Here is a 56,947-nt window from a genome sequence, read left to right on the forward strand (position 1 = left end):
GATGGTAGTGTGGGGTTTCCCCATGTGAGAGTAGGTCATCGTCAAGATTAAATTCCGAAACCCCAATTGCGAAAGCAGTTGGGGTTTTGTTTTGCCCGCAGGAAAGTGCTTGGCTCGCCAAGATCAGACGATGCGAGTGTTCCAACCGTCGCCAGGACTGCCATTGGAGAAAATCCTTCTGAAGTGACCGCTCGGTTTTTGGTATGGTGCAGCTCGTTTTTTAACGGATTGATGTCATGCCCACGGATCGGCGCTCAAATTATGTCAAAGAGTTGCTGTAGAAATGCCTGAACCCATCCCGATCAAAGATCATGAAAAAGAGAAGCGCTTGGTCAACAAACGGTTGATCGCCTGCGCTCTGTTTGTCTTTGCTATCAGCTGCGCGCTGGTGGTGCGCTTGTACATCCTGCAAGTGGTTGAATATGACTACCACTCGACCATCTCTGAAAACAACCGCGTGCACGTATTGCCGATTCCGCCGACGAGAGGCCTGATCTACGATCGCAATGGTGTGCTGCTCGCTGATAACCGTCCCAGTTACAACCTGATCATCACCCGCGAACGCGCCACTGATGTAAATCAGGAGCTGGACGAGGTGATCAATCTGCTGCATTTGCCCGCTGAAGATCGTACGGTTTTCGATAAGGCCATGAAGCAGTCCCGTCACCCATTCACCCCGGTGACGCTGTTCTACGAACTGACGGAAGAGCAAATCGCCGTGTTGGCGGTTAACGAGTTCCGTTTGCCGGGCCTCGATGTCGAGCCGCAGTTTGTTCGGCATTACCCGTTGGGTCCGCACTTTGCGCATTCAATCGGTTACGTTGGCCGGATTAACGAAAAAGAATCCAAAACCCTCGACTCGGTGGAATACCGCGGCACGCAATCCATCGGTAAAACAGGCATTGAACGCTTCTACGAAGCGCAGCTGCACGGTCACGTTGGCTACGAAGAAGTTGAGACCAACGCCCAAGGCCGAGTGTTGCGAGTGCTCAAACACACCGATCCGGTCCCTGGCAAAAACATCGTTCTAAGTCTCGACGTCAAACTGCAGGAAGCTGCTGAAGCCGCACTGGGCGACCGCCGTGGTTCGGTGGTGGCTCTCGATCCATCCACTGGTGAAGTGCTGGCCATGGTCAGCAATCCGAGCTTCGACCCGAACCTGTTCGTCACCGGTATCAGCTCCAAGGAATACTCGGCGCTACGCGATTCCATCGATCGGCCGCTGTTCAACCGTGTGCTACGCGGCCTGTATGCACCGGGTTCGACCATCAAACCCGAAGTGGCGATTGCCGGCCTTGATGCCGGTGTTGTGACCCCGCAGACACGAGTCTTCGACCCGGGCTATTACCAACTCCCGGATTTCGATCACAAGTACCGCAACTGGAACCACAGTGGCGATGGCTGGGTGGACATGGACGCGGCGATCATGCGTTCCAATGACACCTACTTCTACGATCTGGCGCACAAGCTCGGCATCGATCGCCTGCACGACTACATGGCGATGTTCGGCCTCGGCGAAAAAGTCTCGCTGGACATGTTCGAAGAGTCGCCCGGTTTGATGCCATCGCAGGCCTGGAAACGTGCCACGCGTCGTCAAGCCTGGTTCCCGGGGGAAACAGTAATTCTGGGCATCGGCCAGGGCTACATGCAGGTCACGCCACTACAACTGGCTCAGGCCACCGCACTGATTGCCAACAAGGGCATATGGAATCGACCGCACTTGGCGAAGACCGTCGATGGCGTAGCGCCGGTCGATGAACATCCGATGCCGAATATCCTGCTGAAGAACCCGCGTGACTGGGATCAGGTCAACCACGGCATGCAGATGGTGATGCACGATGCCCGGGGAATCGCGCGCGCCGCAGCGGCCGGTGCGCAGTACCGCATCGCCGGCAAGAGTGGTACGGCGCAGGTGGTGGCGATCAAGCAGGGTGAGCGTTACAACCGTGAGAAAACCCTAGAACGGCATCGCGACAACGCCTTGTTTGTCGGCTTCGCTCCGGCAGAGCATCCGAAGATCGCCATCTCGGTGATGATCGAAAACGGTGAGGCCGGTGGTCGGGTTGCCGGTCCCGTGGTGCGGCAGATCATGGACGCCTGGCTACTGGATCAGGATGGCCACCTCAAGCCGCAATACGCGGCGCCGGCCAAGCCGCCGGGTGACCCGCACGTGTAGCCGGGATGCGCTTCACTACACCGGCTCACGTTGGCTGCGCCGTGAAGCTGTCGAGGCAGGGGTTTGGGTAACTGACTATTTGCAGCTGTAACCCTCGGGCATCGTGACGCTGTAGTTGCGTTGCACGCGATCCTGGAAGTTCAGGTTCTGCAGGCCCTGCTCGACCAGAAACGCTTCGACCTTGGCGGCCTGACAGTCCTCGTTATAAGACGACGCCCGCAGCAGATACACCGTGCGTTTACTCGCCTCATCCCGGGCGGTGGCAATAAAGGTACTTAGGGTGGTATAGCCGATTCGCTCCGAAGTACCCACCGGGCCATAGGTCGTATTGGGCTTACTGGTGCAGGTCAGTCGGTCATCTTTCTTCTTGGTGTTCTTGCAAACGGTGGTAGTGCTGGTTGGCACTTGCCCATAATCGGTAGCGGTATAACGGTAAGACACTTGCCGGCTGCCGATATCTAGGCTGATAGTCATTTTGATCGGTGCGTGATTTCTGGGCAGGCTGGCGTCGGTATAAACCTCTTGGAAACCCCTGTCTTTCAATGCGTTGACCATGTCGCGAAGATAATAGCGGGCATTCAGTGCGTTCTCATCGGCGCCTTTCGTCGAGGTCACCAATACGGTTGCCTTTTGGTCGAACTGATAGTCCGGATCAGGGATTGCATTGAGTGCTACGTCAAATTGTGTGGCGCAGCCGCTGAGTGACGCTGTCAGCAATAACAGCGCGCATAACAAATAACGGGACATGACAAAGCCGCCTTGAAACTAAGGATTGAATAAAAGTTAAACGATCGGGACCTGCGATAAACAACTCGCCTTCCGGGGAAAGTCTCAGTCTTTCTGGTATTCCAGCAGATCGCCCGGCTGGCAATCGAGCGCAGCGCAGAGCTTGTCCAGAGTTGCCATCTTCACGCCTTTGACTTTGCCGTTTTTAAGCAATGACAGATTGGCCTCGGTTATTCCGAGCAGGGCGGCTAACTCTTTCGAGCGAATTTTTTGCGTGGCCATGACGACGTCAAGGCGGACGATAATGGTCATTATATTGTTCTATATGTATTGGCTTTGCTCATCGCTGAGTACTTTTGCGTCACGCATGATAATTGAAAAAATACAGAGTAATACGCCTTTGATTATCTCGTAGGCAGAAGCGGAAGACAGGCCGATTGAGAACTGGAAAATCCGATCTCCCGGCGGCAGATCTATCGACAACGCCAGACCTTGCAAGGTCTCTATTAACGGGTAGGTTGCCGGAGAAACGATGCAGAGCACGCCCACTCGCCAGAGGACTCTGATGTTGCGGTCGGTCCAGGTTTCGCCGCGCGACAAGCGCAGAAAAAACAACCCGGTCAGCCATAACGCGTAAGCCGACAGGACAACGGGCAGGAAATCCAGAAAGACGATCAGCGCAGTGACCGTTGATGACAGCCAGGTGTCAGGATCAAGCAATGCACCTTCGACAAACGGGTCAAGCAATTGCGGCGAGCCTTCTGCAAAGGCATAAAGCAGGCTTGCCAGCATTTCATCCTTCTTGAAGAACCAGATCGTCACGTTGCCACCGACCTCCGTCACCCCCAGAACCCAGACAAGAATCGCAGCCAGCAGACCGATCCAATGCATGCGCTGCGGCGCCAATCCGTTGATGTGAGTACTCATGAAAATTCCTGGTTGTTACAATTTGGTAGCGAATTCTCGATGATAAATTATCTGATTACAATAATTAGTTTTGTTTTTGTTGCTGCGCCACTTTCTTCTGTTCCGGCTCCGCGCAATCGCTGGTAATGGTGCGGAAATCGATTCGCTGGCCAGCGCGCCTAAGGTGCGCCAAGTGTGGAATCAACAAACCTGGCGGCAAGACCGAAGCCACTACAAAATCAGGCCCCGGGCACTGGGCAACTCATGTCACCTTCCTGACACGTCAAATACTGCTTCAGCGCCTCAATCCGCGCCTTGGTCACAGTTGTCAGGCAATTGCTGTAGATCAGCGGATAAACACTCCCGCCCTCGACCCCGGATGCCGAAAATTTGCACTCAGCATCGCGAAACCCGATCCACGCCCGCTGCGCCCCCACCAGCAGCTTCTTGCGGTCAGGGTTGTCCTTCAAGCGGCCGGTGATCTGCTGATACACCGCGTTCAACTCCTTGTCAGTCGACTTGAATTCCTGCCCGGCACACTGGTTCATGGTGGCCTGATCGCTGGCATTGGCGCAGTCGACGGCAGCGTGGGCGAGGGGGCTGAACAGAAAGGGTGTCAGGGCCAGAAGCAGGCGTGGGGACATTGGGTAATCTCACTGAGTCGGATGAAAGTGCAGTGCAGTTTAGCGGCTGTGGAGCTTCTAATCAGGGACGCGTAGCCGGGAGGCTTCGAGCAGGCGATCTGCGGTGGCTGCAATCTCCTCGCCGTCATGGAGCATTTCCAGCCAGTGGGCAGGAATCGCCCGAACGCCATAGTAGGCCCCGGCCAATTGGCCGACGATCGCGGCAGTAGTGTCGGCATCATCGCCCAGGTTGGCGGCTTGCAGAATCGCCGCGGCGAAACCGTCAGTGTGATGAAAACACCACAGCGCCGCTTCCAGCGACTCGACGCTGTAGCCGCTGCCACGGATTTCGCTCGCCGACTTTGCGAGGTAATCACCTCGGGCGATGGCTGCGACTTTAGGTTGAACGAAGGTTGTGTCTGGCAATTTGCGCAATTCTGACTTGGAGGCGCCTAGCAGTGCTTTGCTGAGCACTTCGGCAAATAACTGACAGCATTCGATGGCTTCAGGTGCAGCATGGGTGGTTCGCGAACTGTCACTGGCGAACTGGCGAATCTGCCGGGCATCAGGGAAATAAAACAGCACCACCGGCACCAGGCGCATCAGCGACCCGTTGCCGGCGGTAAACGGGTCGGTAGATCCCGCGAACGGCTGACCGGTTTGCTGATACCGCGACAGCGCCTGGCTGACCGTCATGCCGATATCGAAACAATCACCGGTGGAACTGAGATACCCCCATTGCCACCAATTCAGATAGCGTCCCATCTGGTCCGCCGCATCGAATGTGTTTTTCCTCAGCAGGCTCTCCGCCAGGCACAGCGCCATCGAGGTGTCATCCGTCCATTGCCCGGGTTTCAAGTGAAAGGGGCCGCCACCGACCATGTCCCTCAGCGGCTGGAATGAGCCTCTTGGCTTGAACTCCAACGTGGTGCCGACGGCGTCGCCGCAAGCGAGGCCGAGCAGGGCGCCGCGATAACGTTCGGAGAGAGATGGCTGCATGCTTCATCCTTGTCTGTGTCCATTTCGCAGGAAACGGTAACAGGTTCATCGGAGGGGGGCGCTCGTTTCAATGAACGGAAATGCCGCCGAATGTTTCCTCTGGATTGGACAGGTGCAGCCCTTTGATACAACTTCAGGTTGGACATGTGGTCATACAAGCCTACTGTTCAAAACAGGAGGTGACTTATGAAACCGGTACCCAATAGTTTCGAACGCAAAATCGCGCTCAAGGCGCCACGTTCATATGTCTGGCGTGCATTGGTCGATGCCGAGGCGTTTGGTCAGTGGTTTGGTGTGGCACTGGAGGGCAGGCGGTTCATTGCCGGGGAATGGACGCAAGGGCAGGTCACGTATCCCGGTTATGAACACGTGCTGTGGAACGTGCTGGTGGAGCGGGTGGAGCCGCAGCAGCTGTTTTCGTTTCGCTGGCACCCGTACGCGGTCAATCCGAACATCGACTATTCCCAGGAGCCGACTACGCTGGTCAAGTTCGAGCTGCAGGATTACGAGAGCGGCACATTGCTCAAGGTGTCCGAGTCCGGCTTTGCGCATATCCCCGATGTGCGGCAGAAGGAGGCGTACTACATGGATAGCCGCGGCTGGGAGGAGCAATTAAGTCGACTTGAACAGTTTCTCGCCGAAAGTGCGAAGACGCGCGAGCGTGATGGTGACTGACATGGTGGCTTGCAGGCTGAGTGCCTGACTGACGTAGGGGTTTTCGGAAGGGCTTGTATAGCGAATGTCTTACACGCGGTGGTAGCTTTTGCGACTATTGCCGATTGGATCCACGGCGTAATCTACACCCATCAACTGAGACACAGGGAGTGTTTCAGGATCACGGATGATCGACCATTAGCAAGGATCGCTGCCGACAGGGAGTCGATAATGGTCTTGGGAAAAACCCGCTTCGGCGGGTTTTTTTTCGCCTGCAGAAAAGTATTTGTGTCGAGCACCGGTAGCGAGGGGATTTATCCCCGATGGGTTGCGAAGCGACCCCAAAAAAGGGCCTGCTGCGCAGTCCATCGTAGATGAATCCCCTCACCACGGGAATCAAGCAATCACGAGGCGATCAGTTGCCGCAACACGTAGTGCAGAATCCCGCCCGACTTGAAGTACTCCACCTCATTCAACGTATCGATGCGGCACAGCACGTCGAGTTTCTCCTGGCGGCCGTCCTCACGAGTGATGACCAGGGTCAGGTTCATGCGCGGCGTCAGCTCGACACCAGTCAGACCCTGGATATCAAGGGTTTCCTTGCCAGTGAGGTTCAGGCTCTTGCGGTTCTGATCGAGCTTGAACTGCAACGGCAACACGCCCATGCCCACCAGGTTGGAACGGTGGATGCGCTCGAAGCTTTCAGCGATCACCGCTTTGACACCCAACAGGTTGGTGCCCTTGGCCGCCCAATCGCGGCTGGAGCCGGTACCGTATTCCTGACCGGCGATTACCACCAGCGGCGTGCCCGAGGCCTGATAACGCATGGCGGCATCATAAATCGGCATTTTCTCGCCGCTCGGGATGTAGATCGTGTTGCCACCTTCTTCGCCGCCGAGCATCTCGTTACGAATGCGGATGTTGGCGAACGTGCCGCGCATCATCACCTCATGGTTGCCACGTCGTGAGCCGTAGGAGTTGAAGTCTCGCGGTTCCACGCCTTTTTCGCGCAGATAGCGCCCGGCCGGGCTGTCAGTCTTGATGTTGCCGGCCGGGGAGATGTGGTCGGTGGTCACCGAATCACCGAGCAACGCCAAAACCCGCGCACCCTTGACGTCAGTGATCACCGGCAATGGGCCGGAAATGTCGTCGAAGAACGGCGGATGCTGGATGTAGGTCGAATCGTCCTGCCACACATAGGTGGCGGCTTGCGGCACCTGGATCGCTTGCCACTGTTCATCGCCGGCAAACACCTCGGCGTATTCCTTGTGGAACATCGCGGTGTTGACCTGATTCACCGCATCGGCGATTTCCTGACTGCTCGGCCAGATATCGCGCAGGTACACCGGATTGCCTTGCTGGTCGTTACCCAGAGGCTCGCTGCTGATGTCAATGCGCACACTGCCAGCCAGAGCATAAGCGACCACCAGCGGTGGCGAGGCCAGCCAGTTGGTCTTGACCAGCGGATGCACCCGGCCTTCGAAGTTACGGTTGCCGGACAGCACCGACGCCACGGTGAGGTCAGCTTTCTGAATGGCCTTCTCGATTGGCTCCGGCAATGGCCCGGAGTTGCCGATGCAAGTGGTGCAGCCATAACCGACCAGCGAAAAACCGAGCTGATCCAGGTATTGCGTCAGCCCGGCCGCCTTGTAGTAGTCGGTGACCACTTTCGAGCCGGGGGCCAGCGAACTCTTGACCCACGGCTTGCGCGTCAGGCCTTTCTGCACGGCTTTTTTCGCCAGCAGACCGGCCGCCATCATCACGCTCGGGTTGGAGGTGTTGGTGCAGGAGGTGATCGCGGCGATTACCACCGCGCCGTTTTTCAGGCGATAGGTGTGGCCTTCATACTCGTATTCGGTTTCGCCGACCAGATCGGCGTTGCCCACGGCCACCCCACCGCCGCCCTCGCTTTCCAGGCGGCCTTCTTCCTTGCTGGTGGGCTTGAATTGCAAATCCATGAAATCACTGAAGGCCTGCGCCACGTTTGGCAGCGAGACCCGGTCCTGCGGGCGCTTTGGCCCGGCAAGGCTGGCTTCGACGCTGCCCATGTCCAGCGCCAGGCTGTCGGTGAACACCGGTTCCTGACCGGGCAGGCGCCATAGGCCTTGGGCCTTGGTGTAGGCCTCGACCAGTTTCACCACTTCAGCCGGGCGGCCGGACAGGCGCAGGTATTCGAGGGTTACGTCATCGACCGGGAAGAAGCCACAGGTCGCGCCATATTCCGGGGCCATGTTGGCGATGGTCGCGCGGTCGGCCAGTGGCAGGTCGGCGAGGCCGTCACCGTAGAATTCGACGAATTTGCCGACCACACCTTTCTTGCGCAGCATCTGCGTGACGGTCAGCACCAGGTCGGTGGCGGTGATGCCTTCCTTGAGTTTGCCAGTGAGTTTGAAGCCGATCACTTCCGGAATCAGCATCGACACTGGTTGGCCGAGCATTGCCGCTTCCGCCTCGATCCCGCCGACACCCCAGCCGAGCACGCCGAGGCCGTTGATCATGGTGGTGTGGGAGTCGGTGCCGACCAGGGTGTCGGGGAACGCGTAGGTGCGGCCTTCCTCATCCTTGGTCCATACCGTGCGCCCGAGGTATTCGAGGTTGACCTGGTGGCAGATCCCGGTGCCCGGTGGCACCACGCTGAAGTTGTCGAAGGCGCTCTGACCCCAGCGCAGGAACGCGTAGCGCTCGCCGTTGCGCTGCATCTCGATGTCGACGTTCTGTTCGAAGGCGCTCGGAGTGGCGAATTTGTCGACCATCACCGAGTGGTCGATCACCAGATCCACCGGCGACAGCGGGTTGATTCGTTGCGGATCACCACCGGCCTTGGCCATCGCGGCGCGCATCGCAGCGAGGTCGACCACGGCGGGCACTCCGGTAAAATCTTGCATCAATACGCGGGCAGGGCGGTACTGGATTTCCCGGTCGGAGCGGCGCTCCTTGAGCCAGGCGGCGATGGCTTTGAGGTCGGCGCCGGTGACAGTTTTTTCATCTTCCCAGCGCAGCAGGTTTTCCAGCAGGACTTTCAGCGACATTGGCAACTGGTCGATATTGCCCAGGCTTTTTGCGGCATCCGGCAGGCTGAAATAGTGGTAGGTTTGTTGGTCGATCTGCAGTGTTTTAAGGGTCTTCAGACTATCGAGGGACGGCATTACGATCACTCCTTTGAGTCCGCACGGCTACGGACTGAGGGGACGGGCAGAGCTATCAACGTAGCCCTGTTTTCAGTAGCTGGCTAATAACTGGACTCTATCGATAAGTCCAAGGTTCCGACATCGGCTATCATGCGCCGGTTTTCGTGACAGGCTTTGCTTCACCGCAAGGCTTGAGCAGCGTGCAGGGGCCGAATGTCCGCCCTCTGCCCAGGAGTAAGAATGAACACCCTATTCATGCATTGCCGGCCAGGCTTCGAAGGCGAAGTCTGTTCGGAGATTTCCGACCTCGCCGCCCAGTTGAATGTGGCCGGTTACGCCAAGGCCAAACCGGCCACCGCGTACGCGGAGTTTGTCTGCAGCGAAGCAGACGGCGCCGAACGCCTGATGCGCGGCCAGCGTTTCGCCGAGCTGATTTTTCCGCGCCAGTGGGCGCGCGGTGTCTTCATCGATTTGCCGGAAACCGACCGCATCAGCGTGATCCTCGAGCAGATGGCGGACTTTCCGGTCTGCGGCAGCCTGTGGCTGGAAGTGGTCGATACCAACGACGGCAAAGAGCTGTCGAACTTCTGCAAGAAATTCGAAGGCCCGCTGCGCAAGGCGCTGACCGGTGCCGGCAAACTGGTGGACGACGCCAGCAAACCGCGCCTGCTGCTGACCTTCAAAAGTGGTCGCGAAGTGTTTCTCGGCATGGCCGACGCCGGCAACTCGGCGATGTGGCCGATGGGCATTCCGCGCCTGAAGTTTCCGCGCGAGGCGCCCAGTCGTTCGACCTTGAAACTGGAAGAGGCCTGGCACCATTTCATCCCGCGTGATCAGTGGGACGAGCGCCTGCACAGCGACATGACCGGCGTCGACCTCGGCGCGGCACCCGGCGGCTGGACCTGGCAACTGGTCAACCGTGGCATGCTGGTGACCGCCATCGACAACGGCCCGATGGCTGAAAGCCTGATGGACACCGGTCTGGTGCAACACTTGATGGCCGACGGTTTCACCTTCAAGCCCAGGCAACCGGTGGACTGGATGGTCTGCGACATCGTCGAGAAGCCGGCGCGTAACGCGGCGATGCTTGAAGAATGGATCGGCGACGGTCATTGCCGCGAAGCGGTGGTCAACCTCAAGCTGCCGATGAAACAGCGCTATGCCGAAGTGAAGCGCTTGCTCGAGCGCATCGCCGATGGCTTCAAGGCGCGCGGGATCAAGGTCGACATTGGTTGCAAGCAGCTGTATCACGACCGCGAGGAAGTGACCTGTCATTTGCGTCGGCATGACATCAAGAAAGCCAAATCCCGCTGAGTCACCACTAAACCCTGTGGGAATGATCTCTTTGGTGAGGGGATTTATCCCCGATGGGATGCAGCGCATCCCCAGTCTCTGGGGCCGCTTCGCGACCCATCGGGGATAAATCCCCTCGCTACAGATGACTGAGCACCCGGCAATGCGCGACAATGCCGGCCAGTTTCAGGAGTGAATCATGAGTGAAATGATCGATACCCCGGTCGACGGCACCCTCGACGCCACCGGTCTCAATTGCCCGGAGCCGGTAATGATGCTGCACCAGCACATACGTGACCTGGTGCCGGGCGGCCTGCTCAAGGTGATCGCCACCGATCCCTCGACCCGTCGCGACATTCCCAAGTTCTGTGTGTTTCTCGACCACGAACTGGTGGGGCAGCACGAAGAGGCCGGTACTTATCTGTACTGGATCCGCAAGAAGTCCAATTGAATTCGGGCATAAAAAAAGACCTGCATGTGCAGGTCTTTTTTTATGGCTGATCAGCCCACCGAACGACTGATCCGAATACGCTTGCGTGCACTGCGCGTCAGTCGAAACGACAACATCAGCGCCGCGCAGCTCAGGCCGACAATCAGCCCTTGCCACAGACCGCTTGGACCACGCGGTTCGCCGAGCCAGTCGGTCAGACCTAGGGCGTAACCCACTGGCAGGCCGATGCCCCAGTAGGCGAACAGGGTCAGAATCATCGTTACCCGGGTGTCCTGATAACCGCGCAGAGCGCCTGCAGCCGTCACCTGGATCGCGTCGGAGAACTGGAACAGCGCCGAGTACACAATCAGCATCGCCGCGATGTGAATCACCGTCGGATCCGCTGTGTAGATCGACGCAATCGGCTCGCGCAGCAACAGCATCATGCTCGCCGACAGGCAGGCATACGCCAGTGCGGTGCCCATGCCGACGCCGGCGGCAAAGCGTGCTTCCCGTGGCTCTTCACGGCCCAGCGCCTGGCCGACACGCACCGTAACGGCCATGCCCAGCGAATACGGAATCATGAACACCAGCGAGCTGACGTTCAGCGCGATCTGATGCCCGGCCACCACGGTGGCGCCAAGGCTGCCGATCAGCAGGGCGATCACGGCGAAGATACTCGACTCGGCAAACACGGCGATGCCAATCGGCAAGCCGATCGCCAGCAGACGTTTGATCACCGCCCATTGTGGCCAGTCGAAGCGGCTGAAGATCTCACTCGAACGATACGCCGGCGCCCAGCGCTCCCATCCGGCCAGACCCAGCGCCATGACCCACATCACGATGGCCGTGGCCCAGCCACAACCCACGCCACCCATGGCCGGTACGCCGAAGTGGCCATAAATGAAGATGTAGTTCAGCGGAATGTTCAGCGCCAGACCGCACAGGCCCAGCACCATCGCCGGGCGGGTACGGCCGATGCCGTCACTGGTGCAACGCAGCACGTGATAGAACGCCACCGCCGGCAGGCCGCTGGCAATGCCGTGCAGGTATTGCATGCACGGGCCGATCAGCTCGGGATCGACTTTCATCAGGTGCAGCACCGGTTCGGCGGCGACCAGCATGCACGTGGCGATCAGGCCGACCACCAGTGCCAGCCACAGCGCTTGACGGACAATCGGGCCGATTTCGCTGTGGGTGCCGGCGCCGAAACGCTGGGCGACTTTCGGCGTGGTGGCCAGCAGGGTGCCAGTCATCAGCAGAAACACCGGGACCCAGATTGAGTTGCCCAGTGCTACCGCTGCCAGGTCACGCGGCCCGACACGGCCGGCCATCACCGCATCGACGAAGCCCATGGCGGTGGTCGCCAGTTGCGCGATGATGATCGGCAGCGCGAGGGCGAGCAGATTCCTGAATTCCAGGCGAATTCGCGCGGGGCGGGTGAGTGAGGCAGCGAGCGGTTTTTCAGTAACAGAATTCACAGGCGAAGCGTCCACAGGGATTGATGCGCAGGGCGCCGCATTCTACGCCGCTGACGCTTTGGTCAGGAAAAATCCTCTGTTGCGGATTTGTAATCTGTAGGAGCTGCCGCAGGCTGCGATCTTTTGATCTCGATCTCGATCTTGAAAAACAAAATCAANAGCCTGCGGCAGCTCCTACAGTTAAACTGCCGATCCGCCCAAGGAGCCCGCCATGCTGATTGTTGCCGACGAAAATATCCCCCTGCTCGATGCCTTTTTTGCCGGTTTCGGCGAGATCCGCCGGGTGCCGGGCCGTGCCATCGACCGTGCGACGGTCGAGCAGGCCGATGTGTTGCTGGTGCGTTCGGTGACTAACGTCAATCGTGCTTTGCTCGAAGGCAGCAAAGTGCGTTTCGTCGGCACGTGCACCATCGGTACCGATCACCTCGATCTCGATTATTTCACCGAGGCCGGCATCACCTGGTCCAGCGCGCCCGGTTGCAACGCGCGGGGCGTGGTCGATTATGTGCTCGGCAGTCTGATGACCCTGGCGGAAATCGAAGGCGTTGAATTGCCGCAACGTACTTATGGGGTAATCGGTGCCGGTGAAGTCGGCGGTCGGCTGATCAAGGTGCTCAAGGGCCTGGGCTGGAATGTCAAAGTCTGCGACCCGCCGCGTCAGGCCGTCGAGGGGGGCGATTACGTGAGCCTTGAGCAGATCATCGAGCAGTGTGACGTGATCAGCCTGCACACGCCGTTGACCCGTACCGGCGCAGGCGCGACCTGGCATCTGTTCGATGAGCCGCGTCTGCAACAACTCAAACCGGGTACCTGGCTGATCAACGCCGCTCGTGGCCCCGTGGTGGATAACGCTGCGTTGCGCACCGCGCTGCTGGCGCGTGAAGACCTGCAAGCGGTGCTCGACGTGTGGGAAGCCGAGCCTGAAGTCGATGTCGACCTCGCCGAACTCTGCGTGCTGGCCACGCCGCACATTGCCGGTTACAGCCTCGATGGTAAACAGCGCGGCACGGCGCAGATTTATCAGGCTTATTGCGAATTTATCGGTCAGACGCCGAGCATCCAGCTCAGTGACTTGCTACCGGCGCCGTGGCTGTCAGAAGTGACCCTGCACGCCGACAGCGATCCGGCCTGGGCACTGGCGATGTTGTGCCGTGGCGTATACGACCCGCGCCGCGATGATGCGGATTTTCGTCGCAGTCTTGTCGGCAATGTCGCTGAACAGCGTGCGGCCTTCGATGTGTTGCGCAAGCAGTATCCGGTGCGGCGCGAGATCGAGGGGCTGAAGGTGCGGATCGACGGTGATTCGCCGCAGTTGCAACAGATTGTGGCGGCGCTGGGGGCGGTTGCGGTTCAATAACAGGTCGGCCCTTTCGCGAGCAGGCTCGCTCCCACAGTGTTTGCCCTGACCCTGTAGGAGAGCAGAACGGCAGGCAGAAAAAACCCGGCCAAACAGGGGCCGGGTCAGGAAGACGGTGGCTATATCACTTTTGTTCGGCAGGCTTGACCAATCGCTTCTCCAGCTCGCGGCACGCGTTCTGGATCATGTCTTCAGTGATCGGTACTTCACGCCCATCCTTGTCGATAATCGAGCAACCCAGAGGTTGGCCGGGCTTGGTGCGGATCACTTGAATCTTGTCATCGCTGCTGTGTTGCAAGGACATGGCCTGTCTCCTCATCAGGTTGTGCACGTAGATTAAAACCGCCACGTGACCAGGCTGTGACAACACCCTTGGGTCTGTCAAAAGCGGCATCTCCACTCCAACAGAAATGACCGCTCGTCTCAACCGGGACATTAGACCAATAGCAACTATGGCCTAGTCTTTGGGGGCATATTTAACCTGACTCATTGTGATTTACAGAGTTCCGCCCCATAGAAGGTTTAGGCTAGCCCTTTCATCAACACGGATGTGTACCTGAATGATCTCGAAGCTTTCTTCCCGGCACCGTCGAGCGCTGAGTCTGACCAGCCGGTTTCTGGCGCCTTATCGTTGGCAAGTCTGCGCTGCGCTGTTGGCGTTGATCGTCACGGCGGCCGTTACTTTGTCGATGGGGCAGGGGATCAAATTGCTGGTCGATCGGGGCTTCATGACGCAGTCGCCGCATCAACTGAACCAGAGCATCGGTATCTTCATGCTGATGGTGTTGGGCCTGGCGATTGGCACCTTCGCGCGGTTTTACTGGGTATCGTGGATCGGCGAGCGAGTTGTAGCGGATATCCGGCGCGAGGTGTTCAACCATCTGGTCTATCTGCATCCCGGCTTTTACGAGAATAACCGCAGTTCAGAGATTCAATCACGGCTGACTGCCGACACGACGTTGCTGCAATCGGTGATCGGCTCGTCGCTCTCCATGTTTCTGCGCAACCTGTTGATGGTGATCGGCGGAGTAGTGCTGCTGTTCGTGACCAATCCGAAACTCACCAGCATCGTGGTGATCGCCTTGCCCTTCGTGGTCGCGCCGATTCTGATTTTCGGTCGGCGCGTGCGCAATCTGTCGCGGTTGAGTCAGGATCGGGTCGCCGACATCGGCAGCTACGTTTCCGAGACGCTCGGGCAGATCAAAACCGTTCAGGCCTATAACCATCAGGTGCAGGATGAACGCCGTTTCGCCACGACGGTCGAGGACGCGTTTGATACTGCGCGCAAACGGATCTTTCAGCGCTCCTGGATGATTACCGTGGTGATCGTGCTGGTGCTCGGCGCGGTGGCGGTGATGTTGTGGGTCGGTGGCATGGACGTGATAGCCGGGCGCATTACCGGGGGCGAACTGGCGGCGTTCGTTTTCTACAGTCTGATCGTCGGCAGTGCCATTGGTACGTTGAGCGAGGTCATCGGCGAGTTGCAGCGTGCGGCGGGTGCCGCCGAGCGCATCGCGGAACTGCTCAATTCGCAGAACATCATCCAGCCACCGACCCTCGGGCTGGTGACGTTGCCAGAACGGATCAAGGGCGAGCTGCAATTGCAGAATGTGCACTTTTCCTACCCGTCGCGTCCGGACAGCTATGCCATCAGCGGCTTGAGCCTGACCATCAGGGCTGGTGAAACCCTGGCCCTTGTCGGGCCTTCCGGCGCCGGTAAATCCACGGTGTATGACTTGTTGTTGCGCTTCTACGACCCACTTGAAGGCCGGATCCTGATTGACGGGGTGCCGCTGACCAGCCTCGATCCGCTGGATCTGCGGCGCAATTTCGCCCTGGTCTCGCAATCGCCAGCGCTGTTTTTCGGCAGCGTCGAAGAGAATATTCGTTACGGCAATGCCGACGCGACACTGGAGCAGGTCAAGGAAGCGGCAAGAATTGCTCACGCCCATGACTTCATCGAGAAGATGCCCAACGGTTATCAGACTCATCTGGGGGACGCTGGCCTCGGCCTTTCCGGCGGCCAGCGTCAACGCCTGGCGATCGCCCGCGCGTTGCTGGTGGATGCGCCGATTCTGCTGCTGGACGAAGCCACCAGCGCTCTCGATGCCCAGAGCGAACATCTGATTCAGGAAGCGTTGCCAAGTCTGATGCACAACCGCACCACGCTGGTGATTGCGCATCGCCTGGCCACGGTGAAGAACGCCGACCGGATCGCCGTGATGGATCAGGGCCGATTGGTCGCAATCGGTACGCATCAGGAGCTGATCGTGAGCAATCCACTGTATGCGCGGCTGGCGGCGTTGCAGTTCAACGACGGGCATGCGATGGCGGTGTAGAACCGCCGAAGGCTTTTCTGGCAGCAAAAAAATGCCCGCATCGATGGATGCGGGCATTTTTCATTTCAGGTATTCAGCACCTGTCACTGATCGTCGAAATACCGCTCATGCCAATCCACCAGCGGCTGCGGCGAATTGAGTTTCTGCCCGTAGATCACCGAGTACGACAGCACGTTCTGCACGTACTGGCGGGTTTCGTCGAACGGGATGCTTTCCACCCACACATCGAAGCTCAGGTGATCGGCGCCGCGCAGCCACTGGCGCACGCGGCCAGGGCCGGCGTTGTAGGCGGCGGAGGCCAGGACGCGGTTGCCGTTGAACTGGCTGTGCACCTGGCTCAGGTAAGCGGCGCCGAGCTGGATGTTCTTGTCCGGATCGAGCACTTGCTGCGGCGAGGCCAGCGGAATGCTGAACTTGCGCGCGGTTTCCTTGGCGGTGCCGGGCATCAACTGCATCAGGCCGCTGGCGCCGACGCCGGAGCGGGCGTCATCCATGAACGCGCTTTCCTGGCGGGTGATGGCGAACACCCAGCTCGAATGCAGGCCGCGCGTCTTGGCTTCACGCACCAAGGTGTCGCGGTGGGCCATCGGGAAGCGGATATCCAGGTCGTCCCAGTATTGCGCCTGACTGATGGTGCGAATGGCGGGGAAGTACCATTTCAGGTCGTAAGCCAGCCTGGCCTGGGCGACCATTTCGTCACGATTGAAATGGCGGCTGACGTGATACCACTCGCGGCGCCCGTCGACGATCTGCCCGCGCGCATGGAATTCCAGAGCGCGACGCACACCGGGGGTATTACGCACTTTGTTGATGGTGGCCTGGCTGAGTACCAGCGGCTTGTTCATCAGCGAGTAAGGCAGTTGCGAACGGTCGGCGGCGAGGAAGCCGTAGAAGTCGCGTTCTTTCGCCAGATTCTTGTACAGGGTTTGCGCTTGCGGGTTCTGCGGTTGTGCCAGTTCCAGGCTGCGGGCCTGCCAGTAACGCCAGCGGTTGGTGGTCGCCAGATCCTGCGGCAGCCGACGGGTCAACTGATACGCATCGTCCCAGCGTGCCAGACGCAACAGCAGGCGCAGGCGCCATTCGGACACAGTGTTGTCACGCAGCTCCGGATCGTATTTGGTCATCACGTCCAGCGCGCGGCTGTCGAAACGCCGGGCCAGGGTCAGGCCGATTTCCCGGGCAATCGCGACTTTTTCGTCACGGGAGAAATGCATGCTGCTGGCGTATCCGTCGAGCAGGGCCATGGCCTTGTCCGGGTCCTGACGGGCGAGGCGGCGCAGGCCGAGGCTGACCACGTCGGACATCGGCTCGTCAGCGGGAGTGAAGCGCGACGGCTGATTGAGCAGTTCGGGTTTCTGCGCCACATCCACCAGCAGCCGACCGCGCGGGGCGAGGGTGGTCAGGCCGTTGACCAGGCTGTTGGCCAGTGGATAGTTGCGCGCCTGGGCGGCAAGTTTGGTGCGCTCCCAGCGTTTCTGCTCGGTCAACTGGCCGTCGGCGGCCCAGATCCCGAACAGCCCGTCACAGGCGGCCGGTTGCGATTTGCCGGTCAGCCACAGTTTGTCGGCGTTGGCATAGCCCTCGGCCTTGTGGCCGCTGCTGATCTGGTACTGCGCATTGAGGCAGTCCAGTTCGGTGAAGTTGAGTTTCGGGTCGTAATACTTGACGAAAGTTGCCCAGTCGCCACGGTCGGCGAGCCAGCGCAACCAGCGCAGTTTCATCCAGTTGGCCTGTGGCAGGTCGCCGTGCTCGGCGAGGAATTTCTCGATTTCCTCATTACTGGCGGTTTTCAGACGCGCGGTCAGTTCGTCGTAAGCCAGGTACGGTTCCAGCGGGTAATCGGCCAAGGCCTGGCTGTAACGAAAGTACGGGCCGGTATCGCCCTTGGCCAGTGCGCGCTTGGCTTCATCGTAATACTGGCGTTGGGTCGACAGGTCCACCGCCTGGGCGGATTGAGCGGCAGCGGCGGTAAGTAGCAAACAGGACAAGACACTGAAAAGGCGACTGCGCATGAGACATCCGGGCAGAGAAATCATGACAAGCACCGGCCGCGGCCAGCACTGAATTGTCTGTAGCTTAGCCTTTTGCCAGCAACGGGCGAAAGCTTTGCCGGTCTTGCAGCACAAGTTCGCAACAAATGTTGTGCAGAGTGCTTCGGCAGACAAATTGCCGGCCTGCTGAGGACCTGATTCAGGTAGAATGCGCGCCCGGTTTTTGGAGAAGCTCATGACCCTGCTCAAATTCAGCGATGTGTCCCTTGCATTCGGCGCGATGCCGTTGTTGGACAAGGTGTCCTGGCAGATCGCCCGTGGTGAGCGGGTGTGCATCATCGGCCGCAACGGCACTGGCAAATCCAGCATGATGAAACTGGTCAAGGGCGATCAGAAGCCCGATGACGGCTCGGTGTGGCGTGCCCCCGGTCTGAAAATCGGTGAATTGCCGCAAGAATTGCCGGTGGCCGACGGGCGGACGGTATTCGACGTGGTTGCCGAGGGGCTGGACGGTGTTGGCGCCTTGCTCGCCGAATACCATCACCTGAGCCAGAACATCGTCACCGACGCCGATCTGGACAAGCTGATGCACGTTCAGCACGACCTCGAAGCCCGTGACGGCTGGCGTTTGCAGACGCTGGTCGACAGCACCCTGAGTCGCCTGCAACTGCCGGCCGACAAGACTCTTGCCGAGTTGTCCGGCGGCTGGCGTCGCCGCGTGCTGCTGGCGCAGGCGCTGGTGTCCGAACCGGATCTGCTGCTGCTCGACGAACCCACCAACCACCTGGACATCGGTGCGATTGCCTGGCTCGAAGAAGCCCTGAAGGATTTCCAGGGCGCCGTGCTGTTCATCACGCACGACCGTTCCTTCCTGCAAAACCTCGCCACGCGCATCCTCGAACTGGATCGCGGCGGTCTGATCGACTGGAACGGCGACTACGCCAGCTTCCTCGTGCATAAAGAAGCCGCGCTGGCTGCTGAAGAAACCGCCAACGCGCTGTTCGACAAACGTCTGGCTCAGGAGGAAGTGTGGATCCGTCAGGGCATCAAGGCCCGTCGCACCCGTAACGAAGGCCGTGTGCGTGCCCTGAAAGCCCTGCGCGTTGAGCGCAGCGAACGTCGTGAACGTACCGGCAAGGCGAATATTCAGCTGGAAACGGCCGAGAAGTCCGGCAAGCAAGTGATGGTCCTGGACAACGTCAGCTTCCATCACCCGGACGGTCCGTACCTGATCAAGGACTTCTCGATGGTCCTGCAGCGTGGCGACCGTATCGGTCTGCTGGGCGCCAACGGTACCGGCAAGACCACTCTGCTCAAGCTGATGCTCAACGGTCTGCAACCGACCAGCGGCAAAGTGGAAGAGGGCACCCGGATCGATGTCGCCTACTTCGATCAGTTGCGTCATCAGCTCGATCTGGAAAAGACCGTGATCGACAACGTCGCCGAAGGTCGCGACTTCATCGAAATCGATGGCCAGAGCCGCCACGTCCTGAGCTACCTCGGCGACTTCCTGTTCAGCCCGCAACGTGCGCGCACGCCGGTGAAGGCGCTGTCCGGTGGCGAGCGTGCACGTCTGTTGCTGGCCAAACTGTTCAGCAAACCGGCGAACCTGCTGGTACTCGATGAACCGACCAACGACCTCGACGTCGAGACTCTCGAACTGCTCGAAGAAGTACTGCTGACGTTCAACGGCACGGTGCTGATGGTCAGTCACGACCGGGCATTCCTCGACAACGTGGTCACCAGCACTCTGGTCTTCGAAGGTGAAGGCAAGGTCCGTGAATATGTCGGCGGTTATCAGGACTGGATCCGTCAGGGCGGCTCGCCGCGCCTGTTGGGTGTGACCGAGAGCAAGTCGGGCAAGGCTGACCTGAACTCGGCGGTGGTCACTGCTGAGCCTGCACCCGTTGCCGCGCCTGCTGCTGCAGCGCCGGCCGCCAAGAAGAAGCTGAGCTACAAGCTGCAGCGTGAGCTGGAAGCGCTGCCGGGCGACATTGATGCCAAGGAACAGCAGATCGCTGCGGTCGAGGCGGAAATGGCCGAAGCCGGTTTCTACCAGCGTCCGCCAGCAGAAACGGCCAAGGTGATTGCTTCGCTGGAGCAGTTGCAGGCTGAGCTGGATGCGCTGGTGGAGCGTTGGGCCGAGCTGGATGCCTGATTGATCCGGCAACAAAAAAGCCCGACGCTCAGTGATGAGCGCCGGGCTTTTCATATGCGGGTAGAGACCTGATGTGGGAGCAAGCCTGCTCGCGAATGCGGTTCGTCAGGCGGCATTAAAGCTGAATGTGCCAACGCCTTCGCGAGCAGGCTCGCTCCCACAATGATCCGTGTTTTAACGTTTGATCAGGTGTACTGCCAAAACATCGCATGGCGCGCCGTGCAGAACGTCATTCGCGGTCGAGCCGAGCAATAGCGCCAGACCGTGGCGGCCATGGCTGCCGACCACGATCAGATCGCAGAGATTTTCCTTGGCGAAATGATGGATTTCCTGACGTGGCTGGCCATAGGTCAGGTGGCAATTGGCACCCTCGAGTTCGGCATATTTGGCTTTCAGGCGCTCTAGACGTTCCTTGGCCTGATCGAACTGCTGCTGTTGCAGTTGTGACAGATCCATCGGTACATCGCCGCCGAACGCCATCGCCATCGGTTCGACGATATGCACCAGCGACAGCTTGGCGCCATTGCTCGTCGACAGCTCTCGGGCGCGGTGAATCACAGGGTCGCACTCTTCGGTCAGATCTACGGCGACCAGGATATGGGAGTAGGGCATGAGGTGCTCCTTGTGACGGTTCAATAGTGTTAAGTATGGCTGGTTTCAAGCGCATTGGTTCCAGAGTGACACAATGCGCTCACCTTAAGTCGGGAGTAGAGATATGACGGTCTGGTTGGTGGTGTCAATCCTGCTGGTGGTTCTGAGTCCACTGGCATGGTTGCGCCCGTCGCGCGTACAGAGCGGCCGGATGGCCCTGCGCATGGAGGCGCGGCGCATCGGGCTGGCCATGCAGCTGGCGCCTCAGGAGTGGCCGCATTGGCTGTCGCAGGAGCCACCCAGCCCGTGTGCGCAATATCATCGGCCACGGCGTGGCAGCCAGCCAGCGTGCTGGAGTTACTGGCAGAAATCGCCGGGAGTATGGGTCAATCAATGGCAGGAAGTCTGCGAGGACCGGTTGCTGCTCGATTATTTCGAAAAGTTGCCGGGCAATGTGTTCAAGGTTGAGGCCGACAGGCAGATGATCGCCTTGTACTGGGGCGAGAAGGGCGAGGCCAAGGTTTTGCAGGATATCGACGCGACTCTGAAAGCGCTGGCCTGAACCCCGGATTTTTCCCACTGCAACGGTGGGGAGCGTCCGGCAGACGGACAATAAAAAGCCCGACATGATTCATCGGGCGGGGGTGGCCAGGCAGGCCGGAATTCTTTTTGGTGTTGATTCGGAGTGCTCCGGTCAACAAACGTGCGTGTGTTTTCCTTCGTCGTCCAGCGAGCGTAGCCTGTTAAACAAGGCTTGCAGCGAATTAGGGCGACATTTCTAACTATTAATCTTATGAATACCCTCACATGCAAGCATGTGTCGGCGGCTGCGTCTTACAGAAATGACCGCAAAGTCGCATTTCAACCCGTATTTAGGGCGATTGACAATTGTCGGAAATTCCGTGAAGGTGGCGTACCCAAATCAAACGGGCGTATGAATTGAGCGTTTGTCTTACAGACTGCTCCTACAGAATCCCGACTATCGCGTTGGCGGGTGTGCCGGGTGGATTGGCGTCAGCATCGACGAAAAAGCGTCCTGCCGAGCCATTTACCTGCGTCCGACGTGTACTGTTCAGCTTCCATATCGTGGAGATCAGTTGATGATTTACGAAGGTAAAGCCATCACGGTTAAAGCTCTTGAAAGTGGCATCGTCGAATTGAAATTCGACCTCAAGGGTGAGTCCGTCAACAAGTTCAACCGTCTTACCCTGAACGAACTGCGTCAGGCCGTGGACACCATCAAGGCAGATGCTTCGATCAAGGGCGTGATCGTCAGCAGTGGCAAGGACGTGTTCATCGTCGGCGCCGACATCACCGAATTTGTCGACAACTTCAAGCTGCCGGATGCCGAGCTGGTTGCTGGCAATCTCGAAGCCAACAAGATCTTCAGCGATTTCGAAGACCTCAACGTTCCGACCGTAGCCGCGATCAACGGCATCGCCCTGGGTGGCGGTCTGGAAATGTGCCTGGCGGCGGATTACCGCGTCATGTCGACCAAGGCCAAGATCGGTCTGCCGGAAGTCAAACTGGGCATCTACCCAGGCTTCGGCGGTACCGTGCGTCTGCCGCGCCTGATCGGCGTCGATAACGCCATCGAGTGGATTGCCGCCGGCAAGGAAAACCGTCCTGAAGACGCGCTGAAAGTCAGCGCCGTCGACGCCGTGGTTGCTCCAGAGAAGCTGCAGGAAGCTGCCCTTGAACTGATCAAGCGCGCCATCTCCGGCGAGTTCGATTACAAGGCCAAGCGTCAGCCAAAACTTGAAAAACTCAAGTTGAACGCCATTGAACAAATGATGGCTTTCGAAACCGCCAAAGGTTTCGTGGCAGGGCAAGCTGGCCCGAATTACCCGGCGCCGGTTGAAGCGATCAAGACCATCCAGAAAGCCGCGAACTTCGGTCGTGACAAGGCGCTGGAAGTCGAAGCGGCAGGTTTCGTCAAGCTGGCCAAGACCTCTGCCGCGCAGAGTCTGATAGGCCTCTTCCTGAACGATCAGGAACTGAAGAAGAAGGCCAAGGCCTACGACGAAATCGCCAAGGACGTGAAGCAGGCTGCGGTACTGGGGGCTGGCATCATGGGTGGCGGTATCGCCTATCAGTCGGCCTCCAAAGGCACGCCGATCCTGATGAAAGACATCAACGAGCACGGTATCGAGCAGGGTCTGGCCGAAGCCGCCAAGCTGCTGGTGGGCCGCGTTGACAAAGGCCGCATGACCGCTGCGAAAATGGCTGAAGTGCTCAACGGCATTCGTCCGACCCTGTCCTACGGCGACTTCGGTCACGTCGACCTGGTTGTTGAAGCCGTGGTCGAGAACCCGAAGGTCAAGCAAGCCGTGCTGGCTGAAGTCGAAGACAAGGTCAAAGAGGACACCATCCTCGCGTCCAACACGTCGACCATTTCCATCAGCCTGCTGGCCAAGGCCCTCAAGCGTCCGGAAAACTTCGTCGGCATGCACTTCTTCAACCCGGTGCACATGATGCCGCTGGTGGAAGTCATCCGTGGCGAGAAGTCCAGTGAGCTGGCAATTGCCACCACCGTTGCCTACGCCAAGAAAATGGGCAAGAACCCGATCGTCGTCAACGACTGCCCGGGCTTCCTGGTCAACCGCGTTCTGTTCCCGTACTTCGGCGGTTTCGCCAAGCTGGTCAGCGCCGGTGTGGACTTCGTCCGCATCGACAAGGTCATGGAAAAATTCGGCTGGCCGATGGGCCCGGCGTACCTGATGGACGTGGTCGGCATCGACACCGGTCACCACGGTCGTGACGTGATGGCTGACGGCTTCCCGGATCGCATGAAGGATGACCGTCGTTCGGCAGTCGACGTGCTTTACGAAGCCAAACGTCTGGGCCAGAAGAATGGCAAGGGCTTCTACGCCTACGAGACCGACAAGAAAGGCAAGCAGAAGAAGGTGGCCGATCCGTCGGTGCTGGAAGTGCTCAAGCCGATCGTTTACGAGCAGCGCGAAGTCACTGACGAAGACATCATCAACTGGATGATGATCCCGCTGTGCCTGGAAACCGTGCGTTGCCTGGAAGACGGCATCGTTGAAACTGCCGCCGAAGCCGACATGGGTCTGGTTTACGGTATCGGTTTCCCTCCATTCCGTGGCGGTGCACTGCGCTACATCGATTCGATCGGTGTTGCCGAGTTCGTTGCCCTGGCTGACCAGTACGCTGATTTGGGCGCGCTGTACCACCCGACCGCGAAGCTGCGCGAAATGGCCAAGAACGGCCAGAGCTTCTTCGGTTAAGCGCCCCCAACTAGAGTGAGAGTGAACTTATGAGCTTGAATCCTAGAGACGTCGTGATTGTCGACTTCGGTCGTACTCCGATGGGCCGCTCCAAGGGCGGCATGCACCGCAACACCCGCGCCGAAGACATGTCGGCGCACCTGATCAGCAAACTGCTGGAACGCAACGCCAAGGTCGATCCTGCTGAAGTCGAGGACGTGATCTGGGGCTGTGTGAACCAGACCCTGGAGCAGGGCTGGAACATCGCGCGCATGGCGTCGCTGATGACCCAGATCCCGCACACCTCGGCCGGCCAGACCGTCAGCCGTCTGTGCGGCTCGTCGATGAGCGCCCTGCACACCGCTGCGCAAGCGATCATGACCGGTAACGGTGACGTATTCGTGGTTGGCGGCGTCGAGCATATGGGTCACGTGAGCATGATGCACGGTGTCGATCCGAACCCGCACATGTCGCTGTACGCGGCGAAAGCCTCGGGCATGATGGGTCTGACCGCGGAAATGCTTGGCAAGATGCACGGCATCACCCGTGAGCAGCAGGACGCCTTTGGCGTGCGCTCCCACCAGCTCGCCCATAAGGCGACGGTGGAAGGCAAGTTCAAAGACGAGATCATCCCGATGCAGGGTTACGACGAAAACGGCTTCCTGAAGCTGTTCGACTACGACGAAACCATTCGTCCGGAAACCACTCTGGAAAGTCTGGCGGCCCTCAAGCCTGCCTTCAATCCGAAGGGTGGCACCGTGACTGCCGGTACTTCGTCGCAGATCACCGATGGTGCTTCGTGCATGATCGTGATGTCGGCGCAACGTGCACAGGACCTGGGGATCCAGCCGATGGCCGTGATCCGTTCGATGGCGGTGGCGGGTGTGGATCCGGCGATCATGGGCTATGGTCCAGTGCCGGCTACACAAAAAGCCCTGAAGCGTGCGGGCCTCGGCATCAACGATATCGACTTCTTCGAGCTCAACGAAGCTTTCGCTGCACAGGCCTTGCCAGTGCTGAAAGATCTGAAAGTACTCGACAAGATGAACGAGAAGGTTAACCTGCACGGCGGCGCGATCGCCCTGGGTCACCCGTTCGGTTGCTCTGGTGCCCGTATTTCCGGCACTTTGCTGAACGTGATGAAGCAGAATAGCGGCACCTTCGGGGTGGCCACTATGTGCATTGGTCTCGGCCAAGGCATCTCCACCGTCTTCGAACGCGTTTAAGCGTCTCGTCGATGGAAGCCGGGGCCAAGTGCCCCGGTTTTTGTTTTTGTGGATTTATTTTTGTATTTATTTTGAAAAAATTTGAGTGAGGGCCGAAGCATGCCGATACAACCTGGGCTCTACCAACATTACAAGGGGCCGCAGTACCGCGTATTCAGTGTGGCGCGGCATTCCGAGACCGAGGAAGAAGTGGTCTTTTACCAAGCCCTGTATGGCGATTACGGCTTCTGGGTACGCCCTTTGAGCATGTTCGTCGAGTCGGTCGAGGTTGACGGCGAGCAGGTGCCACGCTTTGCTTTGGTGCAAGCCGAACCGAGCCTTTTTTCCAAGCCATGAGGCGAGTGCGCACAGAACCCTGTGCTTGACCTCACCTTGTAGCCACTATATATAGCGGTGCCGCGTCAGGCGCCAACCGCCTTTCACTTCTAGAATTCAGGAATTTTCTGATCCATGGGCAAATCGCTGGTCATTGTGGAATCCCCGGCTAAGGCCAAGACCATCAACAAGTATCTGGGCAACCAATACGTGGTGAAGTCGAGTATCGGCCATATCCGAGACCTGCCCACCAGCGGTTCGGCTAGCGCCAGCAAAGAGCCGGCCGCCAAGCGCGGCAAGGCCGCCGCGGGCGAAGGGCCGGTGCTCACGCCGAAAGAGAAGGCGCGCAAGCAACTGGTTTCGCGCATGGGTGTCGATCCGGAACATGGCTGGAAAGCCCAGTATGAGATCCTTCCGGGTAAAGAGAAGGTCATCGAAGAGCTGCGCCGGCTCGCCAAGGATGCTGACACCATCTATCTCGCAACCGACTTGGATCGCGAGGGGGAAGCCATTGCCTGGCACCTGCGCGAAGCCATCGGTGGTGACGACAGCCGCTACAAGCGCGTGGTGTTCAACGAAATCACCAAGAAAGCGATTCAGGAAGCGTTCTCCGAGCCGGGCGAACTGGACATCGATCGTGTGAATGCCCAGCAGGCGCGTCGTTTCCTCGACCGCGTTGTGGGTTACATGGTCTCGCCACTGCTGTGGGCCAAGATCGCCCGTGGTCTGTCGGCCGGTCGCGTGCAATCGGTTGCCGTGAAGCTGGTGGTCGAGCGTGAGCGTGAAATCCGTGCGTTCAACCCGGAAGAGTACTGGGAAGTGCACGCTGATCTTGGCACCGCCAAGGGCTCGACTGTACGTTTCGAAGTGGCGCGCGAGAAGGGCGAAGCCTTCAAACCGCTGAACGAAGCCCAGGCCACGGCCGCGCTGGAGAAACTCAAGTCCTCCAGCTACAGCATCGTCAAGCGCGAAGACAAGCCGACCAGCAGCAAGCCGTCGGCGCCATTCATCACGTCCACCCTGCAGCAAGCCGCGAGCAATCGTCTGGGCTTCGGCGTGAAGAAAACCATGATGATGGCCCAGCGTCTGTATGAAGCCGGCTACATCACTTATATGCGTACCGACTCGACCAATCTTTCGGCCGATGCCGTGGCGATGGCGCGCACCTACATCGAAGACGAGTTCGGCAAGAAGTACCTGCCGGAAACGCCGAATGTCTACAGCAGCAAAGAAGGCGCACAAGAGGCTCACGAAGCGATTCGTCCTTCCGATGCCAACACTACGCCAAGCAAGCTTGCAGGTATGGAGCGTGATGCTGAGCGCCTTTACGAGCTGATCTGGCGCCAGTTCCTTGCTTGCCAGATGCTGCCGGCGCAGTACCTGTCGACCACTGTCAGCGTCGCTGCTGGCGACTTTGAGCTGCGCGCCAAGGGCCGCATCCTCAAGTTCGACGGTTACACCCGCGTTCTGCCGCAGATCGCCAAGCCTGGCGATGACGACGTTCTGCCCGACATGGCGCAGGGCGATGTGATGAAGCTGATCAAGCTTGATCCGTCGCAGCACTTCACCAAGCCGCCAGCGCGTTACTCCGAAGCGAGCCTGGTGAAAGAAATGGAAAAACGCGGTATCGGTCGTCCTTCGACCTATGCAGCCATCATTTCGACCATTCAGGATCGCGGCTACGTGACCCTGCACAACCGTCGTTTCTACTCGGAAAAGATGGGCGACATCGTCACCGAGCGTCTGTCAGAGAGTTTCTCGAACCTCATGGACTACGGCTTCACCGCCGGCATGGAAGAGAACCTCGATGATGTAGCTCAGGGTGAGCGTGACTGGAAAAACGTGCTGGACGAGTTCTACGGCGACTTCAAGAAGAAGCTTGAAGTGGCGGAGAACCCGGACAATGGCATGCGTGCCAACCAGCCCGTGATGACCGACATTCCGTGCACCACATGCGGTCGTCCGATGCAGATCCGTACCGCATCGACCGGTGTGTTCCTTGGCTGCTCGGGTTACAGCCTGCCGCCGAAGGAGCGCTGCAAGGCCACCGTCAACCTGGTGCCAGGCGACGAGATTGCCGCGGACGACGAGGGCGAGTCGGAGTCGTTGGTTCTGCGTGGCAAGCATCGCTGCCCGATCTGCAGTACGGCGATGGACGCCTACCTGCTTGATGAGAAGCGCAAACTGCACATCTGCGGTAACAATCCGGATTGCGCGGGCTACGAAATCGAAGAGGGCAACTATCGCATCAAGGGCTATGAAGGTCCGAGCCTGGAGTGCGACAAGTGCGGCAGCGAGATGCAGCTCAAGACCGGCCGTTTCGGCAAGTTCTTCGGTTGCACCAACCCAACTTGCAAGAACACCCGCAAACTGCTGAAGAGCGGTGATGCGGCGCCGCCGAAGATGGATCCGGTGAAGATGCCTGAGCTGAAATGCGAAAAGGTCAACGACACCTACATCCTGCGCGACGGAGCTTCCGGTCTGTTCCTGGCAGCCAGTCAGTTCCCGAAAAACCGCGAGACCCGTGCTCCACTGGTGATCGAGATTCTGCCGCACAAGGACGAGATCGATCCGAAGTACCACTTCCTGTGCGAAGCGCCGCAGAAGGATCCTGATGGTCTGCCAGCGGTCATCCGCTACAGCCGCAAAACCAAGGAGCAATACGTGCAGACCGAAGTAGACGGCAAGCCTACCGGCTGGAAGGCGTACTACGATGGTGGTAAATGGACTGTTGAGGACAAGCGCACGAAAGCCAAGGCTGAGTAAGCGTTAGTCTGATACAAAAAAGGCCGCATGATAACCCTCGGGTTTTCATGCGGCCTTTTTGTTTTGTGCTTGCGGTCGGATCCGTTGATCCATGACACTGTCGGGTCTGTGTGACGCAATTATTTCGCTGTGGAGACTGCCGGCATGGCGCACGAACTCTATACCCGCACCAATCAGAAAATCTATTTCGCCGGCCTGTCGCTGGAGGCTCTGGCTCGTGCCGAAGAGGGACGAGCGATGAATTCGCTGGCGCTGATCCAGGCTGGGCGTGAATCAGCGTTATTTCACCTCTACGGCGCGCTTTTGGGGCTCTGCCATGAGATCGCCGGTTTCTATCGTCTGCCTCAGGCCAATGCGTCGCGAGCAGAAGTGTTGTTGACTCGTGACGTCCTGGAATCGATTGCAATCCCTGAGCTGGCCGAGATGGTGGAACTGGCCGGTAACTCTGAAACCTGGCTGGCGAAACTGCTGGCGGCGCATTCGGCGTTGTTCCAGCCGCCACGGGTGCCACAGAAGCCCAAGGGCGATGTGACGCAGCCATTGATTCAGGCCATTAATCTCGATGAGGAAGAGGCGCCGCAGGAGTTGAGTCGCGAAGAGCTGGAGAGCTGGCGGCAGAATCTCAAAGGTCTGGCGATCCGCTTTCGCGAAGGTCTGAACGAATGCTGATGGGCATTGGTACGGTGGCAATCTGAAACATGCTGCTGGTCAAGATCCCGAGCGAAGCCCGAATGATGTCTATATAATCCCTGCCTTTCGTGGAGAACAGACCTATATGCCAACGTCCTTTCTAGAAATTGTCGAGTTACCAGACGGCCGAATCGAACTGCGCAGGGCTGAGGACGAGGGTTCTCTGGTGACGCTGGATTTCTCCGAGGATGCCAAGGCGTTCCTGCAAGGCCAGCACGTGGAAATCGCCAAGGCAATGTTAAGCGTCGGCGTACAGATGGCCGGTCGTATGGTCGAAGGCGAGTTTGATAAGGAAGAAGGGCCGCGGGTTCTTCACTGAGCCCCGCCTGTCGGCGATTGCCGCTATCGCATCAGATCGGCTTCTCTGTCCCTGGAGAAGCCATGCGCTTCACACAGCGCGCGTTACCAGTTAATCAACCCAGTCGAATGTTCAGGCTTTGAGCGTCGCCCGTGCGGGCTGCGCCGATCAGCTGTTGCCGGGAGCTTGTGTTCAGTGGGTTGAGCCAGGTCACCACTGTGTGGCTACGGCCCAGACGCAGCGCTTCACACGCCAGTTGCTGAGCGCTTTGCGCGCCCCGTGGTTGCAGCAGCAGAATGCGTTCACGGTTCAGGCCGGCCTCTCGCAGCCAGGTCTGGGTCAGGCTGGCTGGAGGGGCGATCAGCGTCAGCCAGCGCGCGTCCTGATCCTCGCTCAGTTCGCGAAGGATCGGGGCGAGCAGGTTCAGGCAGTTCCCGGCCGCACCGCGCAGTGACAGCTCACTGAACACTTCCGGTTCGGCAATCCATGGGCGCTCGACCACATCTTTCAGGATCGGCGCCATCGGTTGTGCCAGAAACGCTTCGAATAAAGGCAGTTGTGTTTGCTGAGGTGTGTGTGGGAACTGCATAAAGCCTCCTTTAGCGGCGGATGACGCCGACACTCAAGCCTTCGATCACCAGTTCCTGATCTTTCAGGTCGACTTCGATAGGGGCGAACTCAGGGTTTTCGGCAATCAGCCAGACTTTGCTGCCTTCGCGCTTGAAGCGCTTGACCGTCACTTCATCGCCGATCCGTGCAACCACGACCTGGCCATTGCGTGCTTCGCGAGTAGTGTGAACCGCCAGCAGGTCACCGTCGAAAATGCCGATGTCCTTCATGCTCATGCCGTGTACGCGCAACAGGTAGTCGGCTCGGGGATGGAAGAAGGCCGGGTTGATGTTGCAGGACTCTTCGATGTGCTGCTGGGCGAGGATCGGAGCACCGGCGGCGACCCGGCCAATGATTGGCAGGGTGGAGTCATCGGCCTTGGCTTCGAAGCCAGGGATGCGGATGCCCCGAGAAGCGCCAGGCGTCATCTCGATGGCGCCTTTGCGGGCCAGGGCCTTGAGGTGCTCTTCAGCCGCGTTTGGCGACTTGAAACCCAGCTCCTGAGCGATTTCCGCGCGGGTTGGCGGGTAGCCGTTGTCTTCGAGGCAGCGTTTGATAAAGGCCAGAATCTCGGCTTGGCGTGGCGTCAGCTTTAGCATATTGATCGCTCTGTCTTTTTATACAGTGACTGGAATTATATACAGTGAAGCGGTCTTGGCAATGCCCGTTTTTTTGCAGCCCGCCGGACGGTCGGCTGCCGTGCTTATTAAAGGAGCGGACGAGTGTGGTTAAATAGCTGACCGACCATTCCCAAAACGAACTGGCAGGCTTGACAAGGCACAGGCTGAAACGTATGTTTCAAACAAGTGTTTGTCAGGCGGAGTAGCCATGGCCCAGTCGGAAACCGTTGAACGCATTCTTGATGCTGCCGAGCAGTTGTTCGCGGAGAAAGGTTTCGCCGAAACCTCATTGCGTTTGATCACCAGCAAGGCCGGGGTAAACCTGGCGGCGGTGAACTATCATTTCGGCTCCAAGAAAGCCCTGATCCAGGCGGTTTTCTCACGCTTCCTCGGCCCCTTCTGCATCAGCCTCGATAAAGAGTTGGAGCGGCGTCAGGCCAAGCCGGAAAACAAGCCGACGCTTGAAGAGCTGCTGGAGATCCTCGTCGAACAAGCGCTGGTGGTCCAGCCACGCAGCGGAAACGACCTGTCGATTTTCATGCGTTTGCTCGGTTTGGCGTTCAGCCAGAGCCAGGGTCACCTGCGTCGTTACCTGGAAGACATGTACGGCAAGGTGTTCCGCCGCTACATGCTGCTGGTCAACGAAGCGGCTCCGCGCATTCCGCCAATCGAGCTGTTCTGGCGCGTGCACTTCATGCTCGGCGCTGCGGCGTTCAGCATGTCCGGGATCAAGGCCTTGCGCGCGATTGCCGAGACCGATTTCGGCGTCAACACGTCGATCGAACAGGTGATGCGCCTGATGGTGCCATTCCTCGCCGCTGGCATGCGTGCCGAAACCGGCGTCAACGATCCGGCAATGGCAACAGCGCAATTGCGCCCGCGCAGCAAGTCGACTCCGGTGGCTGCCAAGGTTTAACCGCACACGGGTGGGCGCGGCAGTTTACATCCGCTAAGCTAGCCGCCCATGCCGACTCTCGTTCTGAACCCGAAATCCAAAGAAATTGCCGACCTGCCGAGCGTTGCTCACGGTAGCGATTTCCTGCGGATCGGGTTTTTCGTTTTCAAGGAATTTCTATGACTGCTGGCCTGCAAGGCTCGTTGATGGTGGACGTCGCCGGTACCTGGCTGACGGCCGAAGATCGCCAATTGTTGCGCCAGCCCGAAGTGGGCGGCCTGATCATTTTTGCCCGCAACATTGAGCATCCACGCCAGGTGCGTGAGCTCAGCGCAGCCATTCGGGCGATTCGCCCGGATCTGCTGCTGGCGGTGGACCAGGAGGGCGGTCGCGTCCAGCGCCTGCGTCAGGGCTTCGTGCGCCTGCCCGCGATGCGTGCCATCGCCGACAACCCGAACGCCGAATACCTCGCCGAACAATGCGGCTGGGTCATGGCCACCGAAGTGTTGGCGGTCGGCCTCGACCTGAGTTTCGCCCCGGTACTGGACCTGGATTACCAGCGCAGCGCCGTGGTCGGTACCCGTTCGTTCGAGAGTGATCCCGAGCGCGCCGCATTGCTCGCTGGAGCATTCATTCGCGGCATGAACAGCGCCGGCATGGCTGCCACTGGCAAGCATTTCCCCGGTCACGGCTGGGCTGAAGCCGATTCCCACGTCGCGATCCCGAACGACGAGCGCAGCCTCGACGACATCCGCGCCAATGACCTCGTACCTTTCGCCAGGTTGAGCAAGCAGCTCGCGGCGGTCATGCCAGCGCACGTCATCTATCCGCAAGTCGATTCGCAACCTGCCGGCTTCTCCCGTCGCTGGTTGCAGGACATCCTGCGCGGCGAGTTGCAGTTCGACGGTGTGATCTTCAGCGACGACCTTTCAATGGCTGGCGCCCATGTGGTTGGCGATGCCGCCAGCCGTATCGAGGCCGCGTTGACTGCCGGCTGTGATATGGGGCTGGTGTGCAACGACCGCGCTGCTGCGGAACTTGCGCTCAGTGCTGCGCAACGGATGAAAGTCAAACCGTCCGCGCGCATCGCGCGCATGCGCGGGCAGGCGTTCGCCAGCACCGACTACCGTCAGGATCCGCGCTGGCTCACTGCAATCGGTGCGCTCAAAGACGCTCAACTGATCGATTAAGGATTTTTTGCTATGACGGTTTACGCAATCATCGGTGGCACCGGCCTGACTCAACTCGAAGGCTTGACCATTCGCCAATCGCTGGCGGTAGACACGCCCTATGGCGCGCCATCAGCCGACGTGCAGATCGGCGAGTACGCTGGCAAGGAAGTGCTGTTCCTCGCCCGTCACGGCCATCCGCATCGCTTTCCGCCACACAAGGTCAACTACCGCGCCAACCTGTGGGCGCTGAAGCAGGCCGGCGCCGAGGCGATCATCGCGGTCAACGCGGTGGGCGGGATTCATCCGGCCATGGGCTCCGGACATTTCTGTGTGCCGCATCAGATCGTCGACTACACCAGCGGTCGCGAACACACATTTTTCGCCGACGATCTGGAGCACGTCACCCACATCGATTTCAGCTTTCCTTACAGCGAGCCGCTGCGTCAGCAATTGATTGCGGCGGTGGCTGCCGAAGGTTGCGAATACAGTGATCAAGGCGTGTATGCCTGCACTCAGGGCCCGCGTCTGGAAACCGTGGCGGAGATCGTGCGACTGGAGCGCGATGGCTGCGACATCGTTGGCATGACCGGCATGCCGGAAGCGGCACTGGCCCGTGAGCTGGAGCTGGATTACGCCTGCCTGGCGCTGGTGGTGAATCCGGCGGCGGGCAAGACCACTGAAGTGATTACTATGGCCGAGATCGAGCAGGCGCTGCATGAAGGGATGGGCAAGGTGAAATCGACGCTGGCGCGAGTGCTCAAGGGCTGAGTCTGACCGAGACCGATTTGGCCCCATCGCTGGCAAGCCAGCTCCCACAGGTAGCGAGTTGAATCACAGTGTTGTGTTCGACTTATAACCTTGTGGGAGCTGGCTTGCCAGCAATAGCTCTCTAACTGGCAAGGGGGGACTCAACGCTTGTCGAGCTTATCCGGCAGCGGCGCAAACAACGCTTCGATATCATCGCTCTGCAGTTTCCAGTCCCCGGCCTTGCGCCCATCCAGCACGCCTGCTGCCAAGTCGGACTTTTCCTTCTGCAGGTGCTGAATTTTCTCTTCAACCGTGCCTCGGGCAATCATCTTGTAGACGAACACCGGTTTCTCCTGGCCGATTCGATACGCGCGGTCAGTCGCCTGATTCTCAGTGGCCGGGTTCCACCATGGGTCGTAATGAATCACTGTATCTGCTTCGGTCAGGTTCAAGCCGACGCCGCCAGCCTTCAGGCTGATCAGAAAAATCTGACGCTTGCCGCTCTGGAATTCCTTCACCGGCGTGCGCCGATCGCGGGTCTGGCCAGTCAACAGGGCGTAGGCCACGTTGCGTTTTTTCAGTTCGTCTTCAATCAGTGACAACATCGACGTGAACTGCGAGAACAGCAGAATTCGCCGACCTTCCTCGAACAACTCCTCGAGCATTTCCATCAGACTGTCGAGCTTGCCGGAACTGCTGCCGCGAGCGGGCAGGGTGGCGTCGTTGACCAGGCGCAGGTCGCAGCAGACCTGACGCAGCTTGAGCAGGGCTTCAAGAATGATGATCTGGCTGCGCGCCACGCCCTTGCGGGTGATCTCGTCGCGGACTTTCTTGTCCATCGCCAAGCGCATGGTTTCGTACACGTCGCGCTGCGCTTCGTTGAGCTCGACCCAGTGGATGATCTCGGTTTTCGGCGGCAGTTCGGTGGCCACCTGTTCTTTGGTGCGGCGCAGCAGAAACGGCTTTATCCGTCCATTGAGGTGCTGCAGCCTGACTTCGCTGGCGCGTTTTTCGATCGGCACGCGGTAGTCGGCATTGAAGCTTTTGATATCGCCCAGCCAGCCCGGCAGCAGGAAATGAAACAGCGACCACAACTCACCGAGGTGGTTTTCCAGCGGTGTGCCGCTCAGGCACAGCCGTTGGCGAGCGTTGAGTTCGCGAGCGGCCTGCGCGGCTTTGCTGTTGGGGTTTTTGATGTACTGGGCTTCGTCCAGCACCAACACATGCAGGGGTTGTTGGGTGAGGCGTTCGACGTCCTTGGGCAGTAGCGCGTAGGTCGTCAGGATCAGGTCGAAGTCGGCCAGATGTTCGAAATGCTTTTTGCGACTGGCACCATACAGCGCCACCACTTTCAGTTGCGGCGTGAAGTGCGCAGCCTCATCGAGCCAGTTCGGGATCAGGCTGGTGGGCATCACCACCATGCATGGCCGATCCAGGCGTCCGGCGTTTTTCTCACTGAGAATATGCGCCAGGGTCTGTAGGGTTTTACCCAGGCCCATGTCGTCCGCCAGAATCCCGCCGACCTCAAGCTGACGCAGGGACTGCATCCAGCTTAAGCCTTCGAGCTGATAAGGGCGCAACGTCGCGTTCAAACCCTTCGGTGCCTTGGCCGTGTAATCACGGATGTCGCGCAGGCGTTGGGCAAAGCTGCGGATCTGTTCGCCGCCTTCCCACAGCAGGGGAAGGCCTTCCAGCGAGTTGAGCCGCGTGGCGTCGGCTTTGCTCAGGCGCAGGGTGGTTTCGCCCGGCTCCTGCAAGTAAAACTCGCCCAGTGTCGCCAGTACCGGTTTCAGTCGGCCAAGGGGCAGGGCCACCTGCAGTGGCCCGTGCTCACTGTTGCGTTGCGGAATATTGACCAGAATCAGTTCGTCATCGCGTCGCCGCGCCAGGCGTTCCGGGTTGAGGATTTCGGTGTGCGAGCGCATCAGGTTGAGCAGGATCGGCAGCAGGCTCAGGCGTTCACCATTGACGATGATCCCCAGCTCCAGATCGAACCAGTCGCGCTCCGGCGCCTGTTCGACGGTGGCGTACCAGTCGTCGACGGCGGTCAGGTCGAAGCCGAATTCCTCGTCGATCTGCAATTCCCAACCTTGGGTGCGCAGCTTCGGCAATTCATTGAGGGTGAAGGTCAGCCAGGCGCTGTCGTTGACCATCTCGTACAGCTCGCCGGCGCTTTCCGGCAGGGCCTTGCTCTGGCGGGTGGCGATGCGAAATCCGAGGATTCTTAACTGCTCGCGGTAGGACTGTTCCACTTCCGGATGGCGTTTTATCCGCAGGGTCTGCGTTTCCTGACGAATCAGAATGTCGCTGTTTTTCTGCCCGCTGACGTATTCGTCCAGATAGCTGAACGACAGCGCCGCGCGATGCTGGATGTAGCGCTGCATCTTGCCGTTGCGTGGCTCGAACGCGCTGAACTCGACGCTCGCCAGCCACAGGCGCGGCAGCGGTTGCACGTTGTCCACCAGCACTTGCGGCGGCGCCTTGGGGCTGCGGTTCTCCAACACGGCCTGGAGCTTTTCCAGCAGTTCGGCGTCTTTCGCGGCGGCCGGGTATTCGAGGGTTTCCTGCACTTGCAGCAGCACTGCTGCGCAATGCTTGCAGTTGCTGCGCACCGGGCAGGTGCACGTGGCGTCAACCAGCAACAGGGTGCCTTTGGCTGACTCACGCAGGTGAAGGGTCTGACGGTAGACGTTACCGCCAGAGCCTTCGCAACTGGCGGTGATGGTCGCATCGCCAACCTGCGCGATGCGTACCCGATTCTCCAGGGCGTAGCGGCGGCCACGCTCCAGGCTCTGTTCCTTGAATCGGCTGACCCAGGAGGGTGCCAACGGTTTGCTCAGGGGCGGGGACATAAGGACTTCGATCAGTCCGGAATCGCTTCAGGAGCTTGCCGAGGGGCGGGCGCCGTCAGGGAAGTGATCTTGATCAGCAGCGCCAGGTGGCCGTTGTCGAGATAGTTGAGCTGGCCGTTTTTAGTGTGGCTGTCCTGCTTCAGGCGTTCGCTGGCAGTGACCATGCCGTTGGCGTCGATCTGGTTGACCCAGAAGTCGGCGTTCACGTCGGTGAAGCGCCCGAGTTTCATTTCCAGGGTGCCTTCGATCGGGAACTGGCCGAACTGTTCCTTACCGTCGCTGACGGCCACCTTGGTCGGCGCTTCGCCGAGGGTTTGCTGCCAGGCCTTGTGCAGCAGCACGCTGTACTCGCCGCTGGCGCTGAGTTTGTTGGCCACCTCATTCAAGGCAGGTGTGCGCTGGCTGGCATCGTCGAGGCGTTGAGCGCCGGCCGCCCAGTCTTCCGGGGCCGCGCGGCTGACAATCGCCGGTACGGCGTTCTGCCGCACCAGAATCATTTCGACCATGTAGGTGTCATCGGCAAACGCCATCGGTGCTACGAAGCTGAGTAGCAAAGTCAGTGAGCGAAACAGGCGCATGCGGCGTCCTTCAAACAGTTTTCGGGAGGAGGCGCTCGAACAGCGCCTCTACAGTATTAAAGCGCTCTTCCGGGCGTTCCATCGGCACCTGGAACTTGAACATTGTGGCGCCTTCGAATTTGTAGCGTTTTGGCTGAGTCTGAATCAATTTGATCAAGGTCATCGGGTCGACCGGCGTCTGCGCGGCGAACTCGATGCGGCCACCCTGCGGGCCACCGTCGACTTTCTTGATGCCCAGTTGTTCGGCCTGCAACTTCAGCGCGGTGATGCGCACCAGATTCTTGGTCGGCTCCGGCAGCAGACCGAAGCGGTCGATCATCTCCACTTGCAGATCCTTCAGGCCTTCCTCGTCGGTGGCCGACGCGATGCGCTTGTACAGAATCAGGCGGGCATGCACATCCGGCAGATAGTCTTCCGGAATCAGCGCCGGCACCCGCAGGTTGACCTCCGGGCCACCGCCGAGCGGTTGATCGAGATTCGGTTGCTCGCCCTTGCGGATCGACTTCACTGCGCGCTCGAGCATTTCCATGTAGAGCGTGAAGCCCACGGCCTGAATCTGCCCGCTCTGGCCGTCGCCGAGCAATTCGCCGGCGCCACGGATTTCCAGGTCGTTGGTCGCCAGCACGAAGCCGGCGCCCAGATCCTGAGTATTGGCAATCGCTTCCAGACGCTTTTCCGCATCCGAAGTGATTTGCTGGCGCGGCGGCGTCAGCAGGTAGGCGTAAGCCTGGTGGTGACTGCGACCCACACGTCCGCGCAACTGGTGCAATTGCGCCAGGCCGAACTTGTCGGCGCGCTCGATGATGATGGTGTTGGCGCTCGGCACGTCGATGCCGGTCTCGATAATGGTCGAGGCGATCAGCACGTTGAAGCGCTTGTGATAGAAGTCGCTCATCACCTGTTCGAGTTCGCGTTCACGCATCTGTCCGTGACCGATGCCGATCCGTGCTTCCGGCACCAGTTCGGCGAGATCTGCAGCGCACTTTTCGATGGTCTTCACGTCGTTGTGCAGGTAGTAAACCTGCCCACCGCGTAGCAGTTCACGCAGCAGGGCCTCTTTGACCGTGCTCTTGTTCTGCTCCATGACGAAGGTGCGTACCGACAGGCGGCGCGCCGGCGGGGTGGCGATGATCGACAGATCACGCATGCCCGACACCGCCATGTTCAGCGTGCGCGGAATCGGCGTGGCAGTCAGGGTGAGAATGTCGACTTCGCTGCGCAGGGCCTTGAGCTGTTCTTTCTGCCGGACACCGAAACGGTGTTCTTCGTCGATGATCACCAGTCCGAGGTTTTTGATCTTCACATCGTCGGACAGCAGCTTGTGCGTACCGATGACGATGTCGATCTTGCCTTCCGCCAGATCGGCAATCGCCGCGTTGACTTCCTTGGCCGATTTGAAGCGACTCATCACTTCCACGGTCACCGGCCAGTCGGCGAAGCGGTCGCGGAAGCTGTTGTAGTGTTGCTGGGCGAGCAGGGTGGTCGGCACCAGAATCGCGACCTGACGCCCACCGTGCACGGCGATGAACGCTGCGCGCATCGCCACTTCGGTCTTGCCGAAACCGACGTCGCCGCAGACCAGGCGATCCATCGGCTTCGGCGCGAGCATGTCTTCGCGCACGGCTTCGATGGTCGCTTGCTGATCCGGGGTTTCTTCGAACGGGAAACCGGCGCTGAACGTCGCGTAATCGGCTTTCGGGTCGGCAAACGCGTAGCCTTCGCGCGCGGCGCGACGGGCATAGATGTCGAGCAGTTCAGCAGCGACATCGCGCACCTGTTCGGCGGCTTTGCGCTTGGCTTTCTGCCAGGTCTCGGAGCCGAGGCGGTGCAGCGGCGCCAGTGAGTCATCGCTGCCGGTGTAACGCGCAATCAGATGCAGGTTGGCCACCGGCACATAGAGCTTGGCGTTCTCCGCATATTCCAGAGTGAGGAATTCTGCAGCTTGGTTGTCGATTTCCAGAATCGTCAGGCCCAGATAACGCCCGACCCCGTGATCGATGTGCACCACCGGCGCGCCTTCGCGCAGCTCGGTGAGGTTCTTGATCACGGCATCGTTGTTGGCGTCGGCACGTTTTTCCCGGCGACGACGCTGCATCACCCGCTGACCGAACAGCGGACTCTCGGCCACCAGCGCCAGCGCCGGGTCATCGAGCATCAACCCCTCGTCGAGCGGGGCAATGGTGATCGCCAGACGATCCTTGCTCGCAACGAAGTCCGGCCAGCTGTCGACAGTTTTCGGCCGCAGCTTCAGACGTTCCAGCAACTCCAGCAGGACTTCACGCCGGCCCGCGGATTCGGCAGTAAACAGCACGCGTCCGGGGAATTCGTCGAGAAATGCCGAGAGCGCCGCCAGCGGTTGTGTCGCCTTGGCTTCGATCGCCAGGTTCGGCAGCGCTTGCGCCGGGAAGCGTTCGCGGCCGGCCCCGGATTCGACGTCCTGCTGGCTGGCCACTACCCGTGGCCAGCTCTTGAGGCGGGCGAAGCAGTCTTCCACCGGCAGGAACAATTCCGCAGGAGGCAATAAAGGACGCGATGGATCGACGCGGCGCTCTTCGTAGCGATTGCGCACGTCGTTCCAGAAGTTTTCCGCTGCTTGTTCGATACCCGGCAGCGAGAACACTTGCGTGTCCTGCGGCAGGTAATCGAACAGCGTAGAAGTCTCATCGAAGAACAGCGGCAGGTAGTACTCGATACCGGCGGGCGTGATGCCGCTGCTCAGGTCCTGGAAGATCGGGCAGCGCCGGAAGTCGACATCGAAGCGCTCGCGGAACCGCGCCTTGAAGCGGGTGACCGCATCTTTCTGCAGCGGAAACTCTCGCGCCGGCAGCAGCTTGACCGATTCGACCTTGTCGATGGAGCGCTGGTTTTCCGGGTCGAAGGTGCGCAGGGTTTCGATTTCGTCGTCGAACAGGTCGATGCGATAGGGCAGTTTGCTGCCCATCGGGAACAGGTCGATCAATGCGCCGCGTACGGTGAACTCGCCGTGCTCGTAAACCGTATCGACGTAGCGATAGCCGCTGGCTTCCAGGCGCGAGCGCATCTGTTCGACATCGAGCTTCTGCCCGACATCCAGCACCAGACTGCTGCCGAGCAGAAACTTGGTCGGCGCCAGGCGGTGCAGGGCGGTGGTGATTGGCACCACCAGCACGCCGTGCGCCAGCTCCGGCAGCCTATAAAGACTGGCGATGCGCTGGGAAATGATGTCCTGGTGCGGCGAGAACAGATCGTACGGCAGGGTTTCCCAGTCGGGGAAATGCAGCACGGGCAAATCCGGGGCGAAGAAACTCAGCTCCTGTTCCAGCCGTTCGGCACTCTGGCTGTCGGCGGTCAGTAGCAGGGTGAAGCGCTTGGCAGCGCTGGCAGCCTCGGCAATCGCGAGGCTGAGGGCAGCACCGGGCAGGTTGCCCCAATGCTGTTTACCTGCCGCGGCAGGGAGAAGCGGTAGACGCAGAACGGGCACGGAAGGTTGAGCTCCAGGCTTTGCGACAAAGTCGGTAATTGTAGCGGCGTCCGGTGCCGGCTGTCAGTTGCAGACTGCGTCTATCTTCGTGGTTTGCGCAAAATGTAGTGGTAACCATAAAAACGAGCACTTTTTTAGTGGTTATGTAGTGCCGAAATCGACTGGTGTTACGGAGGGTTACAGACATCGTCTAACAGTCGTCGAAAAATTGACTGCGCTGGAAGCCCCGGTTTTACTGGGTTGGCGCGGGGCGTAATTTTTTTGAACGGAATTTTGTTACCGATTGCGCGACAAGCGCGCATTGCTACAAGAGGTTCTCGGCGGCATAATGTAGCCCCTTTTTTCTGCCCCTACATGTGGAAGGTTCCCGTGACTCAGAAGCCCGACCAGTGTCTTGGTGAATGGATCGACCGTGAAGCACTCGCAGAAGCGATGATTCCGCTTATCGGTCAGCTCTACCGCAATAACAACGTGGTGAGCTCGATCTATGGCCGCAGCCTGATCAACCAGTCTGTCATCGCGATTCTCAAAGCTCACCGCTTTGCTCGCCACCGTTCCTCCGACGATAGCGAACTCTCCGTCCACGAAACATTCCCTCTGCTTAAAGCCATGAGCGAGCTCAAGCTCGGCGCGGCTTCGGTAGATCTGGGCAAGTTGGCGTTCAAATTCCGCAGCGAAGGCAATGGCCGCAGCGCCGAGCAGTTCGTGCGTGAAGAACTGGCTGACGTGGTTGGCCAGCAAAACGCTTCGGCCCGCAAAGGCACTGACGTTGTGCTGTACGGCTTCGGTCGTATCGGCCGTCTGCTGGCGCGCATCCTGATCGAGAAAACCGGTGGTGGCGACGGTCTGCGTCTGCGTGCCATCGTCGTGCGCAAGGGCGCCGAAAACGACCTGACCAAACGCGCCAGCCTGCTGCGTCGCGATTCGGTACACGGCCCGTTCAACGGCACCATCGTCATCGACGAAGAAAACAACACCATCACCGCCAACGGTAACCTGATCCAGGTGATCTACGCGAAGAACCCGACCGAGGTGGATTACACCCAGTACGGCATCAAAGATGCGCTGCTGGTGGACAACACCGGTGTGTGGCGTGACGCCGATGGCCTGGGTCAGCACCTGCAATGCCCGGGTGTGGCTCGCGTTGTTCTGACCGCGCCTGGCAAAGGCAAGCTGAAGAACATCGTTCACGGTATCAACCACAACGAAATCACCGCTGACGACAAGATCGTGTCCGCCGCTTCCTGCACCACCAACGCCATCGTGCCGGTGCTGAAGGCTGTGAATGACAAGTTCGGCATCATCAACGGTCACGTCGAAACCGTTCACTCGTACACCAACGACCAGAACCTGATCGACAACTTCCACAAGGGTGACCGTCGTGGCCGTTCCGCCGCGCTGAACATGGTCATCACCGAGACCGGTGCTGCCACCGCCGCTGCCAAGGCTCTGCCTGAGCTGGCTGGCAAGCTGACCGGTAACGCGATCCGCGTTCCGACGCCAAACGTGTCGATGGCCATTCTCAACTTGAACCTTGAGAAAGCCGCCAGCCGTGAAGAGATGAACGAGTACCTGCGCTACATGGCGCTGCACTCTGATCTGCACAAGCAAATCGACTTCGTCAACTCGCAGGAAGTGGTGTCCACTGACTTCGTGGGTTCGCGTCACGCCGGTGTGGTCGACGCTGAAGCGACCATCGTTCAGGACAACCGCGTTGTGCTGTACGTCTGGTACGACAACGAGTTTGGCTACAGCTGCCAGGTGGTTCGCGTGATGGAAGACATGGCCGGTGTAAACCCGCCAGCGTTCCCGCGCTAAGCTATAGCTGCAAATGAAAACGCCCCGACTTAGGTCGGGGCGTTTTTTTATGCCTGGCAGATTTTTATTGCCTGATCTGGCCTCATCGCTGGCAAGCCAGCTCCCACAGGTTTCCTGGCAGGCTGCGCAATGCATGTACGCCTCAAAACCTTGTGGGAGCTGGCTTGCCAGCGATGGCGCCCTATCGGGCGCCGCCTGCCACAGCCGCTTGTGCAGTGCGCAATTCATGTTTGTTCCCGCGGAATAGCACCAGCGTCGCAATCAACCCCAGCGCCGCCGCACCGCTGAGCCAGATCCCCGGCGCAGCCTTGTTGTCCAGCACGTGAATCAGGTAAGTACAGGCCGCAGGCGTAAAGCCGCCAAAGGTCGCTGTCGCCAAGCTATAGGCCAGCGAGAACCCGGTGGTGCGCACTTCCACCGGCATGATTTCGGTCAGCGCCACCACCATCGCGCCGTTGTACGAGCCGTACAGGAACGACAACCACAGTTCGACAATCAGCAGATGACTGAAGCTCGGGTTCGCCACCAGCCACGACAGCGCCGGGTAAGCGGTCAGGATCGCCAGAAGGGTCGCCGCCAGCAGTAGGGGTTTGCGCCCGATCTTGTCGGACACCGCGCCCATCACCGGCAGCCAGAAGAAGTTCGACAGGCCGATGCACACGGTCACCAGCAGCGCGTCGAAGTCCGACAGATGCAGTTCGGCCTTGCCGAAGGTCGGGGTGTAGGCAGTGATCAGGTAGAACGAAACCGTGGTCATCACCACCAGCGCCATGCCAGCGATGACGATGCCGAAGTTCTGACCGATCGAGCGGACGATTTCCCGCAGGGTAGGGCGATGCTTGCGCGCCTGGAACTCCGGGGTTTCCTCCAGAGATCGGCGAATGATGAAGATCACCGGAACGATCATGCAGCCGATCAGGAACGGCACGCGCCAGCCCCAGTCACCCATTTGATCCGGGCTTAGCCAGTGGTTGAGGCCAACTCCGAGCAGGCCGGCAAACACCACCGCCGCCTGCTGGCTGGCGGACTGCCAACTGACGAAAAAGCCTTTGCGGCCCGGCGTGGCGATTTCCGCCAGATACACCGAAACACCGCCTAGCTCGACGCCGGCCGAGAAGCCTTGCAGCAAACGACCGAACAGCACGATCAACGGCGCTGCGACACCCAGAGTGGCATAGCCCGGCACGCAGGCGATCAGGATCGTACCGGCGGCCATCAACGCAAGGGTAATGATCAGGCCCTGGCGACGACCGTGACGGTCAATGTAGGCACCAAGGAAGATCGCGCCCAGTGGACGCATCAGGAAGCCGGCACCGAAGGTGGCCAGGGACAGCATCAGGGAAGCGAAGGCGCTGTCGGCCGGGAAGAAGGTTTTGGCGATGGCCGTGGCGTAGAAGCCATAGACCATAAAGTCGAACATCTCGAGAAAGTTGCCGCTGACAACGCGAAAAATCGCTTTGCCTTTGCCCGTGGTCGAGGACATTTTCAGTTACTCATTATTGGTTTCTTGTAACGCGTTGCATCCGATGGGGAGCGTGCGGGCCTTTGATCCATAATGGCCGGCGCGCTTTTATGGGGAGATGAAGAATTGTTCACTGGACGGTGGGTTGGGCTTGTGAGTGTGGCGGTTGTCCTCGCTGCCTGTGGCAACGGTGAGTCCATGGAAAGCTTTGGTGGCCCGACCATGGGCAGCACGTATTCGATCAAGTACGTGCGACACGCGGGTATTGCCGAGCCGGCGCAAGTTCGCCGGGAAGTGGAAGGTATCCTCGCTGACGTGGATCGACAGATGTCGACCTACCGCAGTGATTCCGACATCGAGCGCTTCAATGCTTTGCCGGCGAACAGCTGTCAGACCCTGCCTGCCGCTGTGCTTGAATTGGTCCGCGTTGGCGAACAACTGTCAGAGCAAAGCGAAGGTGCCTACGACTTGACCGTCGAGCCGCTGATGAATCTGTGGGGGTTCGGCCCGCAAGGGCGTGAAGAGAAAGTCCCCGACCCCGCCGTGCTGGCCGAAACCCTGCAGCGAGTCGGCTACCGCCATTTGCGTATCGACGGCGACCGCTTGTGCAAGGACGCCGCTGTCGAAGTCGACTTCAACAGCATCGCCGCCGGATACGCCGTCGACACCATCGCCGCCAGGCTCGAATCGATGGGCATCCATGACTATCTCGCCGAAGCCACCGGTGAGCTAAAGGCCAAGGGCAAGAAGCTTGATGGCTCATCCTGGCGTATTGCGCTGGAAGAGCCGCGAGACGATCAACAGGTGGCCGAACGGATCATTCAGGTCGACGGCTACGGGGTTTCCACCTCCGGGGATTACCGTAACTATTTCCTGCAAGGTGGCCGGCGCTATTCCCACACCTTCGATGCGCTGAGCGGGGCGCCGGTCCTGCACAGCCTGGCGTCAGTTACGGTGATTCATCCTTCAGCGTTGATGGCCGATGGACTATCGACGCTGTTGCTGATTCTCGGGCCTGAAAGGGCTTGGGACTATGCCGAAAAACACGACATTGGTGCATTCTTCGTGATTCGTGCCGATACAGGCTTTGTTATTCGCACCAGTGCGGCTTTCGAGCGCCTGAGTCGCGCAAAAGTTGACTGAAAACAGTACGAAAGCTGGCGTTGTAGTGCAGGCAAAAGTAGCCTACGACGCGACCAAGGGTTAATGTGCGCGGCGTTGACGCTTCTATAGACTGTGTCCGGGTTCTTTACTGGCCCCCAATTGTTCCTTCGCGCCGCGATTCGGCGTGATTTAGCCGCCGGTGCTGCTGGCACCGCGGCCTGTTCTGAGGAGTACGCATGGCTGTCTACAACTACGACGTGGTGGTGTTGGGTTCCGGCCCGGCGGGAGAAGGCGCGGCAATGAACGCCGCCAAAGCAGGGCGCAAGGTGGCGATGGTCGACAGCCGTCGTCAGGTCGGCGGCAACTGCACCCACCTCGGTACCATCCCGTCCAAGGCCCTGCGTCACTCGGTGCGGCAGATCATGCAGTTCAACACCAACCCGATGTTCCGCGCGATCGGCGAGCCACGCTGGTTCTCCTTCCCGGACGTGTTGAAAAGCGCTGAAAAGGTTATCTCCAAACAAGTCGCTTCGCGCACCGGCTACTACGCTCGTAACCGCGTCGACGTGTTCTTCGGCACCGGCAGCTTCGCCGACGAGCAAACCATCGAAGTGGTCTGCGCCAACGGCGTGGTCGAGAAGCTGGTGGCCAAGCACATCATCATCGCCACCGGTTCGCGCCCTTATCGCCCGGCGGACATCGATTTCAATCACCCGCGTATCTACGATAGCGACACCATCCTCAGCCTCGGCCACACCCCGCGCAAACTGATCGTTTACGGCGCCGGTGTGATCGGTTGCGAATACGCTTCGATCTTCAGCGGTCTGGGTGTATTGGTTGAACTGGTGGACAACCGCGGTCAGTTGCTGAGCTTCCTCGACTCGGAAATCTCCCAGGCGTTGAGCTACCACTTCAGCAACAACAACATCACCGTGCGCCACAACGAAGATTACGATCGCGTTGAAGGCGTGGACAATGGCGTGATCCTGCACCTGAAGTCCGGCAAGAAGATCAAGGCCGACGCCTTGCTCTGGTGCAACGGCCGTACCGGTAACACCGACCAGCTCGGCCTGGAAAACATTGGGGTCAAGGTCAACAGCCGTGGTCAGATCGAAGTCGACGAGGCTTACCGCACCTGCGTGCCGAACATTTACGGCGCCGGCGACGTGATCGGCTGGCCAAGCCTGGCCAGTGCCGCCCACGATCAGGGGCGTTCGGCGGCCGGCAGCATCGTCGATAACGGTAGCTGGCGCTTTGTGAATGATGTGCCGACCGGCATCTACACCATTCCGGAGATCAGCTCGATCGGCAAGAACGAGCAGGAACTGACCCAGGCCAAAGTGCCGTACGAAGTCGGCAAGGCGTTCTTCAAGAGCATGGCGCGTGCGCAGATCGCCGGCGAGCCGCAAGGCATGCTGAAAATCCTGTTCCACCGTGAAACCCTGGAAGTGCTGGGTGTTCACTGCTTCGGTTATCAGGCGTCGGAGATCGTGCACATCGGTCAGGCGATCATGAACCAGCCGGGTGAGTTGAATACGCTGAAGTACTTCGTCAACACCACGTTCAACTACCCGACCATGGCCGAAGCCTATCGGGTAGCGGCGTACGACGGCCTCAACCGGCTTTTTTGACGGGCTCCGGCCGGTGGCCTGAGCCGGCCGGGGAGACCGATTTCAGCAATTCTCGAGGGTGGCAGTGGCCAAACCGGGAAAGTCTGTAATCAGGCTGTCAACGCCGAAGTCGGCGAGTCTGCGCATCAGCGCAGGCTCGTTGACGGTCCACACCGACACATGCAGCCCCTGACGCTGCGCCTTCTGCAGGCGTTCCGGCGTACACAGTGTCCAGTTCAGCGCCAGAATCTCGCAGCCATAGCTGGCGGCGACCTTCAACGGGTCGAGCCAGGCGTATTCGGCGACCAATCCACGCGATACGTCCGGCACCAGCTCCAGCGCCGCCTTCAGCACTTCCCGCGAACTCGAAGTAATGGTGACCTTGTCCAGCAAGCCATGACGCTGGGCCATTTCGCGAATCGCCAACACGGTGGTGGCGGCGCGGGTGCGTGAAGCGCTTTTGACTTCCAGTTGCCAGTGCTCGAAATCGCACTGCTCGAACAGTTCTTCCAGGGTCGGAATCGGGCACGGCTTGATCCAGCCCGGGCCGCCCTTGCGCGCGTCGTAGGTCACCAGTTCGGCGGCGGTGTGCTCGACCACCTTGCCGCGCCGGTCGGTGGTGCGCTTAAGGGTCGGGTCGTGGATCACCATCAGCTCGCCGTCCTTGGACAGGTGCAGATCCAGTTCGCAACGGCGTACGCCGTGCTTGAGACATTCCTGAAAACTGGTCAGGGTGTTTTCCGGTGCTTCGCCCTTGGCGCCGCGGTGGCCGTAGATGAGGGTCACGGTGCTTCCTTAATTAAATGCCTGATTCGTTCTGTTCACGGGCCAGGCGTCGTTCCTGGGCCTGTTTCTGCAAGATATAGCGGGCGAGCAACTGGCGCTGGGCGTCGGTCAAGTGTTCGAACTCGGTGCCGACGTCGTAGCCATCGCCCTTGCGGTCGCAATGGGTCACGCGGGCACGCAGCAGCAGGCCCAGCGCCTGCGGCATCAGCACCAGTTTCACCGACAGGTGCGCGCCCGTGGCGATCGGCGTCGGGTGCTGAAAGTCGATTCCGCCTTCGGAGAGGATCACCGGTTGCGGCTCGCCAATGTGGCCGAGCACGGTCAGGGCGACCACCTGGCTGAGCAGGTCGATGCGTTTGTTCTGGGATTTGAGGAACGCGGCAATCGCCCGGTCGCGCTCGCTGATCTGGCGCAACAGGTGCTGCGACTCGAATTCGCTCAGGTGCAGTTCGCTGAGCAGGTTGAACAGCGGGGAAGCATCCTGCAACACTTCCTGGCCTGCGGCTTCGGGAGCGGACAGGGGCCGAATTTCCAGTGCGATCATGTCCTCGATACGGTAGTATTCGCGGCGATCTTCTTCATCTAATGTCGACATGGCGAACCCATGGTAGCGGCGGTGGTCTGAGTGTAAAGCTGGTTATCGACCCCCGCCACAAGGACGTTCCTTTTCCCTCCGAACAAGCCCCGACATGTTCAGACCTCTCTTCGTATTTATCGGCACGCGTTATACCCGTGCAAAGCGTCGCAATCATTTTGTGTCATTCATTTCCCTGACTTCGATGATCGGGCTCGCCCTCGGCGTGATCGTGATGATCGTGGTGCTCTCGGTGATGAACGGCTTCGATCATGAGATGCGCACCCGCGTGCTGGGCATGGTGCCCCACGCGACTCTTGAAACCGGCGAACCGATCAACGATTGGCAGAGCCTGGCCGCCAAGGTCAAGCGCAACCCGGAGGTGACGGCGGTTGCGCCGTTTACTCAGATGCAGGGCTTGCTGACCAACAACGGCCAGGTGTCCAAGGTGTTGCTCAACGCCATCGACCCCGCGCTCGAGCGCAATGTGTCGATCATCGACAACTTCATGAAGCAGGGCAAACTCGACGACCTGACGCCGGGCAGCTTCGGCATCGTCATCGGCGACAAGGCCGCGACCAAGCTCGGCGTGGGCCTTGGTGACAAGGTCACCTTCGTCGCGCCGGAGGTCAGCGTGACCCCGGCCGGGATGTTCCCGCGCATGAAGCGCTTTACTGTGGTCGGCATCTTTCATGTCGGCGCCGGTGAGCTGGACGGCTATCTGGGCGTCACCAACCTGCAGGATCTGGCGAAGATGCACCGCTGGAAGCCTGATCAGGTGCAGGGCATCCGGTTGAAGTTCGATGATCTGTTCCAGGCGCCGCGCGTGGCCTGGACCATCGCCCAGCAGTTGGGCGAAGACCATTACTACGCCCGCGACTGGACCCGTACCCACGGCAACCTATATCAGGCGATCCGCATGGAAAAAGCCATGATCGGTCTGCTGTTGCTGCTGATCGTCGCGGTGGCTGCGTTCAACATCATTTCCACGCTGGTAATGGTGGTAAATGACAAGAAGAGCGACATCGCCATTCTGCGTACCCTGGGCGCTACGCCGGGGACGATCATGCGTACGTTCATGGTGCAGGGCACCGTGATCGGCGTGGTCGGTACGGCGATTGGCGCGGTGCTCGGTATTCTCGCCGCGCTCAACGTCAGCGCTGCAATTTCCGCCCTCGAAGGGCTGATCGGCCATAAGTTTCTCAACGCCGACGTGTATTTCATCGATTACCTGCCCTCGCAGGTGCAGAGCCAGGACGTGGTCATGGTCTGCGCCGCTGCGTTGGTCCTGAGTTTCCTCGCCACCCTGTATCCCGCCTGGCGTGCCGCGCGCACCCAGCCGGCGGAGGCGCTACGTTATGAGTGAGTCGGGCATGAGTGATAAAGCAATCTTGAGTTGCCGCAACCTGGGCAAATCCTACGAGGAAGGCCCGGAGTCGGTGCAAGTGCTGGCCGGTCTGCAACTGGAGTTGCACCCGGGCGAGCGTGTGGCAATCGTCGGCAAATCCGGTTCCGGCAAAAGTACCTTGCTCAACCTGCTGGGCGGTCTCGACACCCCAACCGAGGGCAGCGTCTGGCTTGACGGCGAAGAGCTGTCAGCGCTGAGCGAAAAGAAGCGTGGCCTGCTGCGTAACCGTGCCCTCGGGTTCGTGTACCAGTTCCACCACTTGCTGCCGGAATTCACCGCGCTGGAAAACGTCTGCATGCCGCTGCTGATCGGCAAGACCGCGATCCCGCAAGCACGTCAACGCGCTACGGCGTTGTTGGAGCGTGTCGGTCTGGGCCATCGTCTGGAGCACAAACCGGCGGAGCTGTCCGGTGGCGAGCGCCAGCGTGTGGCCATCGCCCGTGCGCTGGTGAACAATCCAGGCCTGGTGATGCTCGACGAGCCAACCGGCAACCTTGATTCGCACACCGCCGAAGGCATCCAGGACTTGATGCTGGAACTCAGCACTTCAATGCGCACGGCGTTCCTGGTGGTGACTCACGACATGAACCTGGCCCGCCAGATGGACCGCGTCCTGCAGTTGCAGGAAGGCTGCCTGACTCCAATCACTTGAGAGCTACTGCGCTCGGAAATACTGCGTTAAAAACAGGCTCGGAATGCTCATTTACAGCCAGTAGACTCCGCTTCCTCGCCTGTTTTTGCCTTGTCTTTCCTTCGCTCGCTACGCTCTCAAGCGATTGGCCGCTTTTTTAAGCTTGATTTTTTATACGGTGCCCCAGCGAATGTTCAGACCGTTATCGATCTTTATCGGCACGCGCTATACCCGCGCCAAGCGCCGCAATCGCTTTGTTTCGTTCATCTCGATGACTTCGATGATCGGGCTCGCCCTTGGCGTGCTGGCGATGATCGTGGTGCTGTCGGTGATGAACGGCTTCCAGCGCGAGATGAGCTCGCGCATCCTCGGCATGGTGCCGCACGCGACCATCGTTGGCGTCAAGCCGATTGATGATTGGCAGCCGGTGGCCGCCGCCGCGCTGAAAAATCCCGAAGTGACCGCCGCCGTGCCGTTCACCGAGATGGAAGGCATGCTGTCCTACAAGGGTTTGATGCAGCCGATCCAGATCAGCGGCGTCGATCCGGCCCAGGAAGGCAAGGTGTCGATCGTTGCCCAGCACATTGTGCAGGGACGTCTCGATGACCTGAAACCGGGTGAGTTCGGCGTGGTGATCGGTGAAATCACCGCGCGCCGCTTCCGTCTCAATGTCGGCGACAAGATCACCCTGATCGTCCCGGAAGTCAGCACCGCACCGGGGGGCATTACCCCGCGCATGCAACGGCTGAACGTGGTCGGTGTGTTCAAGGTTGGCGCTGAACTGGATGGCTCGATGGGCCTGATCCACGTGGCCGATGCCGCGACCATGCAGCACTGGCAGCCGAATCAGGTGCAGAGCGTGCGCCTGGCGGTGAAGGATCTGTACGCTGCGCCGAAAGTCTCCTCGGACATTGCCGCCGGGCTCGGTGCCGAGTTCAAGGCTGACGACTGGACCCACACCCAGGGCAGTCTGTTCAGCGCGATGAAAATGGAAAAAACCATGATCGGCCTGCTGTTGCTGATGATCGTTGCGGTGGCGGCGTTCAACATCATCGCCACGCTGATCATGGTGGTGAACGACAAAGGCGCGGACATCGCCATCCTGCGCACCATCGGCGCCACGCCACGGCAGATCATGGCGATTTTCATGGTGCAGGGCACGGTGATCGGGATTGTCGGCACCTTGATTGGCGGCGTGCTCGGCGTGATCGCGGCGCTGAACGTCAGTGAGATGGTTGGCTGGGTCGAGCGTGTTACCGGGCAGCACATCTTCAGTTCCGACGTGTACTTCGTCAGCAATCTGCCTTCGGAATTGCAGGGCGGGGATGTGCTGTTGATCTGCTCGGCGGGCTTTATTCTGAGCTTCCTGGCGACGGTGTACCCGGCGTTGCGGGCAGCGAAGATCGAGCCGGCTCACGCGCTGAGATATTCGTAAGCGCTGAAATCGCCATCGCGGGCAAGCCCGCTCGCACAGGTATTGAGTTGAGTCACCATTATGTGAACGACACAAAACCCTGTGGGAGCGGGCTTGCCCGCGATGGGGCCGGAACTGCCGGCCTCAATCCTTCTTCGGCAACTCGATCACAAACCGCGTCCACCCCTCTGCCGATTCGCAACGGATCTGTCCACCATGCGCCCGGACGATCGACTGGGTAATCGCCAGCCCCAACCCCGCATGCTCACTGTTGCCTTCCTGTCGCGCCGGATCGGCGCGATAGAACCGGTCAAACAGCCGTGGTAACAGCTCTGCCGAAATCTCTTCGCCACTGTTCTCCACCGACACCTGCACCGCGTGCGGCTGATCGACGATGGACAGGCGTACGCTGCCCGCCACCGGAGTAAAGCGCAGCGCGTTATCCAGCAGATTCGACAAGGCCCGGCGCAGCATGCTGCGATCGCCTTCAATACGCGCATGACCTTCGCGGCTCAGCGTCACCCGTGCGTCCTCGGCCAGTGGCGCGAAAAACTCCAGCAATACATCGCTCTCATCCGCCAGCTCCAGCACCTCACGCTTGGGCATCAGCAAACCATGGTCAGCCTTGGCCAGATAGAGCATGTCGTTGACCAGCTGTGCCATCCATTGCAGTTCTTCGAGGTTGCTGTGCAGGGCTTCGCGGTAATCCTCAAGCGGCCGCGGGCGAGTGAGGGTGACCTGGGTGTGGGTCAGCAGGTTCGACAGCGGTGTGCGCAGTTCATGGGCGATGTCGGCAGAAAACGCCGACAGCCGCTGAAACGAGTCATCGAGGCGTCCGAGCATGGCGTTGAAGCTGTGGGCCATTTCTGCCAGCTCCGGCGGCATTTGCGCTTCCGGCAGCCGCGCATTGAGCGATTGTGCAGAAATCCCACGGGCAACTGCACTCATGCGCCGCAGTGGACGCAAGCCGCTGCGCGCCGCCCAGGCGCCGAGCAGCGCGGTGGCCAGCGCCGACAGCCCGACGGTCAGCCAGATCAGATGCTGCATCCGTTGCAGGAAGTGCTGGTGGTGGGTGATATCCAGCAGCAGCGTCAGTTGTGGTGTATCGGACTTGTCCGGGTAGAGCGGGGCGTTGAGCACGCGGTAGTCGGCGCCGTCATGGCTGATGGTCGACAGGCCGGATTGTTTCGGCAACTCCGTAGGGATCTGCGTCGAACTGTCGTACCAGCGCTGACCGTCACTGCCGGTAATACGCAGCGCCAGATCGGCCTGGCGGCTCAGCTCATCCGCCAGCCGCGCCTCACGCTGAGCGGGTTGCACATCCTGCAAGGCCCGGCGCAGGCCGATCAGTTTGCCATCCAGCAATTGCTGATCGAGCTCAATGAAGTGCGCCTCGCTGGCGCGGCTGAACAGTACCCCGGCGAACAGCGAGACCACGGCGGTGCAAGCGGCAAACAGCAGAGCCAGACGAGAACTCAGCGACAGGCGACGCATCAGGCTGGACGCTCTTCAAGCACGTAACCCATGCCACGCACGGTGTGGATCAGTTTGTTGGGGAAGTCATCGTCGATCTTCAGGCGCAGGCGACGGATCGCCACTTCGATCACGTTGGTGTCGCTGTCGAAGTTCATGTCCCAGACTTGCGAGGCAATCAACGATTTCGGCAACACTTCACCCTGACGGCGCAGGAGCATTTCCAGCAGGGCGAATTCCTTGGCGGTGAGGTCGATGCGCTGGCCACTGCGTTCGACCCGGCGGCGAATCAGGTCCAGGCGCAGGTCGGCCAATTGCAGGCTGGTTTCCTGGGGTGTCGCACTGCCCCGGCGTAGCAGGCTGCGCACCCGCGCCAGCAACTCGGAGAAGGCGAACGGTTTGACCAGATAGTCGTCGGCGCCGAGTTCGAGGCCATGAACCCGATCCTCGACTGCATCTTTGGCGGTGAGAAACAGTACCGGCGTGTCGAGTCCGGCACTGCGCACCGCATGCAGAATCTGCCAGCCACTGCGCCCGGGCAGCATCACGTCGAGGATGAGCAGCGCATAATCACCGCTCAACGCCAGTTGCTGACCACTTACGCCGTCGGCCACCAGTTCCGTGTTGAACCCGGCCTCGGTCAGGCCCTGGCGCAGGTAGTGGCCGGTTTTCGGTTGGTCTTCGACGATCAGCAGTTTCATGGGCGACTCGGATATAGAGAAACGAAAGCGTTATACCGTGGGAACAGACGGCGCGCGCCAACCTGACAAAGTTGTAATCTGCCTGTCAGGTAGTTGCCAGCGCGGGCGGGCTAGAGTTTCCCACAGGCTGAACCTTTTCTTGTTGGAGTATGACTATGTTTTTGCGCAACCCTCTGGCCGTCGCCGCCTGTTTACTGGCGTTGAGTTCACCTGTCTGGGCCGCGCCCGCACACAGCTATGACTTCGGCCAGCCAGCCCCGGCGGCGCAGGCCAGCCGCAGCATTGAAGTTGTACTGAACGACATGTCGTTCGACCCCAAGGCAATTCAGGTCAAGGCCGGTGAGACGGTTCGCTTTGTCCTGGTGAATAAAGGCCAGTTACTGCACGAATTCAACCTCGGTGATGCGGCGATGCATGCCCAACACCAGCAGGAAATGCTGCAGATGCAGCAAAGCGGCATGCTCACGCCTACCGGCATGAAAGAAATGTCCCACGACATGGCGGGCATGGATCACGGCAGCATGGGCCACGGCATGCAGCACGACGACCCCAACAGCGTGCTGGTCGAGCCGGGCAAGACCGCCGAGCTGACCTGGACCTTCAGCAAGGCCACCAACCTGGAATTTGCCTGCAATATTCCCGGGCACTACCAGGCGGGCATGGTCGGCAAACTGACTGTCAGTCAGTAAGCACTCAAAGACGGGCGCAAAGGCTGATAGAATCCGCTGATTCTTCAGTCAGGTTTCCGCCATGCATCCCGCAGCCGAACATTCGCCGCTGGGCAAATCCAGCGAATACATCGCCACGTACACGCCGTCACTGCTGTTCCCGATTCCGCGCACCGCTAAATGGACCGAACTGGGCCTGACCGCCGAAACCCTGCCATATAAAGGTGTGGATTTCTGGAACTGCTTCGAACTGTCGTGGCTGCTGCCGTCGGGCAAACCGGTGGTGGCGATCGGTGAATTCAGCATTCCGGCGGATTCGCCGAACATCATCGAGTCGAAGTCGTTCAAGTTGTACCTGAACTCGCTGAACCAGACGCCGTTTGCCGACATCGCCAGCCTGGAAGCGACGCTGGTCAAGGACCTGTCGGCCGCTGCCGGCAAACCGGTCGGTGTGCGCGTACGCAGCCTGAAAGAGGTCGAAGCCGAAGGCGTCGTGGCGTTGCCGGGCGTGTGCATCGACGATCTGGACATCAGCGTCAGCAACTATGAGCATCCGCGTCCGGAACTGCTGCGTTGCGATGATTCGCGGATTGTCGAAGAGAGCGTGCACAGCCATCTGCTCAAATCCAACTGCCCGGTGACCAGCCAGCCAGACTGGGGCAGCGTGGTCGTGGAATATCGTGGCGCGGCGCTGGATCACGCGAGCCTGCTGGAATACATCGTCAGCTTCCGCCAGCACTCGGACTTCCACGAGCAGTGTGTGGAGCGGATCTTCCTCGACCTGCAGCGTTTGCTGAAGCCGGAGAAGCTCACGGTGTTTGCACGGTATGTGCGCCGCGGCGGGCTGGATATCAACCCGTATCGCAGCACTGAAACGGTACAACTGCCGAACCACCGACTGGTCCGTCAGTAAGATCAAAAGATCGCAGCCTGCGGCAGCTTCTACATGAGATTCCCTGTAGGAGCTGCCGCAGGCTGCGATCTTTTTGCTTTTTTGGGATACCCGGGAATCAGATCCCCATGCTGCCCAGCGCATTGACGATATTGCGCAGGGTGCCGGCAATGGCCGGGTGTTCGAGTTCAAAGCGGTCAACCGCCAAGTTCACGCCATCGGCGATACTGGCGTCCTGGGTGGCGCTTTCCAGTTTGATTTCGGTTTCAATCTGCGCCATCAGCGCATGCAAATCTTCACGCTCGGCTTCGGACAGCGGCGGATTCTGCTCCAGTTGCTCGCGCAGGGTGTCGAGTTGTTTTTGCAGTTCTTGGGCGGGCATGGTGGTTTCCTTTTATCAAGAGGCACTGGCATTGACCGCAGCCGCGCGCCAAAGGTCTATGGCTGACCTTTAGATTAATCCACTCTGCTGCAACCTGCATGATCCCGGTCAGGGCTTTTCGCCCTTGAGGCGGCGCAGGTTGATGTCAGCCAGGCAGGTGTCGAGTTCGCCCAGATGATCGATCACCGAATGCACGCCCAGATTGAACAACTGCAGGGTCGCCTTGCCGCGGCGCTGTTCGCGTTCCTGTTGGCTCAAGGCTTGCCACTCGCTCGGCGACAGGCCGCACAACGAGCCGCAGGAGGCCAGGCCAATGGTCCACAGCCCGGCGTTGAGGCCCGCTTGCAGCAGGCGCGGCTCGCCACTGACCAGCACGCAGCCATCCAGACGGCTGACGTTCAAGCCCATCAGCGCCTGCCAGCAGGCATTCGGCGCGGGCCATGGATTGTTTGTTGCTGAATATTGCGTCGGTTTGATCCACGCCGGCAGCGAGGCCGCCAAAGGGTGCGCGAGGGCAGGGGGCAACTCATCGATCCACGCACAGGGAATCTCCTGGCGCTGCAGGCTGAGCAGGCTGTCGAGGGCGCCGGGTGTGGCGTCGGCGTGCTCGGGCAGCATGCTGGCGTGTTGCCGGGCACGGGCACCGAAATCCACCAGGCAGCCACTGAGTCCGAACAGCACGGCGGTCAGGCCGGGCGCGGCGACAGGCAAGGCTTCAGCGTGGGTCATGGCAACGTCCCTGAAATAGTCACGAGGTTAGGCGACATCGGTGACAGCTGGATGACAGGTGTGTGAAGGCGCTCTCTGGAAACGTCCTGCATTACTCTTGACAGGTAGACTGCCCAAAACGGCTTTTGCGCTTATACTAGCGGTCTTAACGCTTGGGCCGACGGTGCCCGCGCCAGTACGAATCCAAGGAGCTTTTCTATGCGCTGGAGCAATCCTCTCGCTCAGCTATGTGTATGTGCCAGCGTCTTGCTGGTTCCGTTCGCCGCCAATGCTGCAACGGAAGAAGACCCTTGGGAAAGCGTCAACCGCCCGATCTTCCAGTTCAACGACTTCGTCGACACCTACGCGCTCAAGCCGCTGGCGCAGGGCTACGAGTACGTGACGCCGCAGTTCCTTGAAGATGGCATCCACAACATGTTCCGCAACGTCGGTGACGTCACCAACCTGGCGAACAATATTCTGCAGGCCAAGCCCGCAGCCGCTGGTGTCGATACCGCGCGCATCATCTTCAACACCACGTTCGGCCTGCTGGGCTTCTTCGATGTCGGCACCAAAATGGGCCTGAATCGCAGCGATGAAGACTTCGGTCAGACCCTCGGTTACTGGGGCGTCAGCAGCGGCCCTTACGTGATGCTGCCGTTGCTCGGCCCGAGCACCCTGCGTGATGCGCCGTCGAAGTACGTCGACAGCTACACCGGTCCGTACCGCTACATCAACGACGTGCCTGTACGTAACTCGGTGTTCGGCCTGAACATCGTCGACACCCGTGCCAGCCTGCTGTCGAGCGAGAAGCTGATCAGCGGCGACAAGTACACCTTCATCCGCAACGCCTACCTGCAGAACCGCGAGTTCAAGGTCAAGGATGGTCACGTCGAAGATGATTTTTAATCTCGACCGATGACAGAAGGCGGCCCGTGAGGCCGCCTTTTTTGTGTGCGCTTATTTCATCTTCAGAATGCTCAGGCCGAGTTTCTGGCTGTCGCCATCC

The 56,947-nt window shown here is 59.7% G+C and carries 49 protein-coding genes (1 of these 49 cut by a window edge); 26 read left to right on the forward strand and 23 right to left on the reverse strand.

The window, feature by feature from the left end; all coding sequences use genetic code 11:
• Positions 1–283 precede the first annotated feature (283 nt).
• Positions 284–2,176 (forward strand): penicillin-binding protein 2, encoded by a 1,893-nt coding sequence (gene mrdA, locus ACTJKS_RS17935; RefSeq protein ID WP_108183352.1) that lies wholly within the window; start codon positions 284–286, stop codon positions 2,174–2,176.
• Positions 2,177–2,251: 75 nt separating this feature from the next.
• On the opposite strand, the gene ACTJKS_RS17940 is transcribed toward mrdA, so the two are convergent.
• The 5 genes from ACTJKS_RS17940 to ACTJKS_RS17960 all read right to left on the reverse strand — a co-directional run bounded on the left by ACTJKS_RS17940 (position 2,252) and on the right by ACTJKS_RS17960 (position 5,430).
• Entirely contained in the window at positions 2,252–2,923 is a 672-nt protein-coding gene (locus ACTJKS_RS17940; RefSeq protein WP_108183351.1) for a hypothetical protein, read from the reverse strand.
• Between the two features lie 84 nt (positions 2,924–3,007).
• Positions 3,008–3,214, reverse strand: a complete 207-nt coding sequence (locus tag ACTJKS_RS17945) for a helix-turn-helix domain-containing protein (RefSeq protein WP_003226632.1) — start codon at positions 3,212–3,214, stop codon at positions 3,008–3,010.
• A gap of 9 nt (positions 3,215–3,223) precedes the next feature.
• Positions 3,224–3,829: a DUF2975 domain-containing protein gene (locus ACTJKS_RS17950; protein ID WP_041069052.1), complete on the reverse strand. Its 606-nt coding sequence runs from the start codon at positions 3,827–3,829 to the stop codon at positions 3,224–3,226.
• 218 nt (positions 3,830–4,047) lie between these two features.
• Positions 4,048–4,452, reverse strand: a complete 405-nt coding sequence (locus ACTJKS_RS17955; RefSeq protein ID WP_108183350.1) for a lysozyme inhibitor LprI family protein — start codon at positions 4,450–4,452, stop codon at positions 4,048–4,050.
• 57 nt (positions 4,453–4,509) lie between these two features.
• Complete coding sequence (locus ACTJKS_RS17960) at positions 4,510–5,430, reverse strand: ADP-ribosylglycohydrolase family protein (protein ID WP_108183349.1); 921 nt, start codon at positions 5,428–5,430, stop codon at positions 4,510–4,512.
• A gap of 186 nt (positions 5,431–5,616) precedes the next feature.
• Here ACTJKS_RS17960 and ACTJKS_RS17965 point away from each other — a divergent pair, with 186 nt between their 5' ends.
• Positions 5,617–6,105: an SRPBCC family protein gene (locus tag ACTJKS_RS17965; protein ID WP_041069044.1), complete on the forward strand. Its 489-nt coding sequence runs from the start codon at positions 5,617–5,619 to the stop codon at positions 6,103–6,105.
• Between the two features lie 383 nt (positions 6,106–6,488).
• Here ACTJKS_RS17965 and acnA read toward each other — a convergent pair whose 3' ends face one another.
• On the reverse strand, positions 6,489–9,230 hold the full coding sequence (gene acnA / locus ACTJKS_RS17970) for an aconitate hydratase AcnA (RefSeq protein ID WP_142580101.1): 2,742 nt from the start codon (positions 9,228–9,230) through the stop codon (positions 6,489–6,491).
• Positions 9,231–9,452: 222 nt separating this feature from the next.
• Between acnA and rlmM the strand changes: the two genes are divergently transcribed.
• Together rlmM and tusA are read left to right on the forward strand one after the other, a co-directional pair.
• Positions 9,453–10,526 (forward strand): 23S rRNA (cytidine(2498)-2'-O)-methyltransferase RlmM, encoded by a 1,074-nt coding sequence (gene rlmM / locus ACTJKS_RS17975; RefSeq protein ID WP_108183347.1) that lies wholly within the window; start codon positions 9,453–9,455, stop codon positions 10,524–10,526.
• Positions 10,527–10,704: 178 nt separating this feature from the next.
• Positions 10,705–10,956 (forward strand): sulfurtransferase TusA, encoded by a 252-nt coding sequence (gene tusA, locus ACTJKS_RS17980; RefSeq protein ID WP_007961802.1) that lies wholly within the window; start codon positions 10,705–10,707, stop codon positions 10,954–10,956.
• 50 nt (positions 10,957–11,006) lie between these two features.
• On the opposite strand, the gene ACTJKS_RS17985 is transcribed toward tusA, so the two are convergent.
• Entirely contained in the window at positions 11,007–12,416 is a 1,410-nt protein-coding gene (locus ACTJKS_RS17985) for an MATE family efflux transporter (RefSeq protein WP_108183346.1), read from the reverse strand.
• Positions 12,417–12,627: 211 nt separating this feature from the next.
• Between ACTJKS_RS17985 and pdxB the strand changes: the two genes are divergently transcribed.
• The gene (gene pdxB, locus ACTJKS_RS17990; protein ID WP_108183345.1) at positions 12,628–13,773 is read left to right on the forward strand and encodes a 4-phosphoerythronate dehydrogenase PdxB; all 1,146 of its coding nucleotides are present in this window, start codon (positions 12,628–12,630) and stop codon (positions 13,771–13,773) included.
• A 124-nt stretch (positions 13,774–13,897) separates the two neighbouring features.
• Here the strand turns inward: pdxB and ACTJKS_RS17995 are convergent, their stop codons facing one another.
• Positions 13,898–14,077 carry a PA1571 family protein gene (locus tag ACTJKS_RS17995; protein WP_065260694.1) on the reverse strand — a complete coding sequence of 60 codons (180 nt, stop codon included), beginning with the start codon at positions 14,075–14,077 and terminating at the stop codon, positions 13,898–13,900.
• Between the two features lie 256 nt (positions 14,078–14,333).
• Here ACTJKS_RS17995 and ACTJKS_RS18000 point away from each other — a divergent pair, with 256 nt between their 5' ends.
• Complete coding sequence (locus ACTJKS_RS18000; RefSeq protein WP_041069025.1) at positions 14,334–16,112, forward strand: ABC transporter transmembrane domain-containing protein; 1,779 nt, start codon at positions 14,334–14,336, stop codon at positions 16,110–16,112.
• Positions 16,113–16,195: 83 nt separating this feature from the next.
• Here ACTJKS_RS18000 and ACTJKS_RS18005 read toward each other — a convergent pair whose 3' ends face one another.
• Positions 16,196–18,124 (reverse strand): transglycosylase SLT domain-containing protein, encoded by a 1,929-nt coding sequence (locus ACTJKS_RS18005; RefSeq protein ID WP_108183344.1) that lies wholly within the window; start codon positions 18,122–18,124, stop codon positions 16,196–16,198.
• Between the two features lie 214 nt (positions 18,125–18,338).
• On the opposite strand from ACTJKS_RS18005, the gene ACTJKS_RS18010 reads away from it, so the two are divergent.
• Entirely contained in the window at positions 18,339–20,261 is a 1,923-nt protein-coding gene (locus tag ACTJKS_RS18010; protein ID WP_198758593.1) for an ATP-binding cassette domain-containing protein, read from the forward strand.
• A 174-nt stretch (positions 20,262–20,435) separates the two neighbouring features.
• Here the strand turns inward: ACTJKS_RS18010 and ACTJKS_RS18015 are convergent, their stop codons facing one another.
• Positions 20,436–20,873: a universal stress protein gene (locus ACTJKS_RS18015; protein ID WP_041069017.1), complete on the reverse strand. Its 438-nt coding sequence runs from the start codon at positions 20,871–20,873 to the stop codon at positions 20,436–20,438.
• Between the two features lie 103 nt (positions 20,874–20,976).
• Between ACTJKS_RS18015 and ACTJKS_RS18020 the strand changes: the two genes are divergently transcribed.
• The 7 genes from ACTJKS_RS18020 (at position 20,977) to ACTJKS_RS18050 (ending at position 29,395) form a co-directional block, all read left to right on the forward strand.
• Positions 20,977–21,414: a hypothetical protein gene (locus tag ACTJKS_RS18020; protein ID WP_108183342.1), complete on the forward strand. Its 438-nt coding sequence runs from the start codon at positions 20,977–20,979 to the stop codon at positions 21,412–21,414.
• A gap of 538 nt (positions 21,415–21,952) precedes the next feature.
• Entirely contained in the window at positions 21,953–24,100 is a 2,148-nt protein-coding gene (fadB, locus tag ACTJKS_RS18025; protein ID WP_041069011.1) for a fatty acid oxidation complex subunit alpha FadB, read from the forward strand.
• Positions 24,101–24,129: 29 nt separating this feature from the next.
• Complete coding sequence (fadA, locus tag ACTJKS_RS18030; RefSeq protein WP_007910465.1) at positions 24,130–25,305, forward strand: acetyl-CoA C-acyltransferase FadA; 1,176 nt, start codon at positions 24,130–24,132, stop codon at positions 25,303–25,305.
• A 99-nt stretch (positions 25,306–25,404) separates the two neighbouring features.
• Positions 25,405–25,641 carry a DUF1653 domain-containing protein gene (locus ACTJKS_RS18035; protein WP_041069004.1) on the forward strand — a complete coding sequence of 79 codons (237 nt, stop codon included), beginning with the start codon at positions 25,405–25,407 and terminating at the stop codon, positions 25,639–25,641.
• 114 nt (positions 25,642–25,755) lie between these two features.
• A complete protein-coding gene (topA, locus tag ACTJKS_RS18040) occupies positions 25,756–28,386 on the forward strand; it encodes a type I DNA topoisomerase (protein ID WP_041069001.1) in 2,631 nt (876 codons plus the stop codon).
• A 144-nt stretch (positions 28,387–28,530) separates the two neighbouring features.
• The gene (locus ACTJKS_RS18045) at positions 28,531–29,055 is read left to right on the forward strand and encodes a DUF6586 family protein (RefSeq protein ID WP_108183341.1); all 525 of its coding nucleotides are present in this window, start codon (positions 28,531–28,533) and stop codon (positions 29,053–29,055) included.
• 106 nt (positions 29,056–29,161) lie between these two features.
• Complete coding sequence (locus ACTJKS_RS18050) at positions 29,162–29,395, forward strand: hypothetical protein (protein ID WP_003226592.1); 234 nt, start codon at positions 29,162–29,164, stop codon at positions 29,393–29,395.
• A gap of 94 nt (positions 29,396–29,489) precedes the next feature.
• Here ACTJKS_RS18050 and sulA read toward each other — a convergent pair whose 3' ends face one another.
• Positions 29,490–29,963, reverse strand: coding sequence for an SOS-induced cell division inhibitor SulA (sulA, locus tag ACTJKS_RS18055; protein WP_041068994.1), 474 nt, complete (start codon positions 29,961–29,963; stop codon positions 29,490–29,492).
• A 10-nt stretch (positions 29,964–29,973) separates the two neighbouring features.
• Entirely contained in the window at positions 29,974–30,582 is a 609-nt protein-coding gene (gene lexA, locus ACTJKS_RS18060; protein ID WP_003226590.1) for a transcriptional repressor LexA, read from the reverse strand.
• Positions 30,583–30,811: 229 nt separating this feature from the next.
• On the opposite strand from lexA, the gene ACTJKS_RS18065 reads away from it, so the two are divergent.
• From ACTJKS_RS18065 to ACTJKS_RS18075, 3 genes are all read left to right on the forward strand, one after another.
• Positions 30,812–31,519, forward strand: coding sequence for a TetR/AcrR family transcriptional regulator (locus ACTJKS_RS18065; protein ID WP_108183340.1), 708 nt, complete (start codon positions 30,812–30,814; stop codon positions 31,517–31,519).
• Positions 31,520–31,677: 158 nt separating this feature from the next.
• Positions 31,678–32,688: a beta-N-acetylhexosaminidase gene (gene nagZ, locus ACTJKS_RS18070; protein ID WP_108183339.1), complete on the forward strand. Its 1,011-nt coding sequence runs from the start codon at positions 31,678–31,680 to the stop codon at positions 32,686–32,688.
• A gap of 12 nt (positions 32,689–32,700) precedes the next feature.
• Positions 32,701–33,438 carry an S-methyl-5'-thioinosine phosphorylase gene (locus ACTJKS_RS18075; RefSeq protein ID WP_108183338.1) on the forward strand — a complete coding sequence of 246 codons (738 nt, stop codon included), beginning with the start codon at positions 32,701–32,703 and terminating at the stop codon, positions 33,436–33,438.
• A gap of 140 nt (positions 33,439–33,578) precedes the next feature.
• Here ACTJKS_RS18075 and ACTJKS_RS18080 read toward each other — a convergent pair whose 3' ends face one another.
• From ACTJKS_RS18080 to mfd, 3 genes are read right to left on the reverse strand one after another with little or no spacing between them, the layout of a single operon-like run.
• Positions 33,579–36,269, reverse strand: a complete 2,691-nt coding sequence (locus ACTJKS_RS18080) for a DEAD/DEAH box helicase (protein ID WP_108183337.1) — start codon at positions 36,267–36,269, stop codon at positions 33,579–33,581.
• Positions 36,270–36,280: 11 nt separating this feature from the next.
• The gene (locus ACTJKS_RS18085; RefSeq protein ID WP_041068980.1) at positions 36,281–36,847 is read right to left on the reverse strand and encodes a CsiV family protein; all 567 of its coding nucleotides are present in this window, start codon (positions 36,845–36,847) and stop codon (positions 36,281–36,283) included.
• A gap of 10 nt (positions 36,848–36,857) precedes the next feature.
• On the reverse strand, positions 36,858–40,307 hold the full coding sequence (gene mfd, locus ACTJKS_RS18090) for a transcription-repair coupling factor (protein WP_108183336.1): 3,450 nt from the start codon (positions 40,305–40,307) through the stop codon (positions 36,858–36,860).
• 354 nt (positions 40,308–40,661) lie between these two features.
• Between mfd and ACTJKS_RS18095 the strand changes: the two genes are divergently transcribed.
• Positions 40,662–42,125 carry a glyceraldehyde-3-phosphate dehydrogenase gene (locus ACTJKS_RS18095; RefSeq protein WP_003226583.1) on the forward strand — a complete coding sequence of 488 codons (1,464 nt, stop codon included), beginning with the start codon at positions 40,662–40,664 and terminating at the stop codon, positions 42,123–42,125.
• Between the two features lie 181 nt (positions 42,126–42,306).
• Here ACTJKS_RS18095 and ACTJKS_RS18100 read toward each other — a convergent pair whose 3' ends face one another.
• Complete coding sequence (locus tag ACTJKS_RS18100) at positions 42,307–43,608, reverse strand: MFS transporter (RefSeq protein WP_108183335.1); 1,302 nt, start codon at positions 43,606–43,608, stop codon at positions 42,307–42,309.
• A 72-nt stretch (positions 43,609–43,680) separates the two neighbouring features.
• On the opposite strand from ACTJKS_RS18100, the gene ACTJKS_RS18105 reads away from it, so the two are divergent.
• Positions 43,681–44,730, forward strand: a complete 1,050-nt coding sequence (locus ACTJKS_RS18105) for an FAD:protein FMN transferase (protein WP_198758585.1) — start codon at positions 43,681–43,683, stop codon at positions 44,728–44,730.
• 197 nt (positions 44,731–44,927) lie between these two features.
• Positions 44,928–46,322, forward strand: a complete 1,395-nt coding sequence (gene sthA / locus ACTJKS_RS18110) for a Si-specific NAD(P)(+) transhydrogenase (protein WP_007968192.1) — start codon at positions 44,928–44,930, stop codon at positions 46,320–46,322.
• 42 nt (positions 46,323–46,364) lie between these two features.
• On the opposite strand, the gene ACTJKS_RS18115 is transcribed toward sthA, so the two are convergent.
• Together ACTJKS_RS18115 and ACTJKS_RS18120 are read right to left on the reverse strand one after the other, a co-directional pair.
• Complete coding sequence (locus ACTJKS_RS18115; protein WP_041068969.1) at positions 46,365–47,087, reverse strand: glycerophosphodiester phosphodiesterase; 723 nt, start codon at positions 47,085–47,087, stop codon at positions 46,365–46,367.
• Positions 47,088–47,100: 13 nt separating this feature from the next.
• Positions 47,101–47,682 (reverse strand): PilZ domain-containing protein, encoded by a 582-nt coding sequence (locus ACTJKS_RS18120; protein WP_047295261.1) that lies wholly within the window; start codon positions 47,680–47,682, stop codon positions 47,101–47,103.
• A gap of 94 nt (positions 47,683–47,776) precedes the next feature.
• Here ACTJKS_RS18120 and ACTJKS_RS18125 point away from each other — a divergent pair, with 94 nt between their 5' ends.
• The 3 genes from ACTJKS_RS18125 to ACTJKS_RS18135 all read left to right on the forward strand — a co-directional run bounded on the left by ACTJKS_RS18125 (position 47,777) and on the right by ACTJKS_RS18135 (position 51,135).
• The gene (locus ACTJKS_RS18125; RefSeq protein ID WP_041068963.1) at positions 47,777–49,027 is read left to right on the forward strand and encodes a lipoprotein-releasing ABC transporter permease subunit; all 1,251 of its coding nucleotides are present in this window, start codon (positions 47,777–47,779) and stop codon (positions 49,025–49,027) included.
• A gap of 7 nt (positions 49,028–49,034) precedes the next feature.
• Positions 49,035–49,721 (forward strand): lipoprotein-releasing ABC transporter ATP-binding protein LolD, encoded by a 687-nt coding sequence (gene lolD, locus ACTJKS_RS18130; protein WP_262949084.1) that lies wholly within the window; start codon positions 49,035–49,037, stop codon positions 49,719–49,721.
• 169 nt (positions 49,722–49,890) lie between these two features.
• Positions 49,891–51,135: a lipoprotein-releasing ABC transporter permease subunit gene (locus ACTJKS_RS18135; RefSeq protein ID WP_041068958.1), complete on the forward strand. Its 1,245-nt coding sequence runs from the start codon at positions 49,891–49,893 to the stop codon at positions 51,133–51,135.
• 123 nt (positions 51,136–51,258) lie between these two features.
• Here the strand turns inward: ACTJKS_RS18135 and ACTJKS_RS18140 are convergent, their stop codons facing one another.
• A complete protein-coding gene (locus ACTJKS_RS18140) occupies positions 51,259–52,608 on the reverse strand; it encodes a heavy metal sensor histidine kinase (RefSeq protein WP_108183333.1) in 1,350 nt (449 codons plus the stop codon).
• On the reverse strand, positions 52,608–53,288 hold the full coding sequence (locus ACTJKS_RS18145; protein ID WP_108183332.1) for a heavy metal response regulator transcription factor: 681 nt from the start codon (positions 53,286–53,288) through the stop codon (positions 52,608–52,610). Before ACTJKS_RS18145 ends, ACTJKS_RS18140 begins: the two co-directional genes overlap by 1 nt.
• Before the next feature lie 155 nt (positions 53,289–53,443).
• Here ACTJKS_RS18145 and copI point away from each other — a divergent pair, with 155 nt between their 5' ends.
• Both copI and queF read left to right on the forward strand, forming a co-directional pair.
• Complete coding sequence (copI, locus tag ACTJKS_RS18150) at positions 53,444–53,977, forward strand: copper-resistant cuproprotein CopI (protein WP_108183331.1); 534 nt, start codon at positions 53,444–53,446, stop codon at positions 53,975–53,977.
• Between the two features lie 61 nt (positions 53,978–54,038).
• On the forward strand, positions 54,039–54,869 hold the full coding sequence (queF, locus tag ACTJKS_RS18155; protein WP_108183330.1) for an NADPH-dependent 7-cyano-7-deazaguanine reductase QueF: 831 nt from the start codon (positions 54,039–54,041) through the stop codon (positions 54,867–54,869).
• A gap of 97 nt (positions 54,870–54,966) precedes the next feature.
• On the opposite strand, the gene ACTJKS_RS18160 is transcribed toward queF, so the two are convergent.
• A complete protein-coding gene (locus ACTJKS_RS18160) occupies positions 54,967–55,230 on the reverse strand; it encodes a DUF4404 family protein (protein ID WP_041074003.1) in 264 nt (87 codons plus the stop codon).
• Between the two features lie 108 nt (positions 55,231–55,338).
• A complete protein-coding gene (locus ACTJKS_RS18165) occupies positions 55,339–55,959 on the reverse strand; it encodes a phosphatase (protein ID WP_108183329.1) in 621 nt (206 codons plus the stop codon).
• Positions 55,960–56,157: 198 nt separating this feature from the next.
• Between ACTJKS_RS18165 and ACTJKS_RS18170 the strand changes: the two genes are divergently transcribed.
• On the forward strand, positions 56,158–56,847 hold the full coding sequence (locus tag ACTJKS_RS18170; protein ID WP_041074007.1) for an MlaA family lipoprotein: 690 nt from the start codon (positions 56,158–56,160) through the stop codon (positions 56,845–56,847).
• Between the two features lie 51 nt (positions 56,848–56,898).
• On the opposite strand, the gene ACTJKS_RS18175 is transcribed toward ACTJKS_RS18170, so the two are convergent.
• Positions 56,899–56,947: the 3' end of a PilZ domain-containing protein gene (locus tag ACTJKS_RS18175; protein ID WP_095668728.1), read on the reverse strand. 251 nt of this gene lie beyond the right edge of the window; only the last 49 of its 300 coding nucleotides appear in the window; its start codon lies off the right edge, out of view; it ends in the stop codon at positions 56,899–56,901.

It is taken from the genome of Pseudomonas sp. 22189 (assembly GCF_052045635.1).
Taxonomy (GTDB): domain Bacteria; phylum Pseudomonadota; class Gammaproteobacteria; order Pseudomonadales; family Pseudomonadaceae; genus Aquipseudomonas; species Aquipseudomonas parakoreensis.

Coding starts and splice junctions, on each gene's coding strand:
- ACTJKS_RS18165 (WP_108183329.1), bottom strand. CDS start 55,959: ATGACCCACGCTGAAGCCTTGCCTGTCGCCGCGCCCGGCCTGACCGCC.
- ACTJKS_RS18140 (WP_108183333.1), bottom strand. CDS start 52,608: ATGCGTCGCCTGTCGCTGAGTTCTCGTCTGGCTCTGCTGTTTGCCGCT.
- ACTJKS_RS18045 (WP_108183341.1), top strand. CDS start 28,531: ATGGCGCACGAACTCTATACCCGCACCAATCAGAAAATCTATTTCGCC.
- ACTJKS_RS18170 (WP_041074007.1), top strand. CDS start 56,158: ATGCGCTGGAGCAATCCTCTCGCTCAGCTATGTGTATGTGCCAGCGTC.
- ACTJKS_RS18035 (WP_041069004.1), top strand. CDS start 25,405: ATGCCGATACAACCTGGGCTCTACCAACATTACAAGGGGCCGCAGTAC.
- ACTJKS_RS17995 (WP_065260694.1), bottom strand. CDS start 14,077: ATGTCCTTGCAACACAGCAGCGATGACAAGATTCAAGTGATCCGCACC.
- ACTJKS_RS17945 (WP_003226632.1), bottom strand. CDS start 3,214: ATGACCATTATCGTCCGCCTTGACGTCGTCATGGCCACGCAAAAAATT.
- ACTJKS_RS17955 (WP_108183350.1), bottom strand. CDS start 4,452: ATGTCCCCACGCCTGCTTCTGGCCCTGACACCCTTTCTGTTCAGCCCC.
- sulA (WP_041068994.1), bottom strand. CDS start 29,963: ATGCAGTTCCCACACACACCTCAGCAAACACAACTGCCTTTATTCGAA.
- pdxB (WP_108183345.1), top strand. CDS start 12,628: ATGCTGATTGTTGCCGACGAAAATATCCCCCTGCTCGATGCCTTTTTT.
- ACTJKS_RS18010 (WP_198758593.1), top strand. CDS start 18,339: ATGACCCTGCTCAAATTCAGCGATGTGTCCCTTGCATTCGGCGCGATG.
- ACTJKS_RS18075 (WP_108183338.1), top strand. CDS start 32,701: ATGACGGTTTACGCAATCATCGGTGGCACCGGCCTGACTCAACTCGAA.
- topA (WP_041069001.1), top strand. CDS start 25,756: ATGGGCAAATCGCTGGTCATTGTGGAATCCCCGGCTAAGGCCAAGACC.
- ACTJKS_RS18160 (WP_041074003.1), bottom strand. CDS start 55,230: ATGCCCGCCCAAGAACTGCAAAAACAACTCGACACCCTGCGCGAGCAA.
- ACTJKS_RS18080 (WP_108183337.1), bottom strand. CDS start 36,269: ATGTCCCCGCCCCTGAGCAAACCGTTGGCACCCTCCTGGGTCAGCCGA.
- ACTJKS_RS18135 (WP_041068958.1), top strand. CDS start 49,891: ATGTTCAGACCGTTATCGATCTTTATCGGCACGCGCTATACCCGCGCC.
- ACTJKS_RS18145 (WP_108183332.1), bottom strand. CDS start 53,288: ATGAAACTGCTGATCGTCGAAGACCAACCGAAAACCGGCCACTACCTG.
- rlmM (WP_108183347.1), top strand. CDS start 9,453: ATGAACACCCTATTCATGCATTGCCGGCCAGGCTTCGAAGGCGAAGTC.
- queF (WP_108183330.1), top strand. CDS start 54,039: ATGCATCCCGCAGCCGAACATTCGCCGCTGGGCAAATCCAGCGAATAC.
- copI (WP_108183331.1), top strand. CDS start 53,444: ATGTTTTTGCGCAACCCTCTGGCCGTCGCCGCCTGTTTACTGGCGTTG.
- ACTJKS_RS18100 (WP_108183335.1), bottom strand. CDS start 43,608: ATGTCCTCGACCACGGGCAAAGGCAAAGCGATTTTTCGCGTTGTCAGC.
- ACTJKS_RS18015 (WP_041069017.1), bottom strand. CDS start 20,873: ATGCCCTACTCCCATATCCTGGTCGCCGTAGATCTGACCGAAGAGTGC.
- mrdA (WP_108183352.1), top strand. CDS start 284: ATGCCTGAACCCATCCCGATCAAAGATCATGAAAAAGAGAAGCGCTTG.
- sthA (WP_007968192.1), top strand. CDS start 44,928: ATGGCTGTCTACAACTACGACGTGGTGGTGTTGGGTTCCGGCCCGGCG.
- fadA (WP_007910465.1), top strand. CDS start 24,130: ATGAGCTTGAATCCTAGAGACGTCGTGATTGTCGACTTCGGTCGTACT.
- fadB (WP_041069011.1), top strand. CDS start 21,953: ATGATTTACGAAGGTAAAGCCATCACGGTTAAAGCTCTTGAAAGTGGC.
- ACTJKS_RS18065 (WP_108183340.1), top strand. CDS start 30,812: ATGGCCCAGTCGGAAACCGTTGAACGCATTCTTGATGCTGCCGAGCAG.
- acnA (WP_142580101.1), bottom strand. CDS start 9,230: ATGCCGTCCCTCGATAGTCTGAAGACCCTTAAAACACTGCAGATCGAC.
- ACTJKS_RS17960 (WP_108183349.1), bottom strand. CDS start 5,430: ATGCAGCCATCTCTCTCCGAACGTTATCGCGGCGCCCTGCTCGGCCTC.
- lolD (WP_262949084.1), top strand. CDS start 49,035: ATGAGTGATAAAGCAATCTTGAGTTGCCGCAACCTGGGCAAATCCTAC.
- lexA (WP_003226590.1), bottom strand. CDS start 30,582: ATGCTAAAGCTGACGCCACGCCAAGCCGAGATTCTGGCCTTTATCAAA.
- ACTJKS_RS18005 (WP_108183344.1), bottom strand. CDS start 18,124: ATGCGCAGTCGCCTTTTCAGTGTCTTGTCCTGTTTGCTACTTACCGCC.
- ACTJKS_RS18020 (WP_108183342.1), top strand. CDS start 20,977: ATGACGGTCTGGTTGGTGGTGTCAATCCTGCTGGTGGTTCTGAGTCCA.
- ACTJKS_RS18000 (WP_041069025.1), top strand. CDS start 14,334: ATGATCTCGAAGCTTTCTTCCCGGCACCGTCGAGCGCTGAGTCTGACC.
- ACTJKS_RS17965 (WP_041069044.1), top strand. CDS start 5,617: ATGAAACCGGTACCCAATAGTTTCGAACGCAAAATCGCGCTCAAGGCG.
- ACTJKS_RS17950 (WP_041069052.1), bottom strand. CDS start 3,829: ATGAGTACTCACATCAACGGATTGGCGCCGCAGCGCATGCATTGGATC.
- ACTJKS_RS18120 (WP_047295261.1), bottom strand. CDS start 47,682: ATGTCGACATTAGATGAAGAAGATCGCCGCGAATACTACCGTATCGAG.
- ACTJKS_RS18125 (WP_041068963.1), top strand. CDS start 47,777: ATGTTCAGACCTCTCTTCGTATTTATCGGCACGCGTTATACCCGTGCA.
- nagZ (WP_108183339.1), top strand. CDS start 31,678: ATGACTGCTGGCCTGCAAGGCTCGTTGATGGTGGACGTCGCCGGTACC.
- tusA (WP_007961802.1), top strand. CDS start 10,705: ATGAGTGAAATGATCGATACCCCGGTCGACGGCACCCTCGACGCCACC.
- ACTJKS_RS17940 (WP_108183351.1), bottom strand. CDS start 2,923: ATGTCCCGTTATTTGTTATGCGCGCTGTTATTGCTGACAGCGTCACTC.
- ACTJKS_RS18085 (WP_041068980.1), bottom strand. CDS start 36,847: ATGCGCCTGTTTCGCTCACTGACTTTGCTACTCAGCTTCGTAGCACCG.
- ACTJKS_RS18095 (WP_003226583.1), top strand. CDS start 40,662: ATGTGGAAGGTTCCCGTGACTCAGAAGCCCGACCAGTGTCTTGGTGAA.
- ACTJKS_RS18050 (WP_003226592.1), top strand. CDS start 29,162: ATGCCAACGTCCTTTCTAGAAATTGTCGAGTTACCAGACGGCCGAATC.
- ACTJKS_RS18105 (WP_198758585.1), top strand. CDS start 43,681: ATGGCCGGCGCGCTTTTATGGGGAGATGAAGAATTGTTCACTGGACGG.